At 68.9% G+C, this 51,978-nt stretch carries 41 protein-coding genes and 2 pseudogenes; 26 read left to right on the forward strand and 17 right to left on the reverse strand.

Annotated features, from left to right (window positions below; translation table 11 throughout):
• From RT688_RS19225 to RT688_RS19235, 3 genes and pseudogenes are all read left to right on the forward strand, one after another.
• A pseudogene (locus tag RT688_RS19225) lies at positions 1–143 on the forward strand (3-oxoadipate CoA-transferase); the annotation flags it as partial.
• A gap of 110 nt (positions 144–253) precedes the next feature.
• On the forward strand, positions 254–907 hold the full coding sequence (locus RT688_RS19230; RefSeq protein ID WP_313706457.1) for a flavin reductase family protein: 654 nt from the start codon (positions 254–256) through the stop codon (positions 905–907).
• 113 nt (positions 908–1,020) lie between these two features.
• Positions 1,021–3,219 (forward strand): OsmC domain/YcaO domain-containing protein, encoded by a 2,199-nt coding sequence (locus RT688_RS19235; RefSeq protein WP_313706458.1) that lies wholly within the window; start codon positions 1,021–1,023, stop codon positions 3,217–3,219.
• Between the two features lie 87 nt (positions 3,220–3,306).
• Here the strand turns inward: RT688_RS19235 and RT688_RS19240 are convergent, their stop codons facing one another.
• The 3 genes from RT688_RS19240 to RT688_RS19250 form a co-directional block, all read right to left on the reverse strand.
• A complete protein-coding gene (locus RT688_RS19240; RefSeq protein WP_313706459.1) occupies positions 3,307–3,582 on the reverse strand; it encodes a DUF1971 domain-containing protein in 276 nt (91 codons plus the stop codon).
• A 9-nt stretch (positions 3,583–3,591) separates the two neighbouring features.
• Positions 3,592–3,966 carry a group III truncated hemoglobin gene (locus tag RT688_RS19245; RefSeq protein ID WP_313706460.1) on the reverse strand — a complete coding sequence of 125 codons (375 nt, stop codon included), beginning with the start codon at positions 3,964–3,966 and terminating at the stop codon, positions 3,592–3,594.
• 176 nt (positions 3,967–4,142) lie between these two features.
• On the reverse strand, positions 4,143–4,715 hold the full coding sequence (locus tag RT688_RS19250) for a gamma carbonic anhydrase family protein (RefSeq protein WP_313706461.1): 573 nt from the start codon (positions 4,713–4,715) through the stop codon (positions 4,143–4,145).
• Positions 4,716–4,967: 252 nt separating this feature from the next.
• On the opposite strand from RT688_RS19250, the gene RT688_RS19255 reads away from it, so the two are divergent.
• The 3 genes from RT688_RS19255 to RT688_RS19265 all read left to right on the forward strand — a co-directional run bounded on the left by RT688_RS19255 (position 4,968) and on the right by RT688_RS19265 (position 7,190).
• A complete protein-coding gene (locus tag RT688_RS19255; protein WP_313706463.1) occupies positions 4,968–5,282 on the forward strand; it encodes a hypothetical protein in 315 nt (104 codons plus the stop codon).
• A gap of 109 nt (positions 5,283–5,391) precedes the next feature.
• Positions 5,392–6,993 carry an NAD(P)/FAD-dependent oxidoreductase gene (locus RT688_RS19260; RefSeq protein WP_313706464.1) on the forward strand — a complete coding sequence of 534 codons (1,602 nt, stop codon included), beginning with the start codon at positions 5,392–5,394 and terminating at the stop codon, positions 6,991–6,993.
• Positions 6,990–7,190, forward strand: coding sequence for a hypothetical protein (locus tag RT688_RS19265; RefSeq protein WP_313706498.1), 201 nt, complete (start codon positions 6,990–6,992; stop codon positions 7,188–7,190). The genes RT688_RS19260 and RT688_RS19265 overlap by 4 nt, the downstream gene beginning before the upstream one ends.
• Here RT688_RS19265 and RT688_RS19270 read toward each other — a convergent pair.
• Together RT688_RS19270 and RT688_RS19275 are read right to left on the reverse strand one after the other, a co-directional pair.
• Positions 7,180–8,160 carry an LLM class flavin-dependent oxidoreductase gene (locus RT688_RS19270; RefSeq protein WP_313706465.1) on the reverse strand — a complete coding sequence of 327 codons (981 nt, stop codon included), beginning with the start codon at positions 8,158–8,160 and terminating at the stop codon, positions 7,180–7,182. The two genes, RT688_RS19265 and RT688_RS19270, sit on opposite strands and share 11 nt — an antisense overlap.
• Before the next feature lie 174 nt (positions 8,161–8,334).
• Positions 8,335–9,285: a LysR family transcriptional regulator gene (locus RT688_RS19275; protein ID WP_313706466.1), complete on the reverse strand. Its 951-nt coding sequence runs from the start codon at positions 9,283–9,285 to the stop codon at positions 8,335–8,337.
• Positions 9,286–9,406: 121 nt separating this feature from the next.
• Here RT688_RS19275 and gcl point away from each other — a divergent pair, with 121 nt between their 5' ends.
• From gcl to pyk, 5 genes and pseudogenes are all read left to right on the forward strand, one after another.
• A complete protein-coding gene (gene gcl / locus RT688_RS19280; protein WP_313706467.1) occupies positions 9,407–11,179 on the forward strand; it encodes a glyoxylate carboligase in 1,773 nt (590 codons plus the stop codon).
• A 12-nt stretch (positions 11,180–11,191) separates the two neighbouring features.
• Positions 11,192–11,968, forward strand: a complete 777-nt coding sequence (hyi, locus tag RT688_RS19285; RefSeq protein ID WP_313706468.1) for a hydroxypyruvate isomerase — start codon at positions 11,192–11,194, stop codon at positions 11,966–11,968.
• A gap of 24 nt (positions 11,969–11,992) precedes the next feature.
• Positions 11,993–12,901: pseudogene (locus tag RT688_RS19290) on the forward strand (2-hydroxy-3-oxopropionate reductase); the annotation flags it as partial.
• The gene (locus RT688_RS19295) at positions 12,901–14,163 is read left to right on the forward strand and encodes a glycerate kinase (RefSeq protein WP_313706469.1); all 1,263 of its coding nucleotides are present in this window, start codon (positions 12,901–12,903) and stop codon (positions 14,161–14,163) included. The pseudogene RT688_RS19290 and the gene RT688_RS19295, both read left to right, overlap by 1 nt.
• 86 nt (positions 14,164–14,249) lie before the next feature.
• Positions 14,250–15,674 carry a pyruvate kinase gene (pyk, locus tag RT688_RS19300; protein ID WP_313706470.1) on the forward strand — a complete coding sequence of 475 codons (1,425 nt, stop codon included), beginning with the start codon at positions 14,250–14,252 and terminating at the stop codon, positions 15,672–15,674.
• Between the two features lie 234 nt (positions 15,675–15,908).
• Here pyk and RT688_RS19305 read toward each other — a convergent pair whose 3' ends face one another.
• From RT688_RS19305 to RT688_RS19320, 4 genes are read right to left on the reverse strand one after another with little or no spacing between them, the layout of a single operon-like run.
• The gene (locus RT688_RS19305) at positions 15,909–17,144 is read right to left on the reverse strand and encodes an ArgE/DapE family deacylase (protein WP_313706471.1); all 1,236 of its coding nucleotides are present in this window, start codon (positions 17,142–17,144) and stop codon (positions 15,909–15,911) included.
• Positions 17,141–18,916 (reverse strand): 2-oxo-4-hydroxy-4-carboxy-5-ureidoimidazoline decarboxylase, encoded by a 1,776-nt coding sequence (gene uraD, locus RT688_RS19310; RefSeq protein ID WP_313706472.1) that lies wholly within the window; start codon positions 18,914–18,916, stop codon positions 17,141–17,143. The genes RT688_RS19305 and uraD overlap by 4 nt, the downstream gene beginning before the upstream one ends.
• A 1-nt stretch (position 18,917) precedes the next feature.
• On the reverse strand, positions 18,918–19,862 hold the full coding sequence (gene puuE, locus RT688_RS19315) for an allantoinase PuuE (protein ID WP_313706473.1): 945 nt from the start codon (positions 19,860–19,862) through the stop codon (positions 18,918–18,920).
• Between the two features lie 26 nt (positions 19,863–19,888).
• Positions 19,889–20,641 carry a GntR family transcriptional regulator gene (locus RT688_RS19320; RefSeq protein ID WP_313706474.1) on the reverse strand — a complete coding sequence of 251 codons (753 nt, stop codon included), beginning with the start codon at positions 20,639–20,641 and terminating at the stop codon, positions 19,889–19,891.
• Positions 20,642–20,781: 140 nt separating this feature from the next.
• Between RT688_RS19320 and uraH the strand changes: the two genes are divergently transcribed.
• From uraH to RT688_RS19350, 6 genes are all read left to right on the forward strand, one after another.
• Positions 20,782–21,138 (forward strand): hydroxyisourate hydrolase, encoded by a 357-nt coding sequence (gene uraH, locus RT688_RS19325; RefSeq protein WP_313706475.1) that lies wholly within the window; start codon positions 20,782–20,784, stop codon positions 21,136–21,138.
• A gap of 195 nt (positions 21,139–21,333) precedes the next feature.
• Positions 21,334–22,593, forward strand: coding sequence for a urate hydroxylase PuuD (locus RT688_RS19330; RefSeq protein ID WP_313706476.1), 1,260 nt, complete (start codon positions 21,334–21,336; stop codon positions 22,591–22,593).
• Between the two features lie 107 nt (positions 22,594–22,700).
• Positions 22,701–24,233: a nucleobase:cation symporter-2 family protein gene (locus RT688_RS19335; protein WP_313706477.1), complete on the forward strand. Its 1,533-nt coding sequence runs from the start codon at positions 22,701–22,703 to the stop codon at positions 24,231–24,233.
• Positions 24,230–25,102 carry an outer envelope protein gene (locus RT688_RS19340; protein ID WP_313706478.1) on the forward strand — a complete coding sequence of 291 codons (873 nt, stop codon included), beginning with the start codon at positions 24,230–24,232 and terminating at the stop codon, positions 25,100–25,102. Before RT688_RS19335 ends, RT688_RS19340 begins: the two co-directional genes overlap by 4 nt.
• A gap of 99 nt (positions 25,103–25,201) precedes the next feature.
• The gene (locus RT688_RS19345; protein WP_313706479.1) at positions 25,202–25,501 is read left to right on the forward strand and encodes an antibiotic biosynthesis monooxygenase family protein; all 300 of its coding nucleotides are present in this window, start codon (positions 25,202–25,204) and stop codon (positions 25,499–25,501) included.
• Between the two features lie 12 nt (positions 25,502–25,513).
• Positions 25,514–26,209: an SOS response-associated peptidase family protein gene (locus RT688_RS19350; RefSeq protein ID WP_313706480.1), complete on the forward strand. Its 696-nt coding sequence runs from the start codon at positions 25,514–25,516 to the stop codon at positions 26,207–26,209.
• Between the two features lie 7 nt (positions 26,210–26,216).
• On the opposite strand, the gene RT688_RS19355 is transcribed toward RT688_RS19350, so the two are convergent.
• The 5 genes from RT688_RS19355 to RT688_RS19375 are packed head-to-tail and all read right to left on the reverse strand — an operon-like array spanning position 26,217 to position 36,833.
• The gene (locus RT688_RS19355) at positions 26,217–28,280 is read right to left on the reverse strand and encodes an SWIM zinc finger family protein (protein ID WP_313706481.1); all 2,064 of its coding nucleotides are present in this window, start codon (positions 28,278–28,280) and stop codon (positions 26,217–26,219) included.
• Complete coding sequence (locus tag RT688_RS19360; protein WP_313706482.1) at positions 28,277–29,404, reverse strand: VWA domain-containing protein; 1,128 nt, start codon at positions 29,402–29,404, stop codon at positions 28,277–28,279. The genes RT688_RS19355 and RT688_RS19360 overlap by 4 nt, the downstream gene beginning before the upstream one ends.
• Positions 29,401–31,890, reverse strand: coding sequence for a DUF5682 family protein (locus RT688_RS19365; RefSeq protein ID WP_313706483.1), 2,490 nt, complete (start codon positions 31,888–31,890; stop codon positions 29,401–29,403). Before RT688_RS19365 ends, RT688_RS19360 begins: the two co-directional genes overlap by 4 nt.
• Complete coding sequence (locus tag RT688_RS19370; protein ID WP_313706484.1) at positions 31,887–33,002, reverse strand: AAA family ATPase; 1,116 nt, start codon at positions 33,000–33,002, stop codon at positions 31,887–31,889. Before RT688_RS19370 ends, RT688_RS19365 begins: the two co-directional genes overlap by 4 nt.
• Before the next feature lie 30 nt (positions 33,003–33,032).
• Positions 33,033–36,833 carry a DUF4132 domain-containing protein gene (locus tag RT688_RS19375; protein WP_313706485.1) on the reverse strand — a complete coding sequence of 1,267 codons (3,801 nt, stop codon included), beginning with the start codon at positions 36,831–36,833 and terminating at the stop codon, positions 33,033–33,035.
• A gap of 228 nt (positions 36,834–37,061) precedes the next feature.
• Here RT688_RS19375 and RT688_RS19380 point away from each other — a divergent pair, with 228 nt between their 5' ends.
• Positions 37,062–38,399: a VWA domain-containing protein gene (locus tag RT688_RS19380; protein ID WP_313706486.1), complete on the forward strand. Its 1,338-nt coding sequence runs from the start codon at positions 37,062–37,064 to the stop codon at positions 38,397–38,399.
• Between the two features lie 13 nt (positions 38,400–38,412).
• Here RT688_RS19380 and RT688_RS19385 read toward each other — a convergent pair whose 3' ends face one another.
• Positions 38,413–40,047 carry a mechanosensitive ion channel family protein gene (locus RT688_RS19385; RefSeq protein ID WP_313706487.1) on the reverse strand — a complete coding sequence of 545 codons (1,635 nt, stop codon included), beginning with the start codon at positions 40,045–40,047 and terminating at the stop codon, positions 38,413–38,415.
• Between the two features lie 281 nt (positions 40,048–40,328).
• On the opposite strand from RT688_RS19385, the gene RT688_RS19390 reads away from it, so the two are divergent.
• Positions 40,329–41,774: an NAD-dependent succinate-semialdehyde dehydrogenase gene (locus RT688_RS19390; protein ID WP_313706488.1), complete on the forward strand. Its 1,446-nt coding sequence runs from the start codon at positions 40,329–40,331 to the stop codon at positions 41,772–41,774.
• A 73-nt stretch (positions 41,775–41,847) separates the two neighbouring features.
• Here the strand turns inward: RT688_RS19390 and RT688_RS19395 are convergent, their stop codons facing one another.
• A complete protein-coding gene (locus RT688_RS19395) occupies positions 41,848–42,168 on the reverse strand; it encodes an EthD family reductase (RefSeq protein WP_313706489.1) in 321 nt (106 codons plus the stop codon).
• Positions 42,165–42,848, reverse strand: coding sequence for a TetR/AcrR family transcriptional regulator C-terminal domain-containing protein (locus RT688_RS19400; protein WP_313706490.1), 684 nt, complete (start codon positions 42,846–42,848; stop codon positions 42,165–42,167). Before RT688_RS19400 ends, RT688_RS19395 begins: the two co-directional genes overlap by 4 nt.
• Before the next feature lie 120 nt (positions 42,849–42,968).
• On the opposite strand from RT688_RS19400, the gene RT688_RS19405 reads away from it, so the two are divergent.
• The 7 genes from RT688_RS19405 to RT688_RS19435 all read left to right on the forward strand — a co-directional run.
• Positions 42,969–45,401 (forward strand): membrane-bound PQQ-dependent dehydrogenase, glucose/quinate/shikimate family, encoded by a 2,433-nt coding sequence (locus RT688_RS19405; protein ID WP_313706491.1) that lies wholly within the window; start codon positions 42,969–42,971, stop codon positions 45,399–45,401.
• A 139-nt stretch (positions 45,402–45,540) separates the two neighbouring features.
• Positions 45,541–46,839 (forward strand): carbohydrate porin, encoded by a 1,299-nt coding sequence (locus tag RT688_RS19410; RefSeq protein WP_313706492.1) that lies wholly within the window; start codon positions 45,541–45,543, stop codon positions 46,837–46,839.
• 133 nt (positions 46,840–46,972) lie between these two features.
• Positions 46,973–47,935 carry a LysR substrate-binding domain-containing protein gene (locus RT688_RS19415; RefSeq protein WP_313706493.1) on the forward strand — a complete coding sequence of 321 codons (963 nt, stop codon included), beginning with the start codon at positions 46,973–46,975 and terminating at the stop codon, positions 47,933–47,935.
• Between the two features lie 150 nt (positions 47,936–48,085).
• Entirely contained in the window at positions 48,086–49,045 is a 960-nt protein-coding gene (locus RT688_RS19420; RefSeq protein WP_313706494.1) for a glycoside hydrolase family 43 protein, read from the forward strand.
• 132 nt (positions 49,046–49,177) lie between these two features.
• Complete coding sequence (locus RT688_RS19425) at positions 49,178–50,467, forward strand: extracellular solute-binding protein (protein WP_313706495.1); 1,290 nt, start codon at positions 49,178–49,180, stop codon at positions 50,465–50,467.
• 50 nt (positions 50,468–50,517) lie between these two features.
• Positions 50,518–51,387, forward strand: a complete 870-nt coding sequence (locus RT688_RS19430) for a sugar ABC transporter permease (RefSeq protein WP_313706496.1) — start codon at positions 50,518–50,520, stop codon at positions 51,385–51,387.
• 10 nt (positions 51,388–51,397) lie between these two features.
• Positions 51,398–51,978: carbohydrate ABC transporter permease (locus tag RT688_RS19435; protein ID WP_313706497.1), on the forward strand; the 581-nt coding region annotated here is incomplete at its 3' end.

Raw genomic sequence — 51,978 nt, forward strand, 5'->3', positions numbered from 1 at the left:
CCGGCGTGGCCTGCGTGAACCGCATCTATACCGACCTGGCGGTGATCGACGTCACGCCCGAGGGCTTGCGCGTTCTGGAAATGGCGCCGGGCCTCGCGTTCGAAGATCTGCAGGCTGTGACGGATGCGCCTTTGCTGAGGTGAGCACGGGCGCGGCACTGCGCGCACGTCGAATTTTTGGCACAATGGTGCGCCTGTCATCGGGCTGCCGTCACGGCGGCCCGAGGCTTTTGCGCGCGGGCCGCGCCTCCCTCATGCCTTTGCCAAGGTTTCACGTGAACGACTACCACTTCTATGAGCCGGCGCAGGGCCACGGTCTTCCGCACGACCCCTTCAATGCCATCGTCGGCCCCCGCCCGATCGGCTGGATTTCGAGCCGCAGCGCGGATGGCATCCTGAACCTGGCTCCCTACAGCTTCTTCAACGCCTTCAACTATGTCCCCCCGATCATCGGCTTCTCCAGCCAGGGGCGCAAGGACACGCTCAGGAATGTCGAGGCGACCGGCGAGTTCGTGTGGAACCTGGCGACCCGCCAACTTGCCGAGGCCATGAACGTGAGCTGCGCACCGGCGCCGCCCGAGGTCGACGAATTCGCGCTTGCCGGCCTGACCCCGGCGCCCGCGCGCATCGTCGGGACGCCGCGCGTCGCCGAATCGCCGGTGGCCTTCGAATGCCGCGTCACCCAGGTGATTTCGCTCCAGACCACCCGTGGCGCGGCCACCGGCAACTGGCTGGTGCTGGGGGAGGTGGTGGGCGTGCACATCGCCCGGCACCTGCTGAAGGAAGGCATCTACGATACCGCCGGCGCCCGGCCGATCCTGCGCGGCGGCGGCCCCGCCGACTATTTCGAGATCACGCCCGAACAGCTGTTCCGCATGCACCGTCCCGGCTACCCTCTCGACCGCTGACGCTGGAATGGCATAGATCCCTGTTTTTACAGGGATTTTTTTATTCCAGCCTTTCGCCGGCGGCGGAAACAACGGATAATGCGCCATCTTTTTGCGACAAATCTGGAATTCCCATGGAAATCAAAGTCAACTTCCTCGACAAGCTGCGCCTGGAAGCCAAGTTCGACGACTTCACCGTCATCGCCGACCAGCCAATCCGCTACAAGGGCGACGGCTCGGCTCCCGGTCCCTTCGACTACTTCCTGGCCTCGTCGGCGCTGTGCGCGGCCTATTTCGTGAAGCTGTACTGCGACACCCGCAACATCCCGACCGAGAACATCCGCCTCTCGCAGAACAACATCGTCGACCCGGAAAACCGCTACGCCCAGATCTTCAAGATCCAGGTCGAGCTGCCGGGCGACATCTCCGACAAGGACCGCCAGGGCATCCTGCGCTCGATCGACCGCTGCACCGTCAAGAAAGTGGTGCAGCAGGGGCCGGAATTCGTCATCGAAGAGGTCGAGAGCCTGGACGCCGACGCCCAGGCCCTGCTGACCCTGCAGCCGGACGGGGGATCGCGCACCTACATCCCCGGCAAGGACCTGCCGCTCGAGGAAACCATCGCCAACATGGCGGGCAAGCTGGCCTCCTGGGGCATCAAGATCGAGATCGCGTCCTGGCGCAACATCGTGCCCAACGTGTGGTCGCTGCACATCCGCGACGCGCACTCGCCGATGTGCTTCACCAACGGCAAGGGCGCGACCAAGGAGAGCGCGCTGGCCTCGGCCCTGGGCGAGTACATCGAGCGCCTGAGCAACAACCACTTCTATGCCGGCTCCTACTGGGGCGAAGAGATCGCCAACGCGGACTTCGTGCATTATCCGGACGAGCGCTGGTTCCAGCCCGGCCCCGACGACGCGCTGCCAGGCGAGATCCTCGACGAATACTGCCTCGCCGTGTACGACCCCGACGGCGAGCTGCGCGGCTCGCACCTGGTCGACACCAACTCCGGCAACGTCGAGCGCGGCATCGTGTCGTTCCCCTACGTGCGCCATTCGGACGGCGCGACCGTGTACTTCCCGTCCAACCTGATCGAAAACCTCTACGCCAGCAACGGAATGAGCGCCGGTAACACCCTGGCCGAAGCCCAGGTGCAGTGCCTGTCCGAGATCTTCGAGCGCGCCGTCAAGCGCGAGATCCTGGAAGGCGAGCTGGCCCTGCCCGACGTGCCGCAGCACGTGCTGGACAAATACCCGGGCATCGTCGCCGGCATCAAGGGGCTGGAAGAGCAGGGCTTCCCGGTGCTGGTCAAGGACGCCTCGCTGGGCGGCCAGTACCCGGTGATGTGCGTGACCCTGATGAACCCGAAGACCGGCGGCGTGTTCGCCTCCTTCGGCGCCCACCCGAGCTTCGAGGTGGCGCTGGAGCGCAGCCTGACCGAACTGCTGCAGGGCCGCAGCTTCGAGGGCCTGAACGACCTGCCGCAGCCGACCTTCGCCAGCGAAGCCGTGACGGAACCGTACAACTTCGTCGAGCACTTCATCGATTCGAGCGGCGTGGTGTCGTGGCGCTTCTTCAGCGCCAAGGCCGACTACGATTTCGTCGAGTGGGATTTCTCGGGACAGGGCGAGGATTCGAATGTCCAGGAAGCCGCGACCCTGTTCGGCATCCTGGAAGAGATGGGCAAGGAAGTCTACACGGCGGTGATCGACCAGCTCGGCGCGACCGCCTGCCGCATCATCGTGCCCGGCTACTCGGAAATCTACCCGGTCGAGGACCTGGTGTGGGACAACACCAACAAGGCGCTGCTGTTCCGCGAAGACATCCTGAACCTGCACCGTCTGGATGACGACGCCCTGGCCGACCTGCTCGATCGGCTGGAGAACAACGAGCTGGACGAGTACTCCGACATCGCCAGCCTGATCGGCATCGAGTTCGACGAGAACACCGACTGGGGCCAGCTTACCGTGCTCGAGCTGCGCCTGCTGATCAACCTCGCCCTGAAGCGTTTCGAGGAGGCGCACGAGCTGGTCGGCGCCTTCCTGCAGTACAACGACAACACCGTCGAACGCCGCCTGTTCTACCAGGCGCTGAACGTGGTGCTGGAAGTGGTGCTCGACGAGGAGCTGGAACTCGACGATTACGTCGTCAATTTCCGCCGCATGTACGGGGACAAGCGCATGGACGCGGCGCTGGGTTCGGTGGACGGCAGCGTGCGCTTCTTCGGCCTGACCCCGACCAGCATGCAGCTCGAGGGCCTCGACAGGCACCACCGCCTGATGGACAGCTACAAGAAGCTGCATGCCGCGCGGGCAAAGGCGGCGGCGCGCTAAGCGACGCCTTGTGGCCGGGGCGGCGCCAGTCGTCCCGGCCTGGAGGCCTGCGCGCCGAGCCGCCGGCCGGGAAGCGTACCAAGCGCTCTAGCGGTAAAACTCGACGCAGAAGCGCACCGGCCCCTCGGCCACGACGTGGTGCAGGACCTGCGGCTCGACGATGCCGGGTGTGCCCGGCCCGAGCAGGTGTTTCTCGGACGCCGGCCCGTCGATCACATAGCGCAGGCCGCCCTCGCGTACGACGATGCGGCCCCAGACGCCGGCCGCCGTCGCGTGATCGCGCAGCAGTCCCGCCGGCACGCTATCCTGGTTGAACTCCGGCGTCGTCTTGTAATGGACGACATGGTCAGGCAGGCTTTTCATGGCGCTCCTTCAGGCCACCTCGGCGCGGCCGAAATAACCATATTGCAAACTGGTGGCGATGCGCCGCGCGGCGGCCAGGAAACGTTCGGCGACTTCCGGCGCGAACAGGCGCCGCGCGTGGGCCTCGAGCAGGCCCAGCCAGTGCCGGAAATGTTCCATCTCGACGCCCTGCAGCTGCATGTGCTTGCCGAACACGTTGCCCTTGAATTCGGCGCTGGACAGCATGACCGAACACCAGAAGTCGACCATGCGGGCGAGATGCGGTTCCCAGTCCTCGCCGATGGCGCCGTCGAAGATCGGCTGCAGCAGGCTGTCGCGCCGGATGTCGGTGTAGAAATCGTTGACCAGCAGGGTGATCGACGCGCGGTTCAGTTCCTGGTACATGGTGGTGCCTGCCTCGGGTGGAATACGGACTGGGCCGGGAACGTGGCCTGCGCGAGCAGGCGCACGGCCGGACATAGGCGCATTGTGGCAGATTCCGGCGCGGCAGGGGAGACGTGGGCGGCGTCGGACCGTGGATGAGGTAGTGGCTGGAAGGCACCGGCCGCAAGGGCAGGCGCTCAATCCTCGTGGGCCTCCACGCCCGCCACCACCGGCGCCGCTGCTGCCGCCAGGTAATTGTCCTTGAGCCGCACGTAATGCTCGGCGAGGTAACGCACCCGGCCCAGCTCTTCCCCGGTCAGCGCCCGCACCCGCCGCGCCGGCCGCCCCAGGTAGAGATACCCGCTTTCCAATACCTTGCCCGGCGCGACCAGGCTGCCGGCGCCGACCAGGACATGGTCCTGGATGACGACGTCGTCCATCAGGATCGCGCCCATGCCGACCAGGCAGTCGTTGCCGATGGTGGCGCCATGGATGATCACCGCATGGCCGATGGTGACATAGTCGCCGATGACCAGCGGCGTGCCGACCGGGTTGTGTTCGCTGCGGTGCGAAACGTGGCAGATGGTGAAATCCTGGATGTTGGTGCAGCGCCCGACGTGGATGTGGTTGACGTCGCCGCGCAGGACGGCATTGCACCAGATCGAACTGTCCTCGCCGATGCGCACCTCGCCGATGACTTGCGCCGATTCGTGCACGAAAGCCCGTACCCCGATCTCGGGGTGGAAGTCGAGATAGCCGGTGATCGACATCGTCAGCTCCTGGTGGATGTGCCGGGGAGCGCGCGCGGGCGCTTTCCAGTCCTGTCAGTTTAGGCCGCCGGAACGCGAATAAGTTCGGCCGGCCAACACGTCGACGCGTAAGCCGGCTGACGCTGTCGGTGAGAATGCGAGGATTTTCGCATGGGAAATTTCAGTATATTCAGGCCTGGCTAGCGCTTTCCAGCCGTCCACGGACCTTTCTTGCTTCGGAACGATATGTCTACAAGAACCCATGCAGGACGCATGCTCGTCCTTCTGCTATGCGCCATCGCGCTCCCTCCAGCAACCGCCAGGGAAGGGGGCCAGGCCAGCGAGCGACAGATCAAGCAACGCATCATCGAGGAATCGATCGCCTCGTATCCGGGCCGCTGCCCCTGTCCCTACAACGTCACGCGCAACGGCAGCGCCTGCGGGGGCCGCAGCGCATGGAGCCGGAAGGGCGGTTATGCGCCGATCTGCTACGAGCGCGAGGTGACCAGGGACATGGTCAGCGAACGACGCAAGCAGGAGCGCGGCCCGGCGCGGGAAGAAAACAGCCGGCGCGTCGCGGCCGACTAAGCCGGCCTGGGCGGCGAATCGCCCACTGCGCGCCTACCTCTTTGACATGGGAGGTGCGCACCGCCCGCCATCCAGCGCATAATGCACGAGTTCCCCAGGGAGGAAGCGGATGCGCGACGCGATCATCATCGGAGCGGGCCACAACGGCCTGGTGTGTGCCTTCTACCTGGCCCGCGCCGGCCTGAAGGTCACCGTCGTCGAGCAGCGCCAGGTGGTCGGCGGCGCCGCCGTCACCGAGGAGTTCCACCCGGGCTTTCGTAATTCGGTCGCCTCCTACACGGTCTCCCTGCTCAATCCCAGGGTGATCCGCGACATGGACCTGGCCGGCCGCGGCCTGCGCATCGTCGAGCGGCCCCTGTCGAACTTCCTGCCCCTGGACGACCAGCGCTACCTGAAGGTCGGCGCCGGCCGGACGGCTGCCGAGGTGGCGAAATTCTCGCAGCGCGACGCCGCCAGGCTCGACGCCTACGCCAGCCACCTCGACGCCGCCGCCGGCCTGCTGCGCGAGCTGGTGCTGCAGACGCCGCCGAACCGCGTGGAAGGCGGCTGGCTGGCCGCGCTGCCCGAGCTGCTCAAGGCCGGCAAGCTGGGCAATCGGATGCGCAGCCTGTCGCTTGCCAGCCAGCGCGAACTGCTCGACCTGTTCACCAAGTCGGCCGGCGACTACCTGGACGGCTGGTTTGAGAGCGCGCCGATCAAGGCGGCGTTCGGCTTCGACAGCGTGGTCGGCAACTACGCCAGTCCCTACACGCCCGGGTCGGCCTACGTGCTGCTGCACCACGTCTTCGGCGAGGTCAACGGCAAGAAGGGGGCCTGGGGGCACGCCATCGGCGGCATGGGCGCGATCACCCAGTCGATGGCGAAGGCGGCCCAGGCCCTCGGCGTCGAGATCCGGCTCGGCGACGGCGTGCGCGAGGTGCTGCTGGAGCATGGCCGCGCCAGCGGCGTGGTCACGAGCAAAGGCGAGCGCTTCGACGCGCGCGTGGTGGTCTCGAACCTGAACCCGCGCCTGCTGTACACGAAGCTGGTCGACCCGGGCGTGCTGCCGGACGACTTCCTGCGCCGCATGCAGGGCTGGCGCTGCGGTTCCGGTACCTTCCGCATGAACGTCGCGCTGTCGGAACTGCCCAGCTTCACTTGCCTGCCCGGCAGCGAGGCCCAGGAGCACCACGGCAGCGGCATCGTCATCGCGCCCAGCCTGCAGTACATGGAACGCGCCTGGATGGACGCGCGCCTGCACGGCTGGTCGCGCGAGCCGATCGTCGAGATGCTGATTCCTTCCACGCTCGACCCGACCCTGGCGCCGCCTGGCCAGCACGTGGCCAGCCTGTTCTGCCAGCACGTGGCGCCCGAACTGCCCGACGGATCGAGCTGGGACGCGCACCGCGAGCGCGTCGCCGACCTGATGATCGACACCGTCGACCGCTGGGCGCCTAACTTCAAGCGCTCGGTGCTGGGCCGGCAGATCATGAGCCCGCTGGACCTGGAACGTACCTTCGGCCTGGTGGGCGGCGACATCTTCCACGGCGCCCTGGGACTGGACCAGCTGTTCGCGGCGCGGCCGATGCTCGGCCACGCCGACTACCGCGGCCCTGTCGCGGGCCTGTACACCTGCGGCGCGGGCACCCATCCGGGCGGCGGGGTGACCGGGGCGCCGGGCCACAACGCGGCGCGCGAGGTGCTGCGCGACGTGGCGCGGCGGCGCGCATGAGCAGGGCGCTGCTGTGCGCGCTGTTGCTGCTGGCGGCGGTGGCCGCGCGGGCGGACCCACCGGCGGCCGACCTGATCGTCCTCGACCCTAACTTCTTCACCGTTCCGGAAGAGGACATCGCCACCATCCAGGTGCCGCAAACCGTGGTCGGCTGCAAGATCGTGTACGAAGCCGGGGGCAAGCCCTTCAAGCCATGAGATCGGCCACGATTTCCAGCGACTTCAGGCGCTTGGCCGGATCGAACACGTCGCAGACAACCATCAATTCGTCGGCGCCGGTCTCCGCGACCAGCCGGTCCAGGCCCGCGCGCACCGTCTCGCGGCTGCCGATCACGCTGCAGCCCAGCATCCGCCCGGCCTGGAATTTTTCGGCGGGCGTCCAGTAGGCCTCGATATCGTCGACCGGCGGCTGCATCAGCCCGGGCACGCCGCGGAACAGGTCGGCGAACGCCATCTGCTGCGAGGTCGCCAGGTAGCGCGCTTCCTCGTCGGTATCGGCGGCGATGACGTTCACGCCGACCAGCGCATACGGCTTGTCCAGCTGCGCCGAGGGCTTGAAGTGGGAGCGGTAGTAGTCCAGCGCCTGGTGCAGCATCTGCGGCGCGAAGTGCGAGGCGAAGCCGTAGGGCAGGCCCAGGTGGGCCGCCAGCTGGGCGCCGAACATGCTCGAACCGAGGATCCAGAGCGGCACCGCGGTGCCCGAGCCAGGCACCGCCTCGATGCCGCCGACCTCGCCGCCGGGCGCGAGGAAGGCCTGCAGCTCGAGCACGTCCTGGGGGAAGTTCTCGGCGCTGGCCGGGCTGCGGCGCAGGGCGCGCAGGGTGGTCTGGTCGGTGCCGGGCGCGCGGCCCAGGCCAAGGTCGATACGGCCGGGGAACAGGGTTTCCAGGGTGCCGAACTGCTCGGCGATCACGTAGGGCGCATGGTTCGGCAGCATGACGCCGCCGGCGCCGACGCGGATGGTGCTGGTGCCGGCCGCGATGTGGGCGATCACGAGCGAGGTGGCGGCCGTGGTGACGGCCGGCATGTTGTGGTGTTCGGCCACCCAGATGCGGCGGTAGCCCAGCCGTTCGACGTGCTGCGCCACGGTCCTGGCCTCGTCGAGGGCGGCGCGGCGGTCCGAGCCCTGGCGCACGCGGCCGAGTTCGAGAATGGAAAGTGGGGTCATTGCTGTGTCCTTGAGGTGGGGTATGCGCGCTGGCGAAGCGGCCGCGCCGCACGGAAGGACAAGAGTCGATACAGGGGCGGCGCTTGCCCCGGGACAGGCCCGGCAGCAGCGCTGGCGATCTGCGGATGATAGTCGATTGCGCCGATTCCCGCAGAGCACGGGGAAGTCCGCAGATTACTTCCCCGGCCCGGCCTTCCGGTCGTCCGCTGTCGTGCCGCCCAGCTTTTCCCAGTATCCCGGGGCGTTGTAGATGTCTTTCAGATAATCGATGAAATGGCGGATCTTCGCCGGCAGGTAGCGCTGCTGGGGATACACGGCCTGGATCGGATAGTCGTTGACGGCGAATTCGTCGAGCACGGTGACCAGCTCGCCGCGCTTGAGTTCGGCCTGGATCTCCCAGGTCGAGCGCCAGCCGATGCCCAGGCCCTGTTTCACCCAGTCGAACAGCAGTTCGCCGTCGTTGCAGGCCAGGTCGCCGTCGACCCGCACCGCGAACAGCCTGCCGTCGCGGGTGAAGGTCCAGCCGCGCTGCTGGCCGCCCTGCAGGTTGAAGGCCAGGCAGTTGTGGCGCACCAGGTCCTCGGGCGCGGCCGGCACGCCGTGGCGTTCGAAATAGGCGGGCGTGCCGCAGACCACGCGGCGGTTGGGGAAGAGCGGCACCGCGACGTAGTTCGGGTCCTGCACCTCGCCGATGCGAATCGCCATGTCGTAGCCTTCGCGCACCAGGTCGACCACGCTGTCGGTAAAGTTGAACGACATCTTCAGTTCCGGGTGGATGGCACGGAAGGGCGGGGCGTGCGGCGCCACGTGCGAGCGGCCGAAGGCGGCCGGCGCCGAGACCACCAGGTGGCCGCGCACGGTGCTGCGTCCCGCGCTGATGCTGTTCTCGGTGATCTCGAAGTCGCGCAGCAGCTGGCGGCAGGGCTCGAGGAACTGTTCGCCCAGGGCCGTGAGCGACAGGCCGCGCGTGGAGCGGTGCATCAGGCGCACCCCTAACCGGCCTTCGAGCGCATCGAGGCGCCGGCCCATCACCACCGGCGTGACGCCTTCGGCCAGCGCGGCCGCCGCGAAGCTGCCCTTCTCGGTGACCAGCACGAAACTACGGATCTCGGTATAGCGGTCCATGCCTGGCTCACTCCATACTTCTAGTATCGACAGAGCCAATAGTAGCAGCAATTCAACATTTCTGGACCCGGCGCTATCCTGACCTGGACGATCCGATCAATCCAAGGCAAGGGAGGCGACTATGGCCCGTATGAGGGCAATCGATGCGGCAGCAGCCGTGCTGCGCAAGGAAGGCATAGGCAGGGTGTTCGGGGTGCCGGGCGCCGCGATCAACCCGCTGTATTCGGCGATGAAGAAGAACGGCGGCTTCGAGCACGTGCTGGCGCGCCACGTCGAGGGCGCGTCCCACATGGCCGAGGGCTATACCCGCGCGCGGGCCGGCAACATCGGCGTGTGCATCGGCACCTCGGGCCCGGCCGGCACCGACATGATCACCGGCCTGTATTCCGCCTGGGCCGATTCGATACCTATCCTGTGCATCACCGGCCAGGCGCCGCGCGCCCGCCTCTACAAGGAGGACTTCCAGGCGGTCGACATCGAATCGATCGCCAAGCCGGTCACCAAGTGGGCGGTCACGGTGCGCGAGCCGGCCCTGGTGCCGCGCGTGTTCCAGCAGGCCTTCCACATCATGCGCTCGGGTCGGCCCGGCCCGGTGCTGATCGACCTGCCGTTCGACGTGCAGATGGCCGAGATCGAATTCGACATCGAGACCTATGCCTCGCTGCCGGTCTACAAACCGTCCGCCACCCGCGCCCAGGCCGAAAAGGCGCTGGCCATGCTGAACGCCGCCGAGCGCCCGCTGATCGTCTGCGGCGGCGGCGTGATCAATTCCGATGCGGCGGCGCGCCTGCAGGAGTTCGCCGAACTGGTCGGCGTGCCCGTGGTCCCGACCCTGATGGGCTGGGGCGCAATCCCCGACGACCATCCGCTGATGGCCGGCATGGTCGGCCTGCAGACCTCGCACCGCTACGGCAACGCCACCATGCTCGCGTCGGACTTCGTGATCGGGATCGGCAACCGCTGGGCCAACCGCCACACCGGCTCGGTCGAGGTCTATACCAAGGGACGCAAGTTCGTCCACATCGACATCGAGCCGACCCAGATCGGGCGCGTCTTCGATCCCGACTACGGCATCGTGTCCGACGCCGGCGCCGCGCTCGACCTGCTGATCGAGGTGGCGCGCGGCCTGAAGCTGATCCACGGCCTGCCCGACCGCGGCGCCTGGGTCGCCGAGTGCCAGTCGCGCAAGCGCACCATGCTGCGCAAGACCCACTTCGACGGCGCGCCGCTCAAGCCCCAGCGCGTGTACGAGGAGATGAACCGCGCCTTCGGGCCGGACACCTGCTACGTCAGCACCATCGGCCTGTCGCAGATCGCCGCCGCCCAGTTCCTGCACGTGTACAAGGAGCGCAACTGGATCAACTGCGGCCAGGCCGGCCCGCTGGGCTGGACCATTCCGGCTGCGCTGGGCGTGTGCGCCGCCGATCCAGAACGCGAGGTGGTCGCCATCTCGGGCGACTACGATTTCCAGTTCATGATCGAGGAGCTGGCCGTCGGCGCGCAGTTCAAGCTGCCCTACCTGCACGTGGTGGTGAACAACGCCTACCTCGGCCTGATCCGCCAGGCCCAGCGCGGCTTCGACATGGACTACTGCGTGCAGCTGGCCTTCGAGAACATCAACGCGCCCGAGCTGGAAAGCTATGGCGTCGACCACGTGGCCGTGGCCGAGGGCCTGGGCTGCAAGGCGCTGCGGGTGCGCCGCGCCGAGGACATCGGGCCGGCCTTCGACCAGGCGCGCGCCTGGATGCGCGAGCACCGGGTGCCGGTCGTGGTCGAGATCATCCTCGAACGCGTCACCAACATCGCGATGGGCACCGAGATCGATGCCGTCAACGAGTTCGAAGCACTGGCCGTGCAGCGCGAGGATGCGCCCACGGCGATTGCCAACGTCTGAAGGAGAAAGACCATGCCAAGATTTGCCGCCAACCTGACGATGCTGTTCAACGAGCTGGCCTTCCTCGACCGCTTCGAAGCCGCCGCGAACGCCGGCTTCAAGGGCGTCGAGTACCTGTTCCCCTATGGCTACGACGCCGCGGCCCTGGCCGAACGGCTCGACCGCCTGCAGCTGGTCCAGGTGCTGCACAACCTGCCGGCCGGCGACTGGGAGAAGGGCGAGCGCGGCATCGCCTGCCACCCGGACCGGGTCGGCGAGTTCCAGGACGGCGTCGGCCGCGCCATCGACTACGCCCGCCTGCTCGGCTGCAAGCAGGTGAACTGCCTGGCCGGGGTCCAGCCGGCGGGCGCCGACGTGGACGCCGTGCACCGCACTTTCGTCGAGAACCTGCGCTTCGCGGCGGACAAGCTGAAGGGTGCCGGCATTCGCCTCCTGATCGAGCCGGTCAACACGCGCGACATCCCGGGCTTCCACCTGAACCGCACCGAACAGGCGATTGCCATCCTCGACGAGGTCGGGTCCGACAACCTGTTCCTGCAATACGACATCTACCACGCCCAGCGCATGGAAGGCGAACTCGCCAACACCATCGAGCGCCACCTGGCGCGTATCGCCCACATCCAGCTGGCCGACAACCCCGGGCGCAACGAGCCGGGCACGGGCGAGATCAACTACCCCTGGCTGCTGCGGCACATCGACCGCCTCGGCTACGACGGCTGGATCGGCTGCGAATACAAGCCGGCCGCGGACACCCGTGCGGGACTGGGCTGGATCGCGGCCCTGGCCTGAACGACGACAAACAAGACAGAACGAGACATCAAGGAGAACGACATGGCAACGATCGGATTCATTGGGCTGGGCATCATGGGCGCGCCGATGGCGGGACATCTCGCCAACCACGGACATCGCCTGTTCACCTACACGCATGGCGAGACGCCGGCCTCCCTCATCGAGGCCGGCGCGGTCGCCTGTGCCAACAGCGCCGAGGTCGCACGGCAGGCGGACGTGATCATCGTCATGGTGCCGGACACGCCGCAAGTGGAAGAGGTGCTGTTCGGCGAATTCGGCGTGGCCGCCGGGCTCACCGAGGGCAAGGTGGTGGTCGACATGAGCTCGATCTCGCCGGTGGCGACCAAGGATTTCGCCAAGCGCATCCGCGAGTTCGGCTGCGAGTACCTGGACGCGCCGGTGTCGGGCGGCGAGGTCGGCGCCAAGGCGGCCAGCCTCACCATCATGGTCGGCGGCAGCGAGGCGGCCTTCGACCGGGTGCGTCCGCTGTTCCAGCTGATGGGCAAGAACATCACCCTGGTCGGCGGCAACGGCGACGGCCAGATCACGAAGGTCGCCAACCAGATCATCGTGGCGCTGACCATCGAGGCGGTCGGCGAGGCCCTGCTGCTGGCGGCCAAGGCCGGCGCCGACCCGGCCCGGGTGCGCGAAGCGCTGATGGGCGGCTTCGCCTCCTCGCGCATCCTCGAGGTGCACGGCGAGCGCATGGTCAAGCGCAACTTCGCGCCGGGTTTCCGCATCGACCTGCACCGCAAGGACCTGAACCTGGCCTTGACCACCGCGCGCCAGCTCGGCGTGGCGCTGCCGAACACCGCCACCGCCCAGGAGCTGTTCAACACCTGCGCGGCCCACGAGGGCGGCAGCTGGGATCACTCGGCCATGGTGCGGGCGCTGGAAATCATGGCCAACTTCTCCATCGGCCAGGAAGCCTGATGGACGCCGGCCACCGCGAACTGCTGGCGCGCATGTTCGAGGCCGCGGTCGACGCGGCCCAGCCGGCGCGCCGCATCCCCCTCTACTTGCCCGAAGCGCCGACAGGGCGCACCGTCGTCATCGGCTTCGGCAAGGCCTCGGCGGCGATGGCGCAGGCGCTCGAGCGCGCCTGGCCGGGGCCGCTGAGCGGCCTGGTGGTCACGCGCTACGGCTATGCCGTGCCCTGCGAACGCATCCGTATCGTCGAGGCCGCGCACCCGGTGCCGGACGCCGCCGGGCTGCAGGCGGCGCGCCAGATGCTGGAGACGGTGCAGGGCCTGGGCCCGGACGACCTGGTGATCTGCCTGGTCTCCGGCGGCGGCTCGGCGCTGCTGCCCTTGCCGGGCGCCGGCATCGCGCTGGAGGACAAGCAGGCCATCAACCGTGCGCTGCTGGCCTGCGGCGCCAGCATCACCGAGATGAACTGCGTGCGCCGGCACCTCTCGCGCATCAAGGGCGGGCGCCTGGCGGCGGCCTGCCATCCGGCGCGCGTCGTGAACCTGCTGATCTCGGACGTGCCGGGCGACGATCCGGTCGACATCGCCTCCGGGCCGACGGTGGGCGACCCCAGCACCTGCGCGGACGCGCTGGCGATCGTGCGCCGCTACGGGATCGCGCTGCCCCCAGGCGCGCTGGCCCTGCTCGAGAGCGGTCTCGGCGAAAGCGTCAAGCCGGACGATCCGCGCCTGGCGCGGGTCACGACTCACCTGATCGCTTCGCCCCAGATGGCGCTCGAAGCGGCGGCGCAGGTGGCGCGCGCGGCGGGCGTCACACCCGTGATCCTGGGCGACAGCATCGAGGGCGAGGCGCGCGAGGTGGCCAAGGTCATGGCCGGCATCGCCCTGCAGGCGCGCCGCCACGGCCAGCCGGCCGGCGCCCCCTGCGTGCTGCTGTCGGGCGGCGAGACCACGGTCACGCTGCGCGGCGGCGGGCGTGGCGGACGCAACGTCGAGTTCCTGCTGGCGCTGGGCATTGCGCTGAACGGCGCGCCCGGCATCCATGCGGTGGCGGCCGACACCGACGGCGTCGACGGCGCGGAAGAGGTGGCCGGCGCGTACCTGTCGCCCGATACCCTGGCGCGCGCCTGGGCGGCCGGAATGCCGCCGCGCGACAGTCTCGACGACAACGACGCCCACACATTCTTCGGACGGCTGGGCGACGCCCTGGTGACGGGGCCGACTTTGACCAACGTGAACGACTTCCGGGCTATCCTAGTCACCTGAAGCCTGTCTTCGCCTTTCTGCATTTTCTGTCTTGCAGGCGCGGACCCAGGTTCGCGCCTGTCTTTTTTCAGACCACAGGAGTTCCCATGCTACGCCAACGCCGTTCCCGCATCCTCGCCACCCTCGGTCCCGCCAGTTCCAGCATCGATCGCATCCGTGCACTGGCCCTGGCCGGCGCCGACGTGTTCCGCCTGAACTTCAGCCACGGCAGCCATGCCGACCATGCCGCGCGCTACGAAGCCATCCGCGCGGTGGAGCGCGAGATCAAGCGTCCGATCGGCGTGCTGATGGATTTGCAGGGTCCGAAGCTGCGGGTCGGCGCCCTCGCCGGCGGCAAGGCGCTGCTGGAAACGGGCGCGCGCTTCCGGCTCGACCTCGACTCCCTTGACGGCGACAGCACCCGCGCCAGGTTGCCGCACCCCGAGATCTTCGCCGCCCTGCATCCTGGCGCCGAACTGCTGCTCGACGACGGCAAGCTGCGCCTGCGCGTCGACGCCTGCGGGCCCGACTACGCCGAGACCACCGTGCAGGTCGGCGGCTGGCTGTCCGACCGCAAGGGCGTCAACGTGCCCGGCGTGGTGCTGCCGATTTCGCCCCTGACCGCCAAGGACCGCGCCGACCTGGCCTTCGGGCTGGAGCTGGGCGTCGACTGGGTCGCGCTGTCCTTCGTGCAGCGGCCCGAGGACGTGCGCGAAGCGCGCGCCCTGGTCGGCAAGCGCGCCTGGATCATGGCCAAGCTGGAAAAGCCGGCCGCGATCGACGCGTTGGAGGAGATCGTCGCCCTGTCCGACGGCATCATGGTGGCGCGCGGCGACCTCGGCGTCGAACTGCCGCCGCAGCAGGTGCCGGTCCTGCAGCACCGCATCGTGCATGCGGCGCGCGCTGCCGGGCGCCCGGTGGTGGTGGCGACGCAGATGCTCGAATCGATGGTGGCCGCGCCGGTGCCGACGCGCGCCGAGGTCTCGGACGTGGCCAGCGCCATCTACGAGGGCGCGGACGCGGTGATGCTGTCGGCGGAATCCGCCTCCGGCCAGTATCCGGTGGAAGCGGTGACGGTGATGGACGACGTGATCCGCGAAGTCGAGCGCGATCCGCGCTGGCGCATCGGCCTGGACGCCAGTCACACGCCGGCCGAGGCGACGACCGCGGACGCGATCTGCTGCGCGTTGCGCCGCGTCGCCAGCATGATCGCGCCGGCCGCCATCGTGGCCTATACCGCCAGCGGCGCCAGCTGCCTGCGCGCCAGCCGCGAGCGGCCGGCCGCGCCGATCCTGGCGCTGACCCCCGACCTGGGCATCGCGCGCCGGCTGGCCCTGGCCTGGGGCGTGCACCCGCTGCGCTTCGAGGAAGCGGCGGACCTGCGGCAGATGGTGGCCGACGGCGTGCACGCGGCGCGGGAACACGGCCTGGCCAAGCCGAACGACGACGTGGTGGTGGTGGCGGGCTTCCCTACCGGGCTGACCGGCAGCACCAACCTGCTGCACGTGGCGCGGGTGGGCGATGTGAAGTAAAAGGGCCGCACCAAAGCCAACGGGCGCCTCGCAGCGCCCGTTGTGCGTCATCGTAGGGTGGGCATCCCGTGCCCACGCGTTACGCACGCAGCCGGTAGTCAGCTGCGGCGATATGTCGCCCGCACAGTAGGCGATGGACGCAGGCCTGGCGGGGTTGAAGTTGGCGGGCGATCAGTTTCAGCAAACACAGAAGGGACACGCACGTAACGCGTGGGCACGGAGTGCCCAGCCTACTCAATCGAGCAAATCGAACAGCGCACGCGCCACCACCTTGGTGGCGCGGCGCAGGTCCTCGAGGTCGATGTGCTCGTCGGCGCGCTTGGCATTGCTTTCGCCGACCGTGCGCGGGCCGCAGCCGTACAGCACCGCCGGAATCCCGCGCTCGCCGAACAGGCGGGCATCGGTGTAGAGCGGGGTGCCGGCCGCCTCGACCGGTTCGTCGAACACGGCGCTGGCGTGGCGCGACAAGGCCTCGACCATCGGCCGGTTCCCCGCCAGCGGCTGCAGCGCATTGGCCAGCAGCAGGCGCCGGATCTCGATCGTGATGCCCGGGAAGTCGGCCACGGCGTCCCCGATCAGCCGGCGCAGCGCCGCCTCGACCTCGGCCGGATTCTCCTCGGGGATCATGCGGCGGTCGAGTTTGAGCACGACCTTGCCCGGCACCACGTTGGTATTCGTGCCGCCTTCGATCAGGCCGACGTTCAGGTAGGGGTGGTTGATGCCCTTGACCTGGCTGCGGGTGCCCTTGTAGATCCGGTTCTGCTCGTAGAGCGCGACCAGGATGCGGGTCGCGGCCTGCAGCGCGTCGACGCCGGTTTCCGGCACCGCCGCATGGCCCATCTTGCCGTTCACCGTGACCTCCATCTGCAGGCAGCCGTTGTGGGCGGTGACCACCTGGTAGCTGAAGCCGGCGGCGATCAGGAGGTCGGGCTTGACGATGCCTTGCTCGAGCAGCCAGCCCGGACCGAGTTCGCCGCCGAATTCCTCGTCGTAGGTGAAGTAGAGTTCGACGCCGCCCTTGAGCGGTGCGCCGAGGGCTTCCAGCGCGCGGGTGGCGAAGGTGAAGGTGGCGAAGTCGCACTTGCTGACCGCGGCGGCGCGGCCATACAGCTTGCCGCCCGCGATCTCGGCGCCGTAGGGCGGATGGGTCCAGCCTTCGCCCGGCGGCACCACGTCGCCGTGCGCATTCAGGGCGACGGTGCGGCCCGCGTCGCTGTACTTGCGGCGCACCACCAGGTTGGTGATGGTCTGCAGCCCGGCCTCCTGCACCACCGGCGCCGGCACCGCATGCTGCTCGGCCTCGAAGCCGAATGCGCGCAGCAGTTCGGTGGTGCGCTCGGCGTGCGGGGCGTTGTTGCCCGGCGGGGTGTCGGTCGGGACGCGCACCAGCTCCTGCAGGAAGCGCACCTCCTCGTCGAAATGGGCGTCGATCCAGGCGTCGAGGTTCTCGTAAGGGCTAGTCGTGGTCATGTCGGGTCCGTGGCAAGTTGGTGGAGGAGGGATTGGAAGGCAAGCACGCACAGTTCGGTGTCGTCGTTGGTGACCGCTTCCAGCGGGTTGTGGCTGATGCCGGCGTTCAGGCCGCGCTGGAACAGCATGGCCTGGGGCATGATCTGGTGCAGCATCATGGCGTCGTGGCCGGCGCCGCTGGGCATGTGGAACACCGGCAGGCCGAGGCTGCCGACCGCATGCTCCCAGCGTGCGCGCAAGGCCTGGTCGCAGGGGGCGGCGGCGGCGCGCATCGATTCTTCCAGCGTGTAGTCGAGGCCGCGCCGCGCGCAGATCGCGCGCAGGCGTTCCTGGATGTCGCGCGCGCAGGCGTCGCGCACTTCGTTGGTGGTGGCGCGCACGTCGAGGCTGAAGCGGCAGCGCCCCGGCACCACGTTAATCGAGCCGTTCGGCACGTCCAGCATGCCGACGGTGGCCACCAGGTCGGGGACGGCCGCGCCGCGTTCCTCGACGTAGAGCACCAGTTCGGCGGCGGCGGCGGCGGCATCGCGCCGCATCGTCATCGGCGTGGTGCCCGCATGGCAGGCGGTGCCGACGATCTCGCCAAAATAACGCACGCTGCCGTTGATCGAGGTGACCACGCCCAGCGGCAGGTCGGCGGCATTCAGCACGGGGCCCTGCTCGATGTGGACTTCGACGAAGCCGAGGTAGCGCGCCGGGTCGCGCCTCAACGCCGCGATGTCTTCGGCGCGCAGGCCGGCCTTCTCGAGGGCGGCGCGCATGGCGACGCCGTCGGCGTCCTGCTGGTCGAGCCAGTTCGGGTTGAATTGCCCGGTGAGGGCGCCGGAGCCGAGGAACACGGCCTTGTAGCGCTGGCCTTCCTCCTCGGCGAAGGCGACCACCTCGATCCCGTAGGGCAGGCGGCGTCCCTGGCGATGCAGTTCGCGCACGCAGGCCATCGGCACCAGGACGCCGAGGCGGCCGTCGTACTTGCCGCCGTTGCGCACGGTGTCGTAGTGCGAGCCGGTCAGCAGGCGCTTCGCATCCCGATCGGTGCCATGGTAGACCCCGACCACGTTGCCGACGGCGTCGATGTTTACCTCGTCGAAACCGCAGTCCTCGCGCATCCAGCGCGCCAGCTGGGCCGCGCAGGCGCAATGGGCGTCGGTGAGATAAGTCACGCACAGTTCGCCGCGTTCGGCATAGCCGGGATCGCTGTGCGCCGCCAACGCCTCGGCCCAGTCCCAGACCAGGTTGCCCAGCACCGGGTCATGGCCGAACTTGTCGTTCAGGCGGATTTCGGCGATGCGGTGGATGTTGCGCAGGGCCTCGTCCAGCTCGAAGGCGGGCTGGTTGGCCAGGCGCCGGGCGAAGGTGGCGATGATCTCGCGCTTGGGCAGGCCGGCGCCGCGCGGGCCGCGCACGGCCAGGATGAAGGGGAAGCCGAAGCGCGCGTTGTAGTCGGCGTTCAGGCGCTGGATGGTGTCGAATTCCTCCGGCGTGCAGTCGGTCAGGCCGGCCTTGTTCTGCTCGTTGGTCGATTCGGCGGTGAGCGACTTCGACACCATGGCCTTGCCGGCCAGTTCGGGGTGGGCGCGGATCAGGCCGAGCTTCGCTTCGCCGGGCGCCCCGCGCACCGCCTCGATCAGGGCGTGCTTGAGCTGGGCCAGGGTGGCAAACGGGCGGCTTTGCCAGGCGCGCGCCGCGATCCAGGGCGAGTGTTCGTAGACGCCGTCGAGCAGGGCGGTGAATTGCGCCTCGTCGGCGGCGTTGAGACGTTCAAGAGTCAGCATGTTACTCCCACATGAAGGCCGTAGCCGGGTCGAAGGGATGGGTGCGCTTCCAGTGGCGCGCGATGTCGATGCGGCGCGCGACCCAGACCCGGTCGTGCTGGCCGATGTAGTCGAGGAAGCGCTGCAGCGCGAGGAAGCGGCCCGGGCGTCCGAGCAGGCGGCAGTGCATGCCGATGCTCATCATGGACGGGCGTTCTTCGCCTTCGGCATAGTGCACGTCGAAGGCGTCGCGCAGGTAAGAGAAGAACGGGTCGCCGTGCGAATACCCCTGGGGCAGGGCGAAGCGCATGTCGTTGCAGTCGAGGGTATAGGGCACGACCAGCTGCGGCGCCTCGCCGCCGTCGCTGCGGCGCACGCGCAGCCAGAAGGGCAGGTCGTCGCCGTAGTAGTCGCTGTCGTACTCGAAGCCGCCGTAGTCGGCCACCAGGCGCCGCGTGTGCGGGCTGTCGCGTCCGGTGTACCAGCCGAGCGCGCGCTCGCCGGTCAGGCGTTCGATGGCTTCCATGCCGCGCGCCATGTGCTCGCGCTCGGTCGCCTCGTCCACGTTCTGGTAGCTGATCCACCTCCAGCCGTGGCAGGCGATCTCGTGTCCCAGTTCGCGGAAGGCGGCGGTCACGTCCGGGCAGCGCTCGAGCGCCATGCCGACGCCGAACACGGTCAGCGGCAGGCCGCGCCGCTCGAACTCGCGCAGGATGCGCCAGACCCCGACCCGCGAGCCGTATTCGTAGATGCTTTCCATGCTCAGGTGGCGCGCCGGGAAGGCGGCGGGGTTAAACATCTCGGACAGGAACTGCTCGCTGCCGGCGTCGCCGTGCAGCACGCTGTTCTCGCCGCCTTCCTCGAAATTCAGGACAAACTGCACGGCGACGCGGGCGCGGCCGGGCCAGTCGGCGTGCGGCGCTCGCTCGCCGTAGCCCTGCAGGTCGCGGGGATAGGTTGGGGTCATGGTCGGCTCAAAGTCAAGGTTGATGGTCAGCGCTTCAGGATCTCGGCCAGGTCGACGCGCTGCGGGTCGAGGTTCAGGTTATGCTGGACGTTGGTCAGATGCTTGCCGACCAGGCGCACGGCGGCCTTGGCGTCGCGCCGCTCGAAGGCGTCGACGATGGCGACGTGCTCGTCGTGGGATTCCTCGGCCGACTGGGTCGACTGGCGCATCAGCGCGATCAGGGAGGAGCGCGTCAGCAGTTCGCTCAGCATCTGCACCAGGACTTCGTTGCCCAGCATCCGGGCCAGCACGATGTGGAAGTCGGCCAGCAGGCGCGTGCGGCCCGACACCTGGGCGCCGGTCACGGCCGCGCGCTCGCACTCCAGGTGTTCGCGCAGCTGGCGGATCTGTTCGTCGGTGATGGTGGCGCACAGCTGTTTCGTCACCGCCGTCTCGAGGATTTCGCGCACCTCGAACACGTCGCGCGCTTCCTCGGCCGTCGGGGTGGCGACGAAGGCGCCGCGCGCCGGCTCCAGTACCACCAGCCGGTCGCGGCTGAGCTGGTTGAAGGCCTGCCGCACCACGGTGCGCGACACCTTGAAGATGTCGCCGATCTTCTGTTCCGACAGCTTGGTGCCGGGCATCAGGCGGCGGTCGGCGATGGCGTTGACGATCGCGTCGACGATGCGCTGGGTGGCGCTGGCCGCGGGGGCGGCCTGGTCCTGGTCCTGGACGCCAAAGGCATCGGGCGCATCGGCCGGCGGCAGGACGATCTTCAGGGGCGGGCGAGGGCGGCTCATGCTTGGCTGGACGATTCGTTAGAAGAATAAATTGTTGACATCATGTCTGAAGTGTATACACTTTTTCTGGGATTGAAAACAAAAAGTGTATGCAATCCAGCTTACCCGGCCCGCATCGGGCCGCCATATAAAGGAGACTCATGGGACACCTCAGCACCCACGTGCTCGATCTCATGCACGGCTGCCCGGCCGCCGGCATGCAGGTCAGCCTGCAACGGATCGACGCCAACGGCGCCACCACGATCAAGACCCTCGAACTGAACGCGGACGGCCGCACCGACGGCGGCCCGCTGCTCGACGCGGCCACCATGGCCACCGGCCGCTACCGCCTGGTATTCTCGGTGGCGCGCTACTTCCGGACGCGCGGCGTCGCGCTGCCGGAACCGGCTTTCATCGACGAGGTGCCGATCGAGTTCGGCATCGCCGACGCGGCCGGCCACTACCATGTGCCGCTGCTGGTCAGCCCCTGGGCCTACTCGACCTACCGCGGTTCATAGGGATTTCAAAAAAGATAAAAACTGTTATGCAAATCTAGCAGGATCGTATACAGTTATTTCGTCGCCGCGGAGCACATCGGCATGCCGGCCCAGTCTGCCGCCGATGGTTGCGATGATCGCCCCTCACAGAGCCCGCTGTGGTGATGGGACAGTACAGCGTCATGGACGCGGTACTTCCTTTTCGCTTGAGGCTCTATGGACACCTACCTGCTCGACTGGGTCAACCTGTTGCTGCGCTGGACCCACGTGATCACGGCGATCGCCTGGATCGGCGCATCCTTTTACTTCGTTTTCCTCGATAACTCGCTGCACAAGCCCACCGCGCCCGACCTGGTGGGCAAGGGCGTCGACGGCGAACTCTGGGCCGTGCACGGCGGCGGCTTCTACAACCCGCAAAAATACCTGGTGGCGCCCAAGGCCATGCCCGAGAACCTGCACTGGTTCTACTGGGAGAGTTACGCCACCTGGCTCTCGGGCTTTGGTCTGTTCACGGTGCTCTACCTGTTCAACGCCGGCACCTTCATGGTCGACCGCACGGTCCACGACTGGTCATCCAGCGCCGCCGTCGCCAGCGCGCTCGGCTTCCTGGTGGCCTTCTGGTTCGTCTACGACATCATCTGCCGCGCCTTCGGCCGCAAGAAAAACGGCGATCTGATCGTCGGCGCCTGCGTGTTCGTGTTCGTGGTGTTCGCCGCCTGGCTGGCCTGCCAGCTGTTCGCCGGCCGCGCCGCTTTCCTGCTGGTGGGCGCCATGCTTGCCACCGCGATGAGCGCGAACGTCTTCTTCTGGATCATTCCCGGCCAACGCAAGGTGGTGGCCCAGCTCAAGGCCGGCCAGCCGGTCGACCCGATCCACGGCTGGCGCGCGAAGCAGCGCAGCGTGCACAACACCTATTTCACGCTGCCGGTGCTGATCGCCATGCTGTCGAACCACTACGGCTGGCTGTATTCGGGTGAGCACAACTGGGTAGTGCTGGTGCTGCTGATGCTGGCCGGCGCGCTGGTGCGGCACAGCTTCGTGGCCCGCCACAAGGCGCTGGTCCTGGGCAAACGCGTGCCCTGGGAACATGCGATGGCGGGCGTCGCGGCCCTGCTGGCGATGGTGGTCTGGCTGGTGCCCCAGCCGGAACCCGCCGTCCCGGTGATGGCGGCGGCGCAGGCCGCCGCCCCGGCGGGTGGCGTGGCTCCAGCAGCCGGCGCCGCCACGGCCCACGCGGTCAGCTTCCAGCAGGTGAAGGGCGTGATCGACCAGCGCTGCGCCATGTGCCACTCGGCCGCGCTGCCGAGCAAGGGCATCGCCTTCGACTCGCCGGCCTCGATCAAGCGCCATGCGCAGCAGATGTACCAGCAGACCGTGGTGCTGAAGGTCATGCCCTTGAATAACGCTACCCAGATCACCGCCGGAGAGCGGGACTTGCTCAAGCGTTGGTACGAAGAGGGCGCCCCGGTCGAGTAAGAACCGGACCCTCACCGGATGGCGGGCCGGTAACTGCGGTCCTCGCCCGGCCAGCAGCATGCATTCTTTGGTTGCAGACTGACGTCAATAATAATCAGGAGACAAGCATGAAACACCAGAGCCGCCATCCGGTGGACGAGAAACTGCCCCTCGGGCGACTGAGCGCACTCGGCCTGCAGCACGTATTGGTCATGTACGCCGGCGCCATCGCCGTACCCTTGATCGTGGGCCGCGCCCTGAAACTGTCGCCGGCGGAGGTCACGATGCTGATCTCGGCCGACCTGTTCTGTTGCGGCCTGGTGACCCTGATCCAGTCCTTCGGGCTGGGTTCCTGGTTCGGCATCCGGCTGCCGGTCATGATGGGCGTCACCTTCGCCGCCGTCGGCCCGATGGTGGCGATCGCGAACGCCGTGCCCGGGGTCGACGGCGCCAGGGCGATCTTCGGCGCCGGCATCGGCGCCGGCCTGCTGGCGATCCTGATCGCCCCCTTGATGAGCCGCATGCTGCGCTTCTTTCCGCCGGTCGTCACCGGCACCATCATCCTGGTCATCGGGGTCAGCCTGATGCGCGTCGGCGTCGGCTGGGCCATGGGCGGCCAGGACTCGGCGGCGCAGACGGTCGACGTCGCGCGCCTGGCGGTCATGGTCGACGACGCCAAGGCCGCCGCCGCAACGGCCTCCGTCATGCCGGAAACCGCGGGGGGAACCGTTGCGGCGCCGGCCCTGAAGCTGGCCGGCCCGATCCCGATGAACCCGAATCCCGCCTACGGCGCCCTCGACGACATGGCGATCGCGGCCTTCGTGCTGGTTGTGGTGCTGGCGCTGGTCAAGTATGCGCGCGGCTTCGTCTGCAACATCTCTATCCTGCTCGGCATCGTCGCCGGCTGCAGCGTGGCCTACGCCGCCGGCAAGATGCACTTCGATAAGGTCGGCAAGGCCAACTGGTTCGAGCTGGTCACGCCCTTCGCCTTCGGCATGCCGACCTTCGACATCGTGATGATCCTGACGCTCACCGTCGTGATGGTGGTCGTCATGATCGAGTCGGCCGGCATGTTCCTGGCGCTGTCCGACATGACCGGGAAGAAGATCGACCAGGCCCAGCTCGCGGCCGGCCTGCGCACCGACGCCCTCGGCACCGTGATCGGCGGCGTCTTCAATACCTTCCCCCACACCAGCTTCTCGCAGAACGTCGGCCTGGTGGCCGTCACCGGCGTGAAGAGCCGCTGGGTCTGCGTGGCGGGCGGCATCATCATGATCGTGCTCGGCATGCTGCCGAAGATGGCCGCGCTGGTCGAGGCGATTCCCCAGTTCGTGCTGGGCGGCGCCGGCCTCGTCATGTTCGGCATGGTGGCGGCGGCCGGCATCCGCATCCTGAGCCGCGTGGACTTCCAGGGCAACCGCTTCAACCTCTACATCGTCGCGCTGTCGATCGGCTTCGGCCTGATTCCCCTGGTGGCGCCGCGCTGGGCCCAGCAGATGTCGCACAACCTGCATCCGCTGCTGGAGTCGGGCATCCTGCTGACCGCCGTGGCTGCGGTGGCGCTGAACCTGTTCTTCAACGGCAGCCGCGACGTGCCGGTCGCCAGCCACGAAGAGCATGGCGGCATGGAGCATTCGGTGGCGCAGGCGGGCAAGGCATGAGGCGCGCATTCCACCCCATCGCCGCCATCGCGCTGGCCGCCGGCGCCGCCGGATTGGCCGGCACCGCCGGGGCGGCCGACTGGAGCGACACCTTGATCGGCTACCGTACCGGCACCCGCTTCGCGGAGCCTTTCAACGCGAACGACATCCGCAAGCACATCGTCCAGTTGAACCACGTCAGCGGCTACAAGTACGGCACCAATTTCGCGAACCTGGACCTGCTCCTGTCCGACAAGACCGATCCGTCCTCGAAAGGCGCGAGCTCGGGCGCCCAGGAGTTCTACCTGGTTTATCGCCACACGGTCGAATGGGGCAAGGCCGGCGGCGCGCCGCTGCGCTTCGGTCCCATTCGCGACGCCGGCCTGACCCTGGGCTTCGACGTGAATACCAAGAACGACGCCGGCTACAACTCGAAGAAGCGGATGGTTGTCGCCGGCCCGACCTTCATGTTCGACGTGCCCGGCATGCTCAATGTCGGCCTGTATGGCCTGTGGGAGAGCAATGCGCCCTACAGCGGCTACACGGGCGTGTCCACGCCGCGCTACCGCTACGACACCCATCCGATGCTGGGCGTGGTCTGGGCCTTTCCGCTGGCGTCAAGCAGGCTGTCGTTCGAAGGCTATGCGAACTTCATCGGCGCCAAGGGCAAGAACGAGTTCGGGCGCGACACCGCGACCGAGACCAACATCGACATGCAGCTGATGCTCGACGTCGGCCCTTATTTCGGTGCCAAGGCCAAGCGCTTCCGGGCGGGCGTGGCCTATCAGTACTGGAAGAACAAGTTCGGCAACAAGTTCGGCAACGACGGCCGCAACATTCCGGGTGCGACCGCCAGGACGCCGATGGTGAAGGCGCAGTATCACTTCTAGCAAGCTCGATGGCCTGCCGGGAGCTCTTCGCCGTGGCATAATCGTCCAGGGCGCGCGGTTCATGCGCGCCCGGTCGATGACAGCAATGATGGAGAGCGAATGGTACTCGAAAGCGCGGAAATTCTGATCAAGCCCGGCATGGAAGCCGAGTTCGAGGCCGGCGTGCGCCAGGCCGCGCCGCTGTTCCAGCGCGCCCGCGGTTGCGCCGGCATGGGGCTCCAGCGCGGCATCGAGAACCCGCGCGCCTACCGCCTGCTGGTGCGCTGGCAGACGCTCGAGGACCATACCGTCCATTTCCGCAACAGCGCGGACTTCCAGGAATGGCGTCGCCTCGTCGGCCACTGCTTCGACGGCGCCCCGACCGTCACCCATCTCGACACCGTGTTCGACGCTTTCTGACCCGCCTCCGTCATGTGCGTCAACTACCGTCCTCCCACGCCCGAGCAGTTCGACAAGTTCGGCTCGCTCGGCGCCTTCAGCGAACTGCCGGCCGACTGGCGCTGGCCGGAAGAAACCTGGAAGGATTACGCCGCGCCCATCCTGCGTGCGGGTGCCGATGGCCGGCCGCAAGCCTGCCTGGCAAGCTACGGCATGGTCCCGCGGCGCCACATCCCGCCCGGCGTCAAGCCCTTCGACACCATGAATGCGCGCGCCGAATCGCTGGTCGAGCGGCGCTCCTTCGCCCCGGCCTGGCGCCGGCTGCAGCTGTGCGCGGTGCCGATGGCCTGGTTCTACGAACCCTGCTACGAGAGCGGGCGCGCCGTGCGCCACGCGATCGGCATGGCGGACGAGTCGCTGTTCTTCGTGGCCGGGCTGTGGCGCGACTGGCAGCAAACGGACGGCGGCATCCAGTCCTCCTTCACCCAGATCACCATCAACGCCGACGAGCATGCGTTGATGCGCCGCATGCACAAGCCGGGCGACGAGAAGCGCTCGCTGGTGATCCTGCCGCACGACGAGGTCGAGGACTGGCTGGCCTGCCGCAGCATCGACGTGGCGCACAGCTTCCTGCGCCATTATCCGGCGGACCGCATGCGCGACTGGCCGGCGCCGGCGGCGGCGCGCGCCAAGGCGCCGCCGCCTTCGCCGAACCTGGAGCTGTTCTGAACACCGCCTACATGAACCCGGTGTCGAGCTCCAGGCAGGTTTGCCCCACGTGATACAGCGCCAGCGCGCCGCCGATGTCTGACGCGGCCAGGTAGCGTTCCAGCAGAGCGGCCGGGGTGTCCAGGCCGAGCGCAAGCAGGTCGGCCCGCAGCGCGTGCAGCGCGTCGTCGCGGCCGGCCAGGTGCAGGTGGCCGCTCATGGCCTTGCGCTCGAGTTGTACCAGCATCGCGCGCAGCACGGCGACGTGTGCCGGCGGCACCCGGACAGCCGGGGCGCTTGCGCCGCCGGGCATGCGCGACGGCCGCGCGATGTCCGCGGGCCGGGGCGGAGCGGCATCGAAATCGAGCGAGACCGGGTACAGCCTGCCGTCGCGCTCGACGATCAGGCTGACCGGTTCGAGCAGGCCATCGCCGCCACGTTCCAGGCGCGCGCAGATCCCCAGGACAGGCACGCCGGAGGCGCTCCAGGCTTCCAGGTTGTCCAGGCGCGCGGCCTTCCAGTGTTCGTAGGGCAGGCGCAGGGTCAGCAGGCGCTGTTCCTGGTCGCGCACCTGCCAGAGCAGTTCCTGCTGGACTTCGTCCAGCTGGGGCGCTTCCCAGGCCGCGGGGCGCAGCAACACCATGTCCACCGCTTCGCCGAGCAGCCCTGCGCCGGCGCCGACTGCCAGGCGCAAGGCAGTCCAGTCGTCGAAGCCGGCTTGCTGCCAACGCGGATCGCGCGGTGCCCAGGCCGGCTGGGCGTGGGCCCGCGTGGCGCCGCCCAGGCCCAGCCGCCCATCCTCGGCCAGGCGCGGTTGCTCCAGCATCAGGGAGAGACCGGCCAAACGCGCCGCTGGACCAATGCCCGGCCATAGCGCGTGAAGGGACCAGGCGCTGTCCCTGCCGAAGCCCGGATCGCTGCCGCCGCTGCGGGCCAGCACCCCCTGCCGCAGGCGGCCCGCTGCCGGGTCCCAGAATGCGCAGGCCAGGCCGCGCGCGCCGCCGGGTTGCTGCCACCAATGCGCTCCCAGCGGCAGCAGTTCCAGGGTGGCGCCGTCCTCGAAGCCGCGCTGCTGCGCGCCGCGCAGGCGCGCCAGCAGGGCTGCATCGTTCCGGCGCGATGCCGCCCCGAGGGCGTGGCTCAAGGCGTGCGCCTGCGCGGCAAGGCGCAGCGCCTGCGCTTCGTCGACGCCGAAGTCGCGCCGCGCCAGCAGGTCGGCGATGCCGGCCAGGTTGCGTAGCAGTCCGGCCAGGCGCGGGAAGGACGCCACCCGCGCCGAGGTGGCCAGGGCCCGCAACTGTGGCGCCGCCGCTTCGCTCACGTGCGACCAGCCGCGCGCGCAGACCTCGTGCACCAGTGCGCGCGCCTGGGCCAGGAAGCGTTGTTCGTCTTCGCCCAGGCCGGCGCTGGCGGCCGCCGCTTCGGGCTCGCGTGCGGACCCCGGCCACGGCAGGTCGCGGCCGTGTGCATGGCGCACCGCGGCCAGCGCCAGCAGGTGCAGGGCGTTGCGCAGGCGCGGCGTGGCCTCCGACACCATGCCGGCATAGCCGGCTCCGCCAATGTAGCGGCATGTGAGGTCGAGGTGGGGCAGGTGGATCGCCAGCACCGCACCCTGCACGGCGATGTCGACCGGCCCGCGCCGCGCGAACATTCCTGCCGCCGTGCGCACCGCGGCCGGGCCCGCCGCGCTCGACAACTCTGCGGCGTCGAACGCCAGCACTTCTTCTAGCACGGAGACCGGCGCCGGCGCCGACGACGCAGAGACTGCGCCGCCTGCTTCGGATTCCGGGCCGGCCGCCGGCGCCGCACGCAACCACAAGGCAGCCGCCAGGACGTGCCTGCACACGCCGGGCGCCGGACAGTCGCAACGGGCGGCGGCCGGTCCCGGCAAGTGCAGCTGCACGCGCTGGCCGTCGGCCGCGACCAGGCCGGCAAGCGCGCCGCCGTCGGCATGCCAGGCCACCTTGCCGGCCTCGACATCCTTGGCGGCGCGCCGCAGCAGGCCGACGCTGGCGAGGGTGGCCAGCGACTCGTCGTCGTAGCTGGCGTAGGCTGCCTGCAGGACGGAAGGCGCGACAGGCGCGGCGCTCACGCCATGACCTCGGCCAGCCACTGGGCGAAATGGGTGGGCGTCAGCGCGGCCACCCGCATGCCGCGGTCGGCCAGCCGCTGCGCCATCGTGCGGTCGTAGACCGGCTCGGCATGCTGGTCGAGCGCGGCCAGACCGAGCAGGCGCACGCGCGCTTCGGCGAGGCGGCGCGCGCTGGCCAGCAAAGGGCCGGGGGCGGCGCCTTCGATGAAGTCGCTGACCAGGGCGACCACGGTGCGCTGCGGGTTGTGCACGAGCAGCTCGCAATACTGCAGCGCGCGGCCGATGTCGGTGCCGCCGCCCAGCTGTACCGTCAGCAGCACCTGCACCGGATCGTGCGCCAGGTGGCTCAGGTCGACCACGTTGGTGTCGAACAGCACCAGGCGCACCCGCACCGCGGGCAGGCTGGACAGGATGCCGGCAATGACCGCGCTGTACATCACCGAATCGAGCATCGAACCGCTCTGGTCCACGCACAGGATCACGTCCCATGGCAGCCGGGGCCTCACGCGCGCATTGAAACGCGGCCGCTCGATCAGGAGGCGGCGCGTGTGCGGATCGTAGTGCCTGAGGTTGGCGTGGATGGTGGCGCGCCAGTCGAAGTTCTGCGCGCTCCTGAGGGCCGACTGGCGAAAACGGTTGCGGCGGCCCTGCACGGCGTTGACGAAATCCTGGCGCAGGTGGCGCGTGATGTCCTCGACTACCCTGCGGATCACGTTGCGCACCGCCTCCAGGGTGGCCGCGTTCATCCGGCCGCGCATCTGCAGCAGCGTCTTTGCCAGTGCCTGGTTCGGCTCCAGCGATAGCAGGGTGGCCGGATCGTCGAGCAGTTCGCGGATCTGGTAGCGGTCGAGGGCGTGCGCCTGCACCCGCTCGAACACCTCGCGCGGGAACAGCTTGCGGGTGCGCTCCAGCCAGTCCAGGGCCTGCACCTGGCTGGGCTCCAGGCCGGCGCCGCGTGCGCCGCCACGCGCCATGCGTTTGCCCTCGTATTCGCGGCCGTACAGGTAGTCCAGCGATCCGTCCAGCTCGCGGTCATGCGCGCTGAGGACCTGCGCGCCCAGGGTATCGCCGGCGTAGCGCCCGAGCACCAGGCGCCAGCGGCGCGCCGCCTCGTTCGCGCTCATTGCGCCGCTCCCGCCAGCCATTCGCCCAGCCCGTCGCGTGCCAGGCACCCGGTGAGCGCGCTTGCAAGCCGGGCGCCGGCCAGCAGCTCGTGTTCCGACAAACCGTAGCGGACCGAGGAAACCGCATCGTCCAGGCCTGCGTGGGTGCGCGCCAGGGCTTCGGCCAGGCGCGCCGTTTCGGGCGGTTTGAGCTGGGCGAACGCCAGGCGCAGGTCGGGCAGGTAGGCGAGGAAGGCGGCTTCGTCCCAGCCGGCCAGGATGCGGTCCAGGTCGGCCTGCAGCCCGGCCTGGGTCAGCAGCAGTTCGGGGGCGGCAGCCATCAGGCCGCCCAGCGCACGCACCGCTTCCGGCGCGCTCGCGCCGGGCCCGAAATGGGCCCTCAGCATGGCGCCCAGTTGCTGCGTGCTCCAGGCGCCGTCGAGGAACAGCAGGGCGCCGGCTGCCAGCGCGATGCCGGGCGCGCCGGGTGCCGCGGCCAGGCGCGCGAGCGCGCGTTGCCAGGCGTCGTCCGCGCCGGGATCGGCCACGGCCGCGCGGATCGCGCGCAGGTCGACCAGGCTGCGCACCGCGGCTGCCTCCTGTTCCGGCTCGAGCGACTCCAGGCCGGGCAGCAGGGCGAGACTGGCCGACCACGCCAGGCGCAGCAGCGCCTGCACGCCGGCATCGTCCTGCACGCCGAGCGGCGCGCGCGCGCGATACAGATTCAGGAGCTGCAGCGCACAGGCGGCGACCGAGCCCAGGTGCGGATCCTCCGCCAGGTGCGCCACCAGCAGCGCGCGCAGCTGCGGCAGGCGATCCTGCAGGCCGATCGCGCAGGCCCGCACCAGGAGCGCGACGGCACGCTGCGCGCTACGTCCGCGTCCTTCCGCGGCGAGCGCCGCTTCCTCGCGCCGCAGCCGCGCCAGGGCTGCGTCCTGCAGGGTGGCGCCGTCGGCGGCGAGTTCGATCAGCCGCGCCTCGACCATGGGCGACCAGGCGACGCGCCACTCCTCGATCAGCAGCTCCAGGCGCACGCCGCCGAGGAGATCAGGTCCCCCCTGCCAGCGCGCGGCCCCGGTCCCGAGGTAATCCATCAGGTGCAGGAAATGGCTGCGCAGGCGATGGCTCTCCTTGCGGTACAGGTCCAGGCGCACGGTGCGCGGCGCGCTGTCGTCGAGGCGGATGCGGTGCGCCTGCGCCTGCCTGCGCGCGTCCTCGAGCAGGGGCGGCGAGCCGGCCGAGGGCGGGACGTCGCCCAGCGCGCTGCCGGCGAAAAAGGCGCGCAGGTCGCGCGCCAGGCCGGCGGCGCCTTCGTCGATGGCGTCCTTGACGAAGCAGGAGCGCAGGGCGTCGAGCACGTCCTCGCGGCCTGGACCCGCATGTCCGCGCAGGGCGGCCAGGCGCAACGCCTGGAGCAGGGCCGACTCGACGTCGGCGGTCGAGGACTGGTCGCTCAGGCCGCGCGCACGGCCCTGCTGCGCGAAGCGGGCCAGGACCCCGGCCGTGACGACGTCGAGCTGCGGCCCTCCGGGGCCGGACTGGGCGCTCTCCCACACCCACTGGTGCCAGGCCGGCGAGGGCATGCCGGCCGCATAGCCGTTCAGCGCGTCGAGGCGGTCGAAACTGTAACGGACCAGCCAGTCGCCGATGGAGCCACCCGTGCGCGCCGCAGGCGGCGCCTCTGTCTCCGCGGCCAGCATCTGCTGCAGGGCCAGCGTATGGAAACCGCCGGTGACGACCACGATCGCGCCCTGGTCGCCGGCCGCGCGCAGGGCGGCATGGCGGCGCCGGATGTGCGCCGCCATGTGGCGTTCGCGCGCCAGGCTGCCCTCGGCCTCGAGCACTTCGGCTTCGTAGCTGCTGCGCGCCATGCCGCAATAGGCGAGGACTTCGGCGAACAGGGTGCGCCAGTCGCGCAGGGCCGCCGCGGGGCGCAGTTCGAACAGGTGGTCCCAGAGCTCGTCCTGGCTGCGGCAGCCGCTGGCGCGGGCCAGCGCCGCCAGGTAGGCGCTGTGGGCGAGGTGGCGCTCGGCCATCAGGTTGTGCACCCGCTCGTCGCGTTGCTCCGGGGCGTCGTCGAGCATATGCGCCTGCCACGGCAGGTCGATGAAGGCGAACTGTGCGCCGGTGTCGCGCGCGAGGCGCAAGGCCACCCATTCGGGGCTGTAGTCGCAAAACGGGAAGAAGGCGCTGCGCACGGCGCGGGCGCCATCGGCCTGTGCGGCGTCAGCCCCTGCGGGCATGTCGGCCTGGGACAGGATCGCCACCGGCGGACGCGTGCGTTCGTCGTTCAGCAGCGGCAGCAGGGCGTCGAAACTGTCCGGGCCTTCGACCAGGATGGCGCTCGGACGCAGCTCGCGCACCATCGCCTGCAAGGCCAGCGCGCAGGCCGGGCTGTGGTGGCGCACCGGTGCGAAATGGACGCCGTCCATTTCCATCCTGCCGAGTCCGGCGCGGACTTCCGGCGGCAGCGCATCGGGAAGCCCGCCGGCGATCGCCGTGTTCACGCCCACAGGCTGCGCGCGGCGTCGCCGAAACGCTTCCAGGCGCTGTCGCAGCGGCCGCGCTCGCGCACCACGGTGTCGAAATAATGCTGGACGCGCTTGACGTCGTCGACGCTGTCCTTGAGCAGCACGCCCTGCAGCTGGTTCGCCATCTCGCGCGGCGTCACTTCGCCGTTGCCGAGGAAGGAGGCCTCCAGCGCCGCCGCATGCAGCACGTTCACCGCTTCCGCGGTCGACATCACGGCGTCCAAGGTTTTCAGCGGCGTACCCTCGAGGGTGCTGCCGGCGCGCAGTTCCTGGAACACGGTCACGAGCAGGGCCACGACCTCGTGTTCGATGCGCGGCGCATACCCCGCGCCGTCGAGCTCGCGCCGCACCTGGCCCAGCACCAGTTCGACTTCGAAGGCATGGTCGCGGATCGGGCGCACGGTCTCGAAGTTGAAGCGCCGCTTCAGGGCCGAGGACATCTCGTGCACCCCGCGGTCGCGCAGGTTGGCGGTGGCGATCACGTTGAAGCCGCGCCGCGCATGCACGCGCGCCGCGTCGCCCAGCTCCGGCACCATGATCTGCTTTTCCGACAGCAGCGAGATCATGGTGTCCTGGATCTCCGGCGGGCAACGGGTGATTTCCTCGAAGCGCACCAGCTTGCCGGCGACCATGGCGCGGTACATGGGAGAGGGAACCAGTGCACGCCCGCTCGGTCCTTCGGCCAGCAGCAGCGCGTAGTTCCAGGCGTAGCGGATGTGGTCCTCGGTGGTGCCGGCCGCGCCCTGGATCGTCAATGCGGAGTCGCCGCTGATGGCGGTGGCGAGCAGTTCGGACAGCAGCGACTTGGCGGTGCCCGGTTCGCCGACCAGCATCAGGCCCTGGTGGCCCATCAGGGTCACGATGGCGCGTTCGACCAGCGGGTCGTCGCCGAAGAACTTGCGGCTGACCTGGAGCGCCGGGTCGCCCAGGATGAAGCGCCGCACCGCGCGCGGCGACAGCTGCCAGCCTTCGGGGCGCGGTTCGCGGTCGGCCGCGCGCAGCCGCTCCAGTTCGTCGCGGTAACGCAGTTCGGCGCTGCTGCGCAGGATCCGGGCGGCCTGGGCGCCGGTGTCGTTGGCGATGCTCATGTGTCTGTCGTCTCGCAGTGAATCCCGATCCTACCAGGGCATCTTGCGCTGCCAGTCCGGATCGAAGCCCTGGGTGGCCGCGGCCACGGCATGGTAGTCGGCGTAGGCCTCGGCCAGCAGGACCGGCGGCACCTTCGACAGCGGCACGCCGCCGCTGCCGCCGCCACCGGACCTGTAGTCGAAGCCGAAGCCTCCCGGCGCGCCGAGGCGCATGAAGGACAGGCTCTTGAGCGCGGCTGGGATGTTGTCCTCGGGCAGGGAATTGCCCGAGAATTCGATGCGCACCTGCAGTCCGGCGCCGGCGAAGTCCTTGGTGTACTCGAAGAACAGGCCGCCGTCCTCGGCCGCGCCGCGCGCATAGCCCTGCTTGGCGAAGGCGCCGCGCAGGGTGAAGGTGTCGCTGATCCAGCCGAGCCGGTCGTCGATCAGGTCGGCCTCGGGATTGGCCAGCGCAGGCTTGCGCCGCACCAGTTGGGCGAACAGTGGCGTCACCTTGTAGTCCTTCAGGTGGGCCAGCCAGGCGCGGACCTGATCCTCGTCCAGCAGGCTGGCGTGGGCCAGGCCGATGCGGTCCTCCGGCGCCAGACTCACTTCCTCGTCGTCGGCGTCGATCAGGCTGCCGTCTTCGCTCGGGCGCAGCAGCGACAGCAGGCTGCCGTCGGCGGCGACGCGCATCCAGACCAGGCGCTGGGACATGCGGCCGACGACCGGGTGGCGCCGCACGTACTCGTCCCACTCGTGCGCGGGCCACAGGCGGCCCGCGCACATCGCCTCGTACAGGCGCGCCGCCTGCATCTCCGCCACCTGCCTGACTTCCTTCTTGCAGGTGGTGAACAGCTGCTTGCCTTCCTTGATCGATTCCGGGTCGTCGTCCTGGCGCGCGGCGGGCAGGGCGGCAATCGCCTTGTCGTCGGCGTTCAGCAGCACCGGCTTGAGCCTGGCGTCGAGGACCACGCTGAACCGGCGTCCGCCATACGCGAAGTCCATGCGGCCGGTTTCGTCGAGTCCTCCGGTCGGAATGGTGCGGTCGGCCAGCTGATCCGGGCTCCAGCGGTTGCGCTCGGCGATGCGCTCCACCAGCAGCCGCGCCTTCTGCTGCACCGAGGCGGTGCGGTAGCGCCGCGAGATGCCGAGCACGAACTGGATCACGGCCGGGTCGTCGGAGACGCTGGCTGCTTCCAGCATCGCCTCGATCTGGGCGCGGCGGGTGTAATGGTCGCGCATGTACACGCGCATGGCGTCGACCAGTTCGTGTCCGGGCACGCAGCAGGCGAGGGCGAGGATGCCCTTCTCGCCGATCGCCGTGCCCCCGTACTCGGCCAGTTTTTCGCGCTTGTACTGCTCGAAGATCTGTTCCTCGGTCAGCTTGCCCTGTTCCGCATAGTGGTCCGGATACTGGCGCGCCGCCTGCTGGTAGTACTGGTAGGTTCCGGGCGCTTCCTTCGCCGCATGGGCCAGCGCTTCCTCGAGCGGCGAGCCGGCCGTGTCGTGGGCGACGAAACTCTGCAGCAGGAAACGCCCGAGGGCCGCCGCGCTTGCGTCGTCCAGCAGGCCCAGGTAGCGCACCAGCAAAGCATTGGCGGCCGGCTCCTTGAGCTTGGCGGCCAGGATCACCCACCAGCGGATGATGTCGGGATCGACCTGGGCGCCGGGGCTTGCCGCGGCGTCGCGCCAGGCGCAGGCCGGCAACTGGTCCAGGTTCAGCCAGGCCAGGCCCGACGGCGGCTTGGCCTTCAGGCCCTTGCGCGCCTGCTGCAGCAGCGTTGCCGGCGCCAGGCGCGGTGCGATGTCTTCGCCGAGGCGCTCGAGCGCCGTCATCAGCTCGGCGCTGACGGTCTCCCGCACTCCCTTGTCGAGCGCCGCGTACAGCGCCGGGATGGCCGGGCGGTAGCCGAGGCGGCCCAGCCAGCGCGCCGCCTCGATGCGCAGTTCCTGCCTGCTCGATCCCAGCACGTCGGCGACGCGCTTGCCGATGTCGGGCAGCTTGTCGAGCACGCGCTGGGCCGCCGCGCGCAGGGGCCTGGAGTCGCCGAGCGCGAACTCCAGCACCCGCGGCAGCCAGCGCGAGGGCACGGTCGGGAAGGTGTCGAGGGCGGCCAGCGCCTGGGCGAGCGGGGGATCGCCGTAGGACTGACCGCTGCCTGACAGGCCCAGGGCCGCGTCGATGACCTCGGGATGCTGCGCCAGCAGCGGCCAGACCGCGTCCGGCGGCAGCACCGCCTGCGGCAGGTAGCGTGCCCAGCCATTCGACAGGCAGGCGTGGGCAAAAACGGTGGGCGCAGCGCCGCAGCGCGCCGCCGCCTCGCTCAACTGGCGCAGGTCCACTTGCGACAGGTCCTGGCGCCGCAACCACTTCTGGAAATGCGGGCCATACCACAGCGCGCTGTCGTAAGGGCGCGCGTTCAGGTCCCAGCGCAAGGCCTGGAGCAGGCCGAAATCGGCCCGGCTTGCCAGGCGTCCGCCCAGAGCCAGGGTGTCGTTGACGCTGCGGCTTTCCAGGATGCGCCCGTCGCCCTCGCCGTTGAGCGCGCGCAGGGCGTCGCGCAGCTGGCCGGTATCGAGCTGGCGGTAGTGCTCGTAGTGCTGGATGCGCCAGGTGGTCGGACGCTGGGCGCCGCGGTTCGCCTCTTTTTCCTGCTCGGCATCCAGGCGCAGGCGTTCGAGCAGCTCCTCGCGGTTGGCGAGCAGGAGCGCGAGTGCGTCGTCGGCGATCCTGGTCTCGGCCACGGGCGGCGCCGGCGGCGGCTCGGGCAGGACGATGTCGGCGGCGTCGCCGGCGGCCCGGATGCCCGCGAGCGCATGGCGGATCGCCTGCTGCACCGGCTTGCTCGCCTCGCCTTGCAGTGCATCTTCCAGCAGTTGCTCGGCCTGTTCGCCCCGCAGGCGCGCCAGCAGCTCGGCGGCATTCGCGCGCTCCTCGTTCCGGCCCTGGCGCAGCAGGGTCGCCAGCTCGGCCTGGCAGGCCTCGCTGCCAAGCGCGTCGAGGTAACGCGCGGCGGCCGCGCGCACGGTCTTGCCCTCGCCCGCGGCCAGGCGTACCAGCAGGGCGGCGTAAGCCTGGCGCAGGTCGGCGTCGCCGGCGATACGGTCGGCCAGCAGCATCTTGCCGTTGTTCGACAGCGTGCTGGCGGCGTAGGCGACGTCGTCCGGATGCGCCAGCAGGTCGGCGACGAGCGCGCCCGGGGCCAGCAGGCGCAGGTAGACCCCGTCGTTGTGATACAGGGCGGTTTCCTGCCGTTCGAACACGATGTTCAGCGCGAGCGCCTGCGGCAGGCCGCTCTCGGCCAGCAGCGCGCGCAACAGGACGATATCCCAGGCGGGGCGCGCCGCCAGCAGCGCGGCGGGGGCGCGCGCGTCGGTATCGGCCGGCAGCGTGCCCCACAGCGCGTCGTTCAGCACATACAGCAGCCAGTCCGGCGCGGAGCTGCCGGTGCGATCGAGCGACTGGCCGGCATCGGCGGCCTCGAACAGGCGGCCCAGTCGCTCCAGCAGCACCATCGTGGCAGGCTTCACTTCGAGGCGCTGGTACAGCGCGTGGCGCGCGGCCATGCCGTCTTCGACCTCGGCGCCGACCTCGCGGTCGTCGTGGGCGGCGCTGAACCGCCAGCGCAGGCGCCCCGGCTTGCCGAGCAGTACGCCAGCCTGCGCCGCATGCTGGGCGAGTTCCGCCAGGACCGTCGCTTCGCTGCCGTCTGTAATGTAGGCGATCGCGCGCCGGCTCAGCGCGGCATCGATCCGGCCGAGCGGCAGAAGGATCTGTTCGATCAGGGCGGCGTCGGAAGATTGGGCAATGCGCTTCGCGTCGAAGGTGTCGAGGGTAGCTTTGAACATGGCCGAGGCTGGCAAATGATGGTGCGCCATGCTGCCACGATTCATCCTGCGATGCAATATTGGCAAGCTCCGAGGCCTGGTTTCGGTCAGATTTCATGCATGGCGCATGCCGCCGGGCGAACGGACGAAGAAAATGCGAACGCTGCGCGCTGAATCGTGGAGAATAGCTTTCATATTTCCGCGTAGTACTGCGCAACCGGGCAAACTTGTCCAGCGTCGGGAGGATGGATGAAGCAATTGAAAAGAGGGGAGCGCCTGGCGCTCGCGGAGCACGCGCCCGCCGGCGTCCTGCAGGCCGGCCTGGCCGCGCAAGGCCTGGCGCTCGACTTCGCCTGTTTCGCGCTCGACGCCGGCGGCAAGCTGGCCGGCGAGCCCTACATGACCTTCTTCAACCAGCCGGTCACGCCCTGCGGCGGCGTGCGCAGCGCGGCGGCGGGCAGCGACAAGGACGGCTTCGCGTTCGAGCTGGGGCGGCTGCCGGCCAGCGTCGAGCGCGTGGTGATCACCGCCAGCATCGACGGCGGCGGACGCATGTCGCAACTGGCCTCCGGCCACCTGCGCCTGCTGACGCAGGCGGGCGAGTTTGCACGTTTCGACTTCTCGGGCCAGGACTTCGCCGCCGAGCAGGCCCTGATGCTGGGAGAGTTCTACCGCAAGGACGGCGGCTGGCGCTTCATGGCGGTCGGGCAGGGCTTCAACGGCGGGCTGGGCGCCCTGGTGGAACATTTCGGCGGCGACGTCGCACCCTCCGCGCCGGCGCCAGTGCCGGAAGCGGCCGCAGTCCCGGCCGGGCCAAGCGCCGTCAACCTGGAAAAGCGCGTCGAGCAGGCCGCGCCCCAGCTGGTCAGCCTGGTGAAATCGGCGGGGGTGTCGCTGGCGAAGGTCGGGCTCGATCGGCACCGGGCCCGGGTCTGCCTGGTGCTCGACATCTCCGGGTCGATGAGCACCCTGTACCGCAAGGGCCTGGTGCAGGCCTTCGCCGAGCGCATCCTGGCGCTCGGCTGCCGCTTCGACGACGACGGCGAGATCGACGTCTTCCTGTTCGGCCGCAACGTGCACCACGTCGCGCCGATGGGACTATCCAACTTCCGGGGCTATGTCGGCCAGTTGATCGAGCGCCATCCGCTCGAAGGCGACACCCGCTATGGCGCGGCGATGCAGGCGGTGCGCCGTCATTACTTCCCCGACGCCGGCGGCGGCGAGCGCAGGCAATCCTGCAAGGCGGCGCTGCCGGTCTACGTCATGTTCGTCACCGACGGCAGCACCTCCGACCAGCCCCTGACCGAGCGCCAGCTGCGCTGGGCCAGCCGCGAGCCGATCTTCTGGCAGTTCATGGGGATCGGCAAGGGCAAGAAATCGAAGAGCAAGCGCCTCCTGAACTTTGCCGACTCCGACTTCCCCTTCCTGGAAAAGCTCGACGAGCTCGATGGCCGGCTGATCGACAACGCCGACTTCTTCGCCGTCGCCAGCCCCGACGAACATTCGGACGCGCAGCTTTACGATCTCCTGATGACCGAGTACCCGGACTGGCTGAAGCAGGCGGCACGCGAGAAGCTGCTCGGCTGAGACGGGGCGCGCTTCAGGACGGCGTTTTCTCGGGTGCGTCGTCGCCGTCCGCGCGCCCATCCGCCTGCTGCGCGCGCGACACCACGATGGTCTGGGCCGGGAAGGCCAGGCCGATGCCGGCCGCTTCCAGCCGCTCGTAGATCGCCAGCAGCAGCGCTTCGCGGATGCGCAGGCTTTCCTCGAAGTCGCGCACCTCGATGTAGGCGAATACCTCGATGTTGAAGGAACGCTCGCCGATCCGGCCGAGGAGGGCGCGCGCGCCCTCGGCGATCTTCTCGTGTTCCTTCAGCACCTGCTGGACGATGCCGATCGCTTCCCTGAGCTTGGCCGACGACGCCCGGTAGTCGACCCAGACGACCGGATTGAACAGGAAGCGCTCGCGCGGCGCGAAGTTCTCGATCTGGCGCGCCGACAGGTCGCCGTTGGGGATGGTCACCAGGGTCCGCTCCAGGGTACGGATGCGGGTCGAGCGGATGCCGACGTCCTCCACCGTGCCGATCAGGTCGCCGACCCTGATGAAGTCGCCCACCTGGGCCGGGCGGTCGGCGATCACGGTCACGCTGCCGACCAGGTTCTCGACGGTCTTCTGCGCGCCCAGGGCCAGGGCGATGCCGCCGATGCCGAGCGCCGCGATGCCGGTGGTGACGTCGATGCCGAAGGTGTCGAGGATGCCGATTCCCGAGAACAGCAGCAGCAGGACCTTGGCCGTACGCCGCAGCAGGGTGATGACCGAGACCACCTGGCGCCGCTGGCGCTGCTGCATGCGCACGATGGCCAGTTCGGCGAGGGCGTCGACCAGGCGCAGGCCGAACCAGACGAAGGCGATGACGGAAATGATGCCGGTATAGCGCAGCAGGGTCTGGCGCGCCACGATGGCCACCGGCAGGCGCTCGGCCCAGCCGAAGAAGACGAAGACCGCGATCAGGAGGCTCAGGGGCGGCAGCGCCGCCTCGAAGAAACGGTACAGGCCGTTGGTCGCCGGGTCGGCCACCAGGCGGCGCATGAGGGCGACCATCAGCGCGGCCACCATCCACAGGCCGCCGAAGATCAGCACGCCCAGCCCGATCAGCAGTCCCCAGTCCTTCAACGGCGCGCCGGCGATGGTGATCTCGTCCTGTCTCTGGCCCCCCGCCAGGGACGCCGCCGGACGCCTGCTCGCCGCCGCCAGCTGGGTCATGGTCTCCTGCGAGATACGCCATACCTGCTGGCCTTCGTCCTCGCTGCGGGTCAGCAGGACCGGAATGCGCTTGCCCTGGATCGTGATCTGGCCGACGTTCTCCTGCTCGATCGGCAGGTCGTCGTCGATCTTGCCGACGGCCTCGTTCGACAGGACGGCATAGGGTTGCAGCGAGCCGCCTTCATCCAGCAGTATCTGAAACGCGCGCGCCTGGGTCGCGGCGTTGACGCGCTGGCGGTTGCTGTTGTTCGGCAGTTCGAAGTACTGGGCGGCGCGGTCGTAGTCGTGCTGGGCCAGGGCGCCGATCAGCCCCGAGATCATCGAGCGCGGCGTCTGCCGGCCGAGGGGATCGGGCAGCACCGCGGGGTCTTCCGCGGCGGCGGTCTTCGGCACCAGGGGCAGGACGGCGCCGGCGGGCAGGCTCGCCGCGAGCGAGAAGAAAAAGAGGAAACCGAGAATCAATGAACGCATGCTGAAAACGTATCCTTCGAATGGGGGGCGGCGGCGCGCCGCGGCCATGCAGTGGAGGAGGGGGACCGGTTCGCTGCAAGTCGCGCGTGGCGCGCAGGCGGCCAGGGCCGGGCCTGGCGGCGACAGTATGTGCGAAATCCGAGGCTAAAGTCTAGCATCGGCCCGGCAGGGGGCCCGCACGCTTGCCGTCTTCCCTCTGCCGCCTGCCGACGCGGCGACTGCAATCCGCCCGCGTCCGGGTTATCATCCTGTTCTCACTCCAACACAGGAACCGATACGCCATGACCACGTCCAGCTATCCCGATACCCGTCTCCTCATCGCCAACGAATGGCAGGATGCCGAAGGCGGCAAGACCATCCCGGTGCTCAACCCGGCCACGGGTCAGGCGATCGGCACGGTGGCCCATGCCTCGATCGCCGACCTGGACCGCGCGCTGGCCGCGGCGCAGCAGGGCTTCGAGGCCTGGCGCTTCGTGCCCGCGGCCGAACGCGCCGCCACCATGCGCCGCGCCGCCAGCCTGCTGCGCGAACGCGCCGGCGACATCGCCCGCCTGCTGACCCAGGAGCAGGGCAAGCCGCTGGTCGAAGCCAAGGGCGAGATCCTGGCCGGCGCGGACATCATCGACTGGTTCGCCGCCGAGGGCATGCGCGTGTACGGCCGCATCGTCCCGTCGCGCAATCCGAAGGCGCAGCAGCTGGTGCTGAAGGAACCGGTCGGCCCGGTCGCCGCCTTCACGCCGTGGAACTTCCCGGTCAACCAGATCGTGCGTAAACTCGGCGCGGCGCTGGCCACCGGCTGCTCCTTCCTGTGCAAGGCGCCGGAAGAGACCCCGGCCTCGCCGGCGGCGCTGCTGCAGTGCTTCGTCGACGCCGGCATCCCGCCGGGCGTGGTGGGCCTGGTGTTCGGCGACCCGGCCGAGATTTCCGGCTACCTGATCCCGCACCCGGTGATCCGCAAGGTCACCTTCACCGGCTCGACCCCGGTCGGCAAGCAGCTGGCCGCGCTGGCCGGCGCCCACATGAAGCGGGTGACGATGGAGCTGGGCGGCCACGCGCCGGTCATCGTCGCGGAGGATGCCGACGTGGCGCTGGCCGTCAAGGCCGCCGGCGCCGCGAAGTTCCGCAATGCCGGCCAGGTCTGCATTTCGCCGACCCGCTTCCTGGTGCACAACGCGATCAAGGAAGAATTCACGCGCGCTTTTGTCAAGCACGCCGAAGGACTGAAGCTGGGCGACGGCCTGGTCGAGGGCACGACCCTCGGCCCGCTGGCCAACGCGCGCCGCGTCGCCGCCATCGGCAAGGTGGTCGAGGATGCCCAGGCCAAGGGCGCCACGGTGGCGCTTGGCGGCAAGCGCGTCGGCGAGACCGGCAACTTCTTCGCGCCGACCATCCTGGCCGACGTGCCGCTCGAGGCCAGCGTGTTCAACGACGAGCCCTTCGGCCCGGTCGCCGCGATCCGCGGCGTCGACAGCCTGGAGGAAGCGATCCTCGAGGCCAACCGCCTGCCTTACGGCCTGGCCGGCTATGCCTTCACGCGCTCGATCAAGAACGCCCACCTGCTGATGAACCGCGTCGAGGTCGGCATGCTCTGGATTAACCAGCCCGCCACGCCGAGCGCCGAGCTGCCTTTCGGCGGCATCAAGGATTCGGGCTACGGCACGGAAGGCGGGCCGGAAGCGCTGGAGGCCTACCTGAACACCAAGGCGGTGTCGATGGTCGGCGTGTAAGCGGGTAGCAAAGCAAGCCCGCGCAGGGACGGACCCGGGTCCGTCCCTGCGCGGCGTCCTTCATTCTTCAACGTCAGGCCTCTTCGGTCACCACTGCGCTGATCTGCTGCACCGGCGTGACGTTGGTGAAGTTGGCCAGGTCGGCCGCCAGCTCGGCGGCGTGCGGGCCGATGCCGGCCATGAGCGCCTCCACGGAGTCGCAGTACACGTGGCACATTGCCAGGAAAGCCGGCGCGCTGCCCGGCGTGACGCCGGCCATGCCCTGGTCGATGCTGTAGCGCCTGCAGGATGCGCCCATGCGCTGTTTCAGCAGCGGCATGTGGACATCGCGGTAATAGGCATGGTCGAACACCGCATCCGGGCCCGCCGGGTACATGACACTCAGTTTGATCATTCCTTGCTCCTGTCGGAAACGGATGCCTGCCGGCGCACGCCGGCGGCGGGTTCGCGAAACACGAACTGCAGGATGAACTCGACGCGTTCGTCCAGTTCGCGCTCGCCATAGGGGGCGTCGATGCCCAGCGCGAGGATGCGCTGGCGCTCGGACGCGGCCATGTTCAACGCCAGGTCGGCCGTCAGCAAGGCATCGGGCACCGGGCAAAAATTCTTCTTGTGCATGCGTTCCAGCCACGCCACCAGTTGCTGCAACCCATGCTCGTTGCGGTTGCGATAATAGGCCTCGCCGATCGCGGGAAAGCGGCTGCGCTCGCGGATCGCCATGACGTAGAGACCGATCGCCTGCGCGCTGCAGGCAAAACGGACCCATTCCACCAAAAAGCGGCCCAGCACCACGCGCGCATCCTGCGCGCTCGCCACCGGCAAATCGAGCATGGTGGTGGCGACCCTGGCGCCACGCTCGATGATGTGTCCGATCAACTCTTCCTTGCTAGCAATGACCATGTACACACTGCGCTTCGACACCTTCGCGCGCTGTGCCACTTGCGCAACGCTGAAATCGGCGTTGGCGGCCTGCTCGTCGAGGATGTCGATCGCTGCCTGGACCAAACGGTCGAGCAATTGTTCCGATGTATAGGTGGAGGGCCGCCCCACCTTGGGCCGTTCGTCCTTGTCCATTGTTCTCCTCAAATCACGGGTCAGTATTCTTTTTATTGTTAAAAAATTAAGAAACCAAGCGGTTTACAAACCTGTTGTGGGAGCATATCATAGCGTCCTGGAACTTTCCCAAGGACTTTTATGAACCCCTCTTCGCGGTCCGGACCGCTTCTTACAATTACCGGATCCATTTTCATCCTCCTCGGCCTGGCCTTGCTCGGCGGGGGTATCTACCTGGCCACGCTCGGCGGCTCGGTCTACTACCTGGTCTCGGGCCTCGCCCTGATCGTGAACGGCGTCCTTGTTCTCAAGCGACGCCGTTCTGCTTTGGGCCTGATGGCGGCGATCCTGATCGTGACCGTCGCCTGGTCCCTGGTCGAAGTCCGGTTCGACTGGTGGCAGCTGCTGCCGCGGCTGGATATCTGGTTTGCCGCCGCCGTCTGGCTGCTCCTGCCCTTCGTCGACCGGCGCCTGGACAAGCCTGCCGAAGGCATGGACGCCGGCCGCAAGGCGCTGATCGCATCGGCCCTGGTCACGCTGCTGGTCGGCGTGGTCGCGCTGTTCCAGGATTACCATGACCTGCACGGCGTCGTCGCGGAGGAAAACATGGCCGGCGTCGGCACCCACGATGCCGCCGGCGTTGCCGCCAACGACTGGTCGGCCTACGGCCGCTCCGGCTACGGCGACCGCTATGCGCCCGCGGCGCAGATCACGCCGGCCAACGTCGGCCAGCTGAAGCAGGTGTGGAGCTTCCACACCGGCGACTTCAAGGGCCCGACCGACCCGGGCGAGATCGCCAACGAAGTCACCCCGCTGAAGGTGAACGGCATGCTGTACATGTGCACGCCGCACAATATCGTGATCGCGCTCGATCCGGACACCGGCAAGGAAATCTGGCGCCACGATCCGAAGATCAACCGCGACGCCGCCCATTACCAGCACATGATCTGCCGCGGCGTCTCGTATTGGGACGCCAATGCGCCGGCGCTGAACGGCGCTCCCGCACGGGCCGATGCCGCGACCATGGAGTGCCCGCGCCGCATCATCGCGCCGACCATGGACGGCACCCTGATCGCAGTCAACGCCGATACCGGCAAGTCCTGCGCGTCCTTCGGCGACAACGGCGTCGTCGACCTCTACAAGGGACACCCGGTCAAGACCCGCGGCATGCTGATGCCGACCTCGCCGCCGGCGGTGGCGCAGAACATGATCGTGATGGCGGCCAGCGTGACCGACAACGCGTCGACCGACGAGCCGTCCGGCGTCATCCGCGGCTACGATCCTGTCACCGGCAAGCTGGTGTGGAACTGGGATCCGGCCCGCCCGGACGAGACCAATCCGCTGACCGAAGGCGACACCTACGTCCGCAATTCCCCGAACTCCTGGGGCGTGTCGAGCATCGACGAAAAGCTGGGCATGGTGTATATCCCGATGGGCAACGAGACCCCGGATACCTGGGGCGGCATGCGCAACAAGAACGGCGAGCGCTTCAACAGCGCCATCGTCGCGCTCGACCTGGCGACCGGCAAGCTGCGCTGGGTCTACCAGACCGTCCACCACGACATCTGGGACATGGACATCGGCGGCCAGCCGACTCTGGTCGACATCGACACCCCGAAGGGCAAGGTGCCGTCGGTGGTCGCCACCACCAAGACCGGCCACATCTTCGTGATCGACCGCCGCAATGGCACGCTGGTCGTGCCAGCGCCGGAAAAGCCGGTGCCGACCGAGAATGCAGCCCCCGGCGACCGCCTGTCGCCGACCCAGCCTTACTCGGCGCTCAGCTTCCTGCCGGAGCGTAACATCAGCGAAACCGACATGTGGGGCACCACGCCGTTCGACCAGCTGGCCTGCCGCATCATCTACAAGAACCACCGCTACGAAGGGCCGTTCACCCCGCAGACCGTGGGCGAGAAAGGCAAGGGCGCCATCATCTCCCCGGGCCCGCTGGGCATCTTCGAGTGGGGCGGCGCCAGCGTCGACCCGGTGCGCCAGCTGCTGATCCTGAACCCCAACTACATGGGCTTCCTGGAACGCCTGGTGCCGCGCGAGAAAGCCAACGCCAAGGGCGGTACCGGCGGCGAGATGGGCCTGCAACCGCAGACCGGCATTCCGTTCGCCGTCGAGATCGGCCCCTTCCTGTCGCCGCTGGGCTTCCCGTGCCAGGCGCCGCCCTGGGGCTACGTGGCCGCGGTCGACCTGAAGACCATGAAAAAGGTCTGGATGCATAAGAACGGCACGACCCGCGACAGCGCACCGGTCCCGATTGCCCTGCCGCTGGGCGTGCCCAGCCTGGGCGGCATGGTGACCACCGGCGGCGGCGTCACCTTCCTGAGCAGCACCCTGGATTACTACATCCGCGGCTACGACGTCAGCAACGGCAAGGAAATCTGGAAGGCACGCCTGCCCGCGGGCGGCCAGGCCACCCCGATGAGCTATGTGTCGGACAAGACCGGCAAGCAATATATCGTGGTCATGGCCGGCGGCCACGGCTCGCTGGGCACGGCGATGGGCGACGAGATCGTTGCCTATGCGCTGCCTGACGGGGTTGCCGCTCCCGCGACCAGGAAGTAATCACCCGACAGCGCGCGCCGCTCTCCCACGGCGCGCGCTATTTCACTCCCCTTACTTGTACACCCGGCACGATCCGGACACGCATGGCGGCTCCCGCCGGGACCGGCCGGGCCGCTACATTGCCGGAAGCCATCACATCATGAACATCATTTCACGCAAGACCACCATCGCCGCGGCGCTGTCGCTCGGCCTGCTGGCGCCCCAATTCGCCTCGGCGGCCGACGCCGGCCCCTACCTGTTCGGCGACTGGAACGGCCAGCGCAGCCGCCTGGCCGAGCAGGGCGTTTCCTTCGACTTCGGCTATACCTCGGAACTGGCGCACAACAGCAGCGGCGGCGCCCGCGAACTGACCCGCTACAGCGACCAGTGGGTCCTGGGCAGCCGCCTCGACCTGGGCAGGCTCTGGGGCTGGCAGGGCGCCAGCTTCAAGGCCACGGTCACCAACCGCAACGGCAAGAACCTGAGCACGGACGCCGGGCTCGGGACCTTCCAGCAGGTCCAGGAAGTGTACGGCCGCGGCCAGACCTGGCGCTTGACCGACTTCCACCTCGAACAAGCGCTGCTGGACGGCAGGCTGGTGCTGAAGGCCGGCCGCATGGGCATCGGCGCCGACTTCGCCGGCTTTTCCTGCGACTTCCAGAACCTGAGCTTCTGCGGTTCGCAGCCGGGCAACCTGGTCGGCAGCTACTGGGCCAACTGGCCGGTCAGCGTCTGGGCCGGCGTCGCCAAAGTCAACACCTCGCGCGAAAGCTACCTGCAGCTGGGCGTCTACCAGGTCAATCCGCGCTATCTCGACGACGGCTACGCCGTGCGCAAGGGACTGCACCCGAACAATCCGCACGGCACGACCGGCGCCCTGATCCCGGTCGAATTCGGCTGGCAGCCGCAGGCCGGCCTGTATCGGGGCCTGCCGGGCAGCTACAAGGTCGGCGCCTGGTACAACACCTCCGACGGTGACGACGTGGCGCTGGATGCGCTGCGCCGTCCGCTCGTTGCGGGCAGCGCCGACGCCCTGCGCCGCGACGGCGCCTACGGCGTCTACGTCAATCTCGAGCAGCAGGTGACGGGCAGCGCCGGCGGCAGGGGGGCGACCGTGTTCCTGAATGCCACCCAGGCCGACAAGTTCACCGCCTCGACCGATCGCCAGGTCGCCGTCGGCATGGAATACAAGGGCGCCTTCGATCGTCCGCGCGACATGATCGGCGTGGCGATCGGGGCCACCCATGCGAACGGCCGCCGCGCCGCGGCCCAGCGCGGCGACGAGGCAGCGCACGCCGTCCCCCACGGCTACGAATACGCGGCCGAAGTGTTCTACAGCTGGTCGCCGCTGCCCTCGGTCAGCATCCGTCCCAACCTGCAGTACGTGAAGCATCCCGGCGCCAGCACCTGGAACCATGACGCCGTCGTGCTCGGCCTGAAGACGTCGGTGGCCTTCTGAGGCCGCGCCGGCCCTGTCCTGCGCGGGCAGGGCCGTCGCCGGCGTTGCCGCATGCCGACACGCTACCCGCGCTACATTGACGCTTGCATCAGCGCTGCCTTATGATTTCTTGACAAAAATTTCACAAGGCGGCATGCGCGATTCGTCTTCCACCCGGTTCATCCGCTTTCACCTGAAGATTCGGCACCTGGTGCTGCTGGTCGAACTGGGCCGCCACGCTTCGATCCTGCACGCGGCCGAGGCGGCCGGCCTGACCCAGCCCGGCGCCTCGAAGCTGATCGGCGAACTCGAGCACGCGCTCGGCGTTCCCCTGTTCGAGCGCCTGCCGCGCGGGGTGGCGCCGACCTGGTACGGCAAGGTGCTGATCCGGCGCGCCAGCGCGGCGCTGGCCGAGATGGATGCGGCGCACCAGGAAATCATCCAGGGCCAGGCCGGCTTCGGCGGGCGGGTCTGCATCGGCAGCGTGCTGTCACCGGCCAGTGCGCTGGTGCCGCAGGCGCTCAAGCTGCTCAAGGAGCGCAACCCGCGCATCCAGGTCGCGGTCTCGGTCGACGGCAGCAATACCATGGTCGAGCAGCTGCGCGCCGGCGAGCTCGACATCGTCATCGGCCGCATCCACGATCCGGCAGCCGGCGTCGAACTCGATTTCGAACCGCTGGCCGACGAGGCGCGCAGCCTGATCGTGCGCGCCGGCCACCCCTGGCTGGAACGCGGCGACATCCAGCTCGACGACCTGGCCGGCGCCGCCTGGATCCTGCCGCCGCCGGGGCGCCTGCGCGACCGGCTGATGGCGCTGTTCATTGCGCGCGGCCTGCCGCAACCCGTCGACATCGTCGAAACCCTGTCGCTGCCGCTGGTGACGCGGCTGCTGGCGCAGGGCGAGCGCGTGGTGGCGCTGCCGCCCGGCCTGGTCCAGGCGGAGCTGGAAGCGGGCACGCTGGCCGTGCTGCCGCTTGAGCTCGGGCTGCGCGGCGACGTGTACGGCATCGTCACGCGCAAGCGCCACCAATTGTCGCCCTCGGCCGGGGCCATGCTCGCGGCCCTGCGCGAAGCGGCTGGCCTGGCGCCCGCCGTCCCGCGCGCTCTCCAAACCTGACGAATACGGTTTTGGCATATCTCCTGCGAGTTTCGTTATGGGAAATCGCGGCTGCCCGTCCGTATGATCCCAGACAGGACAGCTGTTACGAGACGAGGAGCGAGACATGCACGGATGCCTGGAGATGACGCCTGCGCGCGAGGGCAGGGAATGAAACGGTTGCGAACCCTGCTGGCAGGCATGTGCGCCGCGGCGCTGCTGGGCTGCGTCCACGGCGACCAGGCCACCAGCGCGATCGGCAACTTCCCCGATCCTTTCGTGCTGCCCGACGGCGGCGGCTACTACGCCTATGCCACCAACGGCGACGGCATCAACGTGCCGGTCCTGCATTCGACCGACCTGCATGCCTGGCGCAAGCTGCCCGACGCCATGCCGACCCTGGCGCGCTGGGTGCGTCCGCACGAGCCCCACGTCTGGGCGCCGGAAGTGATCAAGCTGGGCGAGCGCTACGTGCTCTACTACACGGCGCACGACCAGGCCTCGGACCGCCAGTGCGTCGGCGCGGCGGTGGGGAGTTCGCCCGCCGGACCCTTCGTCGATGGCGCGTCCAGGCCCCTGGTCTGCCAGGTGGCGCTGGGCGGCACCATCGACGCCAGTCCCTTCATGGACGGCGGCCGCCTCTACCTCTACTTCAAGAGCGACGGCAACTGCTGCCAGATGCCGACCCATATCTTCGTGCAGGAGCTGCGTCCGGACGGCCTGGCCGTGATCGGGCAGCCGACGCGGCTCCTGACCAATGGACGCAGCTGGGAGGGCAAGGTGATCGAGGCGCCGACCATGGTGCTGCGGGACGGCAGGTACACCCTGTTCTACTCGGCCAACGACTTCGGCGACGGCTCGTACGCGGTGGGCCATGCCAGCTGCGCCGGGCCGCTCGGCCCCTGCCAGCCGGTCGGCGACACGCCTTTCCTGAAGAGCAGCAAGGAGAGCCTGCTGTACGGACCCGGCCACCAGGCCGTGTTCCGGGTCGGCGGCCAGGACTACATCGCCTACCACGCCTGGGAACTGACACCCGCCGGCAAGCGCGGCGAGCGGCGTTTCCTCTACCTCGACAAGCTCGACTGGGTCGACGGCAAGCCGGTCGCGCGCGGGCCGACGCTGATCAGGTAGCCCAGGCTGGCGCAAACTTGGCCGGAGGGGAGCGATAATGGCGGGATGGTTGGCAGTGCGATTCGAAGCAAGGCAGCGGCCGGGACAGGCCGCGACGAAGGACAGGGAGACGATGTGACGCAACGCAGGAGCATGCTGAAGGCTTCCATGCTGGTCGGCGCGCTGGGCGCGCCGGCGCTGCTGCGCGCCCAGCCGCGGGGGCAAATCACCCTCAGGATGTGGACCCTGCTCAGCGGCGGCGACGGCGCACGCATGCGGGCGCTGGTCGAGGCCTTCAACGCCAGCCAGGGCGGGGTGCGCGTAGTCAGCACCACGCTGAAATGGGGCGAGCCCTTCTACACCAAGCTGATCACCTCGGCCGTGGTCGGGGAGGGGCCGGACGTCGCCACCGTGCACCTGTCGCGCCTGCCGAACCTGGCCGGCGGCGGCGTGCTGCGCCCGATCGTCCCGGCCGAGCTGGCCGCCGCCGGCCTGGAGGGGGGCGACTACTTCCCGCGCCAGTGGGAGAAATCGCGCTACGCCGGCGCCCATTACGCGATCCCGCTCGACCTGCACCCGCTGGTCCTGTACTACAACAAGTCCCTGGCGCACCAGGCCGGGTTGCTCGACGAGGCCGGGCGCCTGAAGCCCATCGTCGGCTACCAGGCCCTGACGGACGCCTTCCGCGCAGTAAAGGAGCGCAGCGGCAAGGCCGGCCTGGCGATGGAATCCGGGCAGGGCTCGTATGCGATCTGGCGCCTGTGGGTGTCGCTGCTGGCGCAGCGCAAGGCGCCGCTGATAGCGAACGGACACTTCGCGTACGGCCGCGCCGGCGTCGAGGAACTGGCCAAGGTCAGCGCCTGGTTCACCCGCGGCTACGGCCCGGTGGGCCTGGACTACCCGGCCTCGACCAGCCAGTTCATGGGCGGCGGCGCCGGCTTCATGATCAACGGCGTGTGGGAGGTGCCGGAGCTGGTGCGCACCACCGAGGCCGGCACGCTCGGCTTCGAGTACGGCATTGTGCCGTTCCCGCGCCTGTACCAGGACGCCAGCGTCTGGACCGATTCGCATGCCTTTGCGATCCCCGCCAACGAAGGGCGCCCGATGCCGCCGGAGAAGGTGCGGGCGGTGCTTGCCTTCATGGCCTGGGTCAGCCGCCATTCGCTGGGCTGGGCCGAGGGCGGCCACGTGCCGGCCTATCGCCCGGTGGCCGAATCGCCGGAGGCGCGCGCCCTGATGCCGAACGCCATGTATGCCCAGGCCGCGCAGAACGTCGTCTACGATCCGGACGGCTGGTACATGGGCGCCGCCGGCCCGGTCGAGGCGATGGCCTCGAAGTTCATGCCGGGCGCGCTGTCGGGCCAGCTGACCCCGGCCGAGGCGATGGACATGTTCGAGCAAGAGGCCTTGCGCCTGCTGCGCAAGAAGCCGCCGCGGTATTGATGGAGAGGCAGATGGAGATACCGATGCCGAGAACAGCGCAAGCGCCCGCCGTGTCCATCCCCGTCCGGCAGGTCGCGCGCGCCGAGGGCCTGCCCGCCGCGCTGCTGCTGGCGCCCTTCGTGCTCGCCTTTTTGCTGTTCTTCCTGGCGCCGGCGCTGCACACCTTCTACCTGAGCTTGACCGAGAGCAGCCTGACGCGCACCAGCGCCTTCGTCGGCCTGGACAACTACGCGACCCTGGCGACCGACCCCTCGTTCTGGGCCTCGCTCTGGAACACCTTCTATTTCGCGCTGCTGACCGTGATCCCGCTGACCGGCCTTGGGCTGCTGATGGCGCTGCTGGTGCACCGCTTCGTGAAGGCCCAGGCCTGGCTGCAGGGCGCCTTCTTCCTGCCCTACGTGCTGCCCATTTCCGTCATGACCCTGATCGCGGACTGGATGCTGCAGCCCTCGTCGGGCGTGATCAACCACCTGGTGGGCGGCCAGCGCGCCTGGCTGGCCGACGTGCACTGGGCGTTGCCGGCGGTGGCGATCGGCACCGTGTGGTGGACGGTCGGCTTCAACATGCTGATGCTGCTGGCCGGCCTGCGCAATATCCCGGCCGAGCTGTATGAGGCGGCGGCGCTCGACGGCGCGCGCGGCTTCACCCTGTTCCGCGCGATCACCTGGCCGGCCTTGAAGCCGGTGCTCGGCACCGCGCTGCTGATCCAGCTGATCGCCTCGCTGAAGGTCTTCGGCCAGACCTACATCCTCACCAGCGGCGGTCCCTACAACACCAGCCGCGTCACCCTGCATTACATGTACGAAACCGCCTTCACCCAGAGCGACGCCGGCTACGCGGCCGCGGTCGCGATGGCCTTCATGCTGGTCGTGATCGTCCTGTCGCTGCTGGCGCGCGCGCTGGGGAGGAAGGCAACATGAGGAGGGATCGATGAAGCAGCGCTCGCAACTCGGGTGGACGGTCGCCGCGCTGGCCGCGGCCGTGCTGCTCGCCGCGCTCTGGGCCTTCCCCCTGCTGTGGGCCCTGTCCACCGCGCTGCGTCCGGAACACGAGACCGTCTCCGTCGTGTTCCACTGGCTGCCGCAGACCTGGACCCTGGACGCCTTCCGCAAGACCCTCGTCGCCGGCAACATGCCGCGCTGGCTGTTCAACAGCGCCCTGGTGGCGCTGCTGGTCACCGTGGTGACGATGGCGATCAGTCTGATGGCGGCCTACGCCTTTTCCCAGCTGCGCTTTCGCGGCCGCTCGCTGCTGTTCGGCCTGGCCATGCTGGCCTTCCTGCTGCCGTTCGAGGCCTTGCTGGTGCCGCTGTTTCGCATCATGCACCAGCTGGGCATGATCAACAGCTACGCCGGACTGGTGCTGCCGCAGGTAGTGTCGCCGGTCGTGATCTACGTGTTCAAGCAGTTCTTCGACCAGGTCCCGGCCGACTTCCGCGAAGCGGCGGCGATGGACGGCGCCAGCCCCTTGCGCGTGCTGTGGAGCGTCTACCTGCCGATCTCGGGCAACAT

The sequence above is a fragment of the Massilia sp. genome (assembly GCF_032106685.1).
In the GTDB taxonomy this organism is placed as follows: Bacteria; Pseudomonadota; Gammaproteobacteria; order Burkholderiales; family Burkholderiaceae_D; genus Telluria.

What these genes read in the sequence shown, in the direction of transcription:
- RT688_RS19375 (WP_313706485.1), bottom strand. Translation starts at nt 36,833, where the DNA reads ATGTTCAAAGCTACCCTCGACACCTTCGACGCGAAGCGCATTGCCCAA.
- RT688_RS19380 (WP_313706486.1), top strand. Translation starts at nt 37,062, where the DNA reads ATGAAGCAATTGAAAAGAGGGGAGCGCCTGGCGCTCGCGGAGCACGCG.
- RT688_RS19330 (WP_313706476.1), top strand. Translation starts at nt 21,334, where the DNA reads ATGGACACCTACCTGCTCGACTGGGTCAACCTGTTGCTGCGCTGGACC.
- RT688_RS19305 (WP_313706471.1), bottom strand. Translation starts at nt 17,144, where the DNA reads ATGACCACGACTAGCCCTTACGAGAACCTCGACGCCTGGATCGACGCC.
- RT688_RS19265 (WP_313706498.1), top strand. Translation starts at nt 6,990, where the DNA reads ATGAGCAGGGCGCTGCTGTGCGCGCTGTTGCTGCTGGCGGCGGTGGCC.
- RT688_RS19405 (WP_313706491.1), top strand. Translation starts at nt 42,969, where the DNA reads ATGAACCCCTCTTCGCGGTCCGGACCGCTTCTTACAATTACCGGATCC.
- RT688_RS19420 (WP_313706494.1), top strand. Translation starts at nt 48,086, where the DNA reads ATGAAACGGTTGCGAACCCTGCTGGCAGGCATGTGCGCCGCGGCGCTG.
- RT688_RS19260 (WP_313706464.1), top strand. Translation starts at nt 5,392, where the DNA reads ATGCGCGACGCGATCATCATCGGAGCGGGCCACAACGGCCTGGTGTGT.
- RT688_RS19245 (WP_313706460.1), bottom strand. Translation starts at nt 3,966, where the DNA reads ATGTACCAGGAACTGAACCGCGCGTCGATCACCCTGCTGGTCAACGAT.
- RT688_RS19335 (WP_313706477.1), top strand. Translation starts at nt 22,701, where the DNA reads ATGAAACACCAGAGCCGCCATCCGGTGGACGAGAAACTGCCCCTCGGG.
- RT688_RS19340 (WP_313706478.1), top strand. Translation starts at nt 24,230, where the DNA reads ATGAGGCGCGCATTCCACCCCATCGCCGCCATCGCGCTGGCCGCCGGC.
- RT688_RS19350 (WP_313706480.1), top strand. Translation starts at nt 25,514, where the DNA reads ATGTGCGTCAACTACCGTCCTCCCACGCCCGAGCAGTTCGACAAGTTC.
- RT688_RS19410 (WP_313706492.1), top strand. Translation starts at nt 45,541, where the DNA reads ATGAACATCATTTCACGCAAGACCACCATCGCCGCGGCGCTGTCGCTC.
- hyi (WP_313706468.1), top strand. Translation starts at nt 11,192, where the DNA reads ATGCCAAGATTTGCCGCCAACCTGACGATGCTGTTCAACGAGCTGGCC.
- RT688_RS19230 (WP_313706457.1), top strand. Translation starts at nt 254, where the DNA reads ATGCCTTTGCCAAGGTTTCACGTGAACGACTACCACTTCTATGAGCCG.
- RT688_RS19370 (WP_313706484.1), bottom strand. Translation starts at nt 33,002, where the DNA reads ATGAGCATCGCCAACGACACCGGCGCCCAGGCCGCCCGGATCCTGCGC.
- RT688_RS19255 (WP_313706463.1), top strand. Translation starts at nt 4,968, where the DNA reads ATGCTCGTCCTTCTGCTATGCGCCATCGCGCTCCCTCCAGCAACCGCC.
- RT688_RS19400 (WP_313706490.1), bottom strand. Translation starts at nt 42,848, where the DNA reads ATGGACAAGGACGAACGGCCCAAGGTGGGGCGGCCCTCCACCTATACA.
- RT688_RS19345 (WP_313706479.1), top strand. Translation starts at nt 25,202, where the DNA reads ATGGTACTCGAAAGCGCGGAAATTCTGATCAAGCCCGGCATGGAAGCC.
- RT688_RS19390 (WP_313706488.1), top strand. Translation starts at nt 40,329, where the DNA reads ATGACCACGTCCAGCTATCCCGATACCCGTCTCCTCATCGCCAACGAA.
- RT688_RS19385 (WP_313706487.1), bottom strand. Translation starts at nt 40,047, where the DNA reads ATGCGTTCATTGATTCTCGGTTTCCTCTTTTTCTTCTCGCTCGCGGCG.
- RT688_RS19235 (WP_313706458.1), top strand. Translation starts at nt 1,021, where the DNA reads ATGGAAATCAAAGTCAACTTCCTCGACAAGCTGCGCCTGGAAGCCAAG.
- puuE (WP_313706473.1), bottom strand. Translation starts at nt 19,862, where the DNA reads ATGACCCCAACCTATCCCCGCGACCTGCAGGGCTACGGCGAGCGAGCG.
- RT688_RS19395 (WP_313706489.1), bottom strand. Translation starts at nt 42,168, where the DNA reads ATGATCAAACTGAGTGTCATGTACCCGGCGGGCCCGGATGCGGTGTTC.
- RT688_RS19320 (WP_313706474.1), bottom strand. Translation starts at nt 20,641, where the DNA reads ATGAGCCGCCCTCGCCCGCCCCTGAAGATCGTCCTGCCGCCGGCCGAT.
- gcl (WP_313706467.1), top strand. Translation starts at nt 9,407, where the DNA reads ATGGCCCGTATGAGGGCAATCGATGCGGCAGCAGCCGTGCTGCGCAAG.
- RT688_RS19250 (WP_313706461.1), bottom strand. Translation starts at nt 4,715, where the DNA reads ATGTCGATCACCGGCTATCTCGACTTCCACCCCGAGATCGGGGTACGG.
- RT688_RS19275 (WP_313706466.1), bottom strand. Translation starts at nt 9,285, where the DNA reads ATGGACCGCTATACCGAGATCCGTAGTTTCGTGCTGGTCACCGAGAAG.
- RT688_RS19415 (WP_313706493.1), top strand. Translation starts at nt 46,973, where the DNA reads ATGCGCGATTCGTCTTCCACCCGGTTCATCCGCTTTCACCTGAAGATT.
- RT688_RS19295 (WP_313706469.1), top strand. Translation starts at nt 12,901, where the DNA reads ATGGACGCCGGCCACCGCGAACTGCTGGCGCGCATGTTCGAGGCCGCG.
- uraD (WP_313706472.1), bottom strand. Translation starts at nt 18,916, where the DNA reads ATGCTGACTCTTGAACGTCTCAACGCCGCCGACGAGGCGCAATTCACC.
- pyk (WP_313706470.1), top strand. Translation starts at nt 14,250, where the DNA reads ATGCTACGCCAACGCCGTTCCCGCATCCTCGCCACCCTCGGTCCCGCC.
- RT688_RS19240 (WP_313706459.1), bottom strand. Translation starts at nt 3,582, where the DNA reads ATGAAAAGCCTGCCTGACCATGTCGTCCATTACAAGACGACGCCGGAG.
- uraH (WP_313706475.1), top strand. Translation starts at nt 20,782, where the DNA reads ATGGGACACCTCAGCACCCACGTGCTCGATCTCATGCACGGCTGCCCG.
- RT688_RS19425 (WP_313706495.1), top strand. Translation starts at nt 49,178, where the DNA reads ATGCTGAAGGCTTCCATGCTGGTCGGCGCGCTGGGCGCGCCGGCGCTG.
- RT688_RS19360 (WP_313706482.1), bottom strand. Translation starts at nt 29,404, where the DNA reads ATGAGCGCGAACGAGGCGGCGCGCCGCTGGCGCCTGGTGCTCGGGCGC.
- RT688_RS19270 (WP_313706465.1), bottom strand. Translation starts at nt 8,160, where the DNA reads ATGACCCCACTTTCCATTCTCGAACTCGGCCGCGTGCGCCAGGGCTCG.